We start from the raw sequence: 56,663 nt of genomic DNA, 5'->3' as shown, positions 1-56,663 counted from the left end.
TCGACGCCGAACAGGACAACCTGGACGCCGCCCTCCGCCGGGCCGTCGCCGCCGGCCCGGCGGAACACGCCCTGCGGCTGGCCGCCGCCCGCACCTGGCCCTGGCTGATGCGCGGCCGGGCCCACGAGGCCGGCGAACGGGCCGCGGCCGTCCTCGCCGCGCACGGCGCCACCCCGCCGCCCGGCCTGGAACAGGAACACGCCCGGTGCGTGATCCTCGACCTGCTCACCGCCCCGCTCCGCGCAGCCGAAGCCGCCCTGCCGCCCGAGGCGTTCGGCGCCGCCCTCGTCACCGCCCGGGGCGCCGACCACCCGGTCGCCCTCGCCGCCGTCCTGCTGCTCGCCGCCGGCGGCCCCCCGGACGCCCTCGGCACGGCCGCCCGGCAGTACGGCGCGCACACCGACCCGTGGATCCGAGCCGCATCCCAACTGGTGCTCAGCCGCGTCGAGTTGAGTGCCGGACGGATCGGCCCGGCCGAACACTGCGCCCGCACCGCCGTGGACGGCTTCCGCACCCTGGGCGACCGCTGGGGGCTGGCCATGGCGCTGGTCACCCTCGCCACGCTGCTGGCCGTCACCGGCGCGGCCGAGGAGGCGCTCGCCGCGCTCGACGAAGCCGCCCTCCGGGACACCGAGACCGGCGGCGCCGGCAACGCACCCCTGCTCCTGCTGCTGTCCGGGCGCCTCCACGCCCGCAACGGCGACCCGGTCGCTGCCCGGGCCGACCTCGAACGCGCCCGCACCGCCGCCGAACACGCCCACGACCCGCACCTGCAGGCCGCCGCCCACTACGCACTCGGCGAACTCGCCCGCCGCACCGGCGACCTGACCGACGCCCTGACCACCCAGCGCCGCGCACTGCACCGGCTCGAACAGCTCCCCGCGACCGCCCCCACCCACCTCCACCTGCTCGCCCTCCTGCACACCGGCCTGGCCCGCACCCACCAGCGCCTCGCCGACCCCGCCACCGCCGGTGCCCTGCACCGTCGGGCCCTCCGACTGGCCGCCACCAGCCAGGACCGCCCGGTCCGCGCCGACGTCCTGGAAGGCTGGGCCGAACACCGCCTCGCCCTCGCCGACCCCGCCACCGCCACCACCGCCCTGGCCGCCGCCCACACCCTCCGCGGCGGCCACGACGCCGGCGACCCCGACCTGCGCACCACCCTGGACGCCTGCGCGGCCGCCCTCGGGGACGCGGCGTTCCGGGCCGCCTGGGACCGGGGGACGGAGCTGGCCGACCCGGAGGGCTGTGCGCTGGCGCTGAACTGACGGGCCGTCAACACGGCGGCCCGCCCCTGGTGCCTCCGCGGCCCGACCGGCGATCAGCCCTGTTCGAACGGGCGGTGGTTCGGCGCGCAGACCGTCCCGGGCCGGGGCAGGACGCCGTCCACCAGGTAGCGGGCCTCGTACCGGGCCGCGCAGTCGCTCGGGTTGGCCAGCACGGTGTGGCCGAAGGCGTCGACCGTCAGCAGTTCGGCGCGGCCCAGCGAGCGGGCCATCGCCTGCGAACCCTCGTGCGGCATCGCCGGATCGCCCGTGTTGGCGACCACCAGGACCGGCCGCGCCGTGCGCCGGTCCCACGGGCCGTCGTACCGGTCGGCGTCCCGGGCGGGCCAATCGGCGCAGCGCTCGTCGGCCCAGGCGAACCAGGGGCCGACCGCGCCGGACCGCGACCGGGCGAGCGCCGCCGTCCTTGCCGGGTCGGCGCCGGACGGCGGCGTCGCGCTGTCCGAGCAGACCACCGCCAGCGCCTGGTCCGGCGACGGGTGGACGACGGGCGGCAGCGGGCCGGCGGGCGCGTCGCCCGCCGCCCACAGGGCCTGCAACAGGGCGCCGAGCTGCTCCCAGCCGGTGCCGGGGACGCCGGGGACGGGGGTCGCGGCGTACAGCGAGACGATCGTCGCCTCCACCGTCGCACCCTCGGTGAACGCGGCGCCGCCGAGCGCCACCGGCCGGGTGCGCAAGCGCGTCAGCAGCTCGTCGTACCGGGCCCGGGTGGCGGCGGCCGTGCCGGCGGAGAACGCGCACCCGGCCCGGCCCGCCCGGCCGCAGGCGTCGAGGAAGGAGTCCAGCACCCGGCCGGCGGCGACGTCACCGCGGTTGCGCAGCAGCGGGCCCATGACGGCGGCCTCCCGCCCCTTCCCGGTCGACCAGGCCACCGGGTCCGGGGCGCTGTCCAGGACCATGGCACGCACCCGGCCGGGGAACAGGTTGGCGTAGGTCGCACCGAGGTAGCTGCCGTACGAGGTGCCCAGGTAGGTGAGGTCCCGGTCGCCGACGGCCTGCCGGAGCCGGTCCAGGTCCCGGGCCACGTTCGCGGTGGACAGGTGCGCCACCAGCGGCCGGGTCGCGCACTGCTCGCCCAGCCGCCGGTACGCGTCCGCCCAGGCGTGCTGCTGCTCCGCGCCCTCCGGGAAGCCGGCCGCGGTGCCCGCCAGCAGGGACTGCTCGTCGGCCGGGTCGTCGAAGCACTGCACGGGCCCGCTGCCGCCGGTGCCGCGCGGGTCGAAGGCGACGATGTCGAAGCGGTCCCGCACCTCCTGCGGGAACCGGTCGAGCATCAGCGGCAGCGCCGCCGTCCCCGGCACGGCCGGCCCGCCCGGGTTGTAGAACAGCGACCCGATCCGGTGCGCCGGATCGCCCGCCGGGTGCCGCATCACCGCCAGATCGAGCGTGGCCCCTCCGGGATCGCGGTAGTCCACCGGCACCCGGGCGGTCGCGCACTGAAAGCTCCCCGCGCACGCCGTCCACGCCAACCGGCCCACCGTCTCCGCCACCGCACCGGCCGGAGCCGTCGCCCCCAGCAGCGCGGCCACCGCGACCCCCGCCCCCAACCGCCACGCCACACGCCCACGACGAGCCATCCGAACCGCCCTCCCTCCATCGGCCGGCCGGTCGCCCGCGCCCCTCGGTCGCGGCGTCCCGCCCGGCACCCCGGAGGTTTCCGCACTCCGCTGGCATCCCCCTGGCATTCCGCCAGCATCCGGCCGGGCCGGCTGCCTCAGACCGCGAAGATCCGCCCGGCGAGCTCCCCGTACCCGACCGGTTCGCCGCACAGCCGCCGCACGGTGGCGAGGCCGGCGCTGTTCCGGCCGTTCGCCGCGACACTCGCGCGGGAGGCCACGAAGAAGCTCCACCGGGCGACGTCCAGCGGGTCGTAATCGGCGTGGCTGTGCGCGGGATTGCGCACCGTCGCACCGACCGCCCGGTGCACCAGGAACTCCGCGAGCAGCCCGCGGGTGGTGTTGGTCCGAAGATCCGGCATCGCACAACGCCAGAAGTCCAGCACCGAACCGGCTTCGCCGCCCCGGAACACCTCGCCCCCGTCGAGCGGAGCCGGCACCGCCGGAGTGAGCCGACCGTCCGTCATCCCCCGGCCCTCCCACGGGAATCGACCCCCGACCCCGCAAACGCCGGGAGGGCGCACCGGTGAACCGATGCGCCCTCCCGTGCCGGCGTTCCGGCGGTACTGCCGTTGCGTCAGCGGTAGTTGACGAACTGCAGCGCGAAGTCCAGGTCCTTGCCCTTCAGCAGGGTCTGAACCGCCTGCAGGTCGTCACGCGACTTCGAGGTGACCCGCAGCTCGTCGCCCTGGACCTGGGCCTTGACGCCCTTGGGGCCCTCGTCGCGGATGATCTTCGCCACCTTCTTGGCATCCTCGGTGGTGATGCCCTCCTTGATGTCGGCGAAGATCTTGTACTCCTTGCCGGACAGCTGCGGCTCCGCCGCGTCCAGCGCCTTCAGCGACAGCCCGCGCTTCACGAACTTGGTCTGCAGCACGTCCAGGATCGCCCGGACCCGCTCCTCGCCGTTGGCCTTCATCTCGATCTTCTCGCCGGACCGCTTGATCTCGGCGCCCACGTTCTTGAAGTCGAAGCGGGTGGCGATCTCGCGGGAGGTCTGGTTGATCGCGTTGTCGACCTCCTGCCACTCGACCTTCGAGACGATGTCGAAACTGGAGTCGGCCATGGGTGTTGGTCTCCTTGAACTACTGGCTGCACGGACTGCGCCACCCGCCACCGGCGGGCGACGCCCCAGCCTATCCAGCCCCCCGCGCACCCGCCCGCAACAGCTCGCGCCCCGACCTTGATCATCACGTGACGAAACAAGTGGCAGACCACCCCCCAACATCGGGTATCGTTTACGACGTCGAACGGGGCAGCGCCCCGCGAGACACCATCCCTGGCTGGTTGCCCGAGCGGCCAAAGGGAGCAGACTGTAAATCTGTCGCGCAAGCTACGCAGGTTCGAACCCTGCACCAGCCACTGGATAGCGAAACAGCCCCCGAGCTGCGGAAACGCAGACCGGGGGCTTTTTCGTGTTCGGCGGGCGGCTATCCCGGGTGGTTCTGGCGGGGGAGGGCGAGGGCCACGGTGTCGGCGAACTCGCGGACGGCGCTGGTGCGGGAGACCACCCGGCCGCAGTGGACGACCAGGCGGGAGTGGCCGCCGGCGAAGGCGCCGACCAGGCTGTCGCCGCGGACGGCGAGGAGTTCGGCGGGGAAGCCGGCGTCGACCCGGACGGGGGGCAGGCCGAGGGCGGAGCGGGCCTGGGCGGAGACGGCGTCGTACGCGGCTTCGGGGGAGAGCGCGCCGCCGGCGGCGAGCAGGCGGGCGGTGTCGAGCGGGTCGGCCCGGCCGACCGGGTTGGCGGCGTCGCGCAGGCTGCCCGCGCCGGCCGTGAGGGCGACCCGGGCGTGCGCCAACTCGCGTACCAGGGGTGGGCGCAGGCCGATCGGTGGGCCTTCGAGTCCGGTGCAGCCGCCGTTCTGCGGGAGGCAGACCACTCGCATGCCGGAGTTGGCGAGCACGGTCGAGCCGCCAGGCGGCAGCGCGCTGCACGGTCCGAGGGTGACTCGCGGCCGGTGCGGGGCCAGTGCGGCGACCAGCCGGGCGAGCTGGGCCCGGTCGGCGGCGTCGGTGTGCAGGTCGACGGGGCAGTCGGCCTCGGCGGCGGCGGACAGCAGGACCTGGACGTAGCCGATCGGGTCGGGGTCGAGGTCGGGGCAGCCGCCGGCCGCGTCCGCGCCGAGTTTGAGCGCGTCGCGGAGTTGGGCCCGGCCGTCCGCGCCGGCCAGTCCGGTGAGCAGCCGGGGCATCGCGACGGCCTGGAGTTCGGCGAGTCCGCGCAGGGACTGACGGGCCGTGAGGACGGCCTCCAGCCGCCCGAGTCCGTGCACGTCGCCGATCCGGACGTGGGTGCGCTGGGCGGTGGCGCCGTAGCCGAGCGAGGTGAGCGCGGCCTCGGTGACCCGGCGGACCAGGTCGGCGGGCCCGTCCGGGGGTGGGGCGGGCAGGGCGGCGGAGAACGCGTTGTCGTAGTGCCCGTGCGGTTCGGCGGGGGCGGGCAGCAGCAGGTAGCCGGACAGGTCGATGCGGGCACCGGTGGTGACGGTGGGCTGGCCGGGCAGCGCGGGCAGCGGTCCGAGACTGCCGACGGTGCCGACGGCCTGGATCCGGTCCCCGCTGATCCGGACGTCCACCACCCGGCCGTCGACCAGCCGGGCCCCGGTGAGCAGCAGTACCGGCCCGTGCCCGAGCGGGTTGGGGACCGGCGGCCGGCCGCCTGTGCTGCGTTCGCCCATCGGCCCGTGCCCTCCAGTCCCGTTTCCGTTGACTGCCCGGCGGCCCTGGGGCCCGATTGCGGGAGCCGGTCCGCGGCGCATCCGCGAGACGTCACTGTCGGTCGAGCCTAGGGGGAGCCCGGCCGGGAGGCTCGGATGCCGGGCGTCGCCCGTGTCGCCGGAGGGGAGGCGGGCGGGGAGCGGGCGGGGAGCCGGAGGCGGGGCGGAGCGGTGGCCGCGGGGGCGTCGAGGGGGCGTCGAGGAGGGCCGGTTCCGGTTGCGGCGGGGCTCGAACGGGTGTCGGGTGGCGGGCCGTCAGTGCGGGCCCTTCGACCTGCGGAGATCGGCCGCGGATACGGATTTCACCTCTGGCCCGGAACCGTGTAATCTCTTCCTCGTTCGCCCCTATAGCTCAGTCGGTAGAGCGTCTCCATGGTAAGGAGAAGGTCTGCGGTTCGATTCCGCATGGGGGCTCTGGTGAAAGGCTCCTCGCCCCGGTGAGGTTCCGTTCATCAAAGCGGTGTAGCTCAGTTGGTAGAGCAAGCGGCTCATAATCGCTGTGTCACCGGTTCAAGTCCGGTCACCGCTACCCCGCGTAGTCGATCGGGGGTACTACTCCCGATCGGCTACTCTTGTCTGTGTTCTTATTCGTTGTCCCAGGAAGGCACTCCCGTGGCTGCCACCGACGTCCGCCCGAAGATCACGCTGGCCTGCGTGGAGTGCAAGGAGCGGAACTACATCACCAAGAAGAACCGGCGCAACGACCCGGACCGTCTTGAGATGAAGAAGCACTGCCCGCGTTGCAACTCTCACACGGCGCACCGCGAGACCCGCTGACTTTGCCTCGACTCCAGGCCGCACCCCATCACGGGGCGCGGCCTGGAGTCATTTCTGCATGACGGACCGTTAAGAGGAGTTGCCCATGCCGCTCGACCCCTCGCTCATCGGGCGGACGTACCCGCCCACCGCGCCGTACGAGGTCGGCCGGGAGAAGATCCGCGAGTTCGCCGTCGCGATCGGCGACGCGAACCCGGCGTACACCGACACCGAGGCGGCCAAGTCGCTCGGCCACCCGGACGTGATCGCTCCGCCGACCTTCCCCTTCATGCTGTCCTTCCAGGCCGCGGCGCAGGTGGTGAACGACCCGGAGCTGGGTCTGGACTACAGCCGGGTGGTGCACGGCGACCAGAAGTTCGTGTACTCGCGCCCGGCGCGGGCCGGCGACCGGCTCTCGGTGACGGTCTCCATCGACGCGATCAAGTCGCTGGCCGGCAACGACGTGCTGACGGTCCGCGGTGAGGTGTACGACGCCAGTGGCGAGCACGTGGTGACGTCGATCATGACGCTGGTGGCCCGTGCGGCCGACGAAGCCGGGGAGGAGTGACCGTGGCGGTCCGCTTTGACGAGGTCCAGGTCGGCACCGAGCTGCCGGCCCAGTCGTTCCCGGTGACCCGGGCCACGCTGGTCCAGTACGCGGGGGCGTCGGGGGACTTCAACCCGATCCACTGGAACGAGAAGTTCGCCCGCGAGGTCGGCCTGCCGGACGTGATCGCGCACGGCATGTTCACCATGGCCGAGGCCGTCCGGGTGGTCACCGACTGGGTCGGCGACCCGGCCGCGGTGGTCGAGTACGGGGTCCGCTTCACCAAGCCGGTGATCGTCCCGAACGACGGCGTCGGCGCGGTGATCGAGGTCAGCGGCAAGGTCGCCGCGCTGCTGGACGACAACCGGGTGCGGGTGGACCTGGTGGCGAAGAGCGACGGCCAGAAGGTGCTGGGCATGTCCCGCGCCGTGGTCCGGCTGGGCTGAGACGGCGGCCCCGGGTGCCCGTGCCGGGTGCCCGGGGCTCCGCGCCCCTTGCCAAAGTTATTGGTCACTCACTAATCTCGGGCCATGGCCAGGAACAGCATCCGAATGTCCGCCGAGGAGCGGCGCGAGAGCGTCGTCCGGGCGGCCATGGTGGAGTTCGCCCGAGGTGGCTACCGAGGTACCTCCACCGACGCGATCGCCCGCCGGGTGGGTGTCTCGCAGCCGTACCTGTTCCGACTCTTCCCCAACAAGCAGGCCATGTTCGAGGCGGCCTGCGACTTCTGCGTCGAGGAGACCTGGCGGGTCTTCGACCGCGCGTCGGAGGGGCTGACGGGGGAGGCGGCGGGGTCCGCGATGGCGGACGCGTACATGAGCATGGTCGAGGACCGCGAGCAGCTCATGATGCAGATGCAGATGTACGTCTCGGTGTTCGCGGCGGAGTCGGCCGGCGAGGGCGAGATCGGCGAGACGGCCCGGGCGGCGTGGCTGCGGCTGTTCGAGCGGGTCCGGGAGCGGATGGGCGGCGACCAGCGGGAGGCCACCCGGTTCTTCGCGTACGGCATGCTGATCAACACCCTGGTGGGGCTGGGGTATCCGACCGACCACCGGATCTGGTCCGGCTTCGACGGGGGCTGTCCGTAGGCCCGGGGTCGCCGAGGCGCGCTGCCCGCACGGCGGTGCGTCCTTTTTTCGGCCCACGAAAGTTATTGATCAATCACAACCTTGGGGGGAACCCACCGTGAACAGGCAAGCCGTCTGGACCTTGGTGGCCGTCAGCATGGCCAGCTTCATGGCCGGGCTCGACAACCTGGTGGTCACCACCGCACTGCCCGCGATCCGCACCGACCTGGGCGGCGGCCTCGCCGACCTGGAGTGGACGGTGAGCGCCTACACCCTGACCTTCGCGGTCCTGCTGATGCTCGGCGCCGCCCTCGGCGACCGGTTCGGCCGCCGCCGGATGTTCGTGACCGGGCTGACCGTCTTCACCCTCGGCTCGGCCGCCGCCGCGCTCGCCCCGAACATCGGCGCGCTGATCGCCGCGCGCGCCGTCCAGGGCGCCGGTGCGGCCGTCACCATGCCGCTCACCCTCACCCTGCTGGCCGCCGCGGTGCCCGCCGCCAAGCGCGGTGCGGCGATCGGTATCTGGTCCGCCGTCAGCGGACTCGCCGTCGCCACCGGACCGCTGGTCGGCGGCAGCCTCACCGAACACTTCTCCTGGCAGTGGATCTTCTGGGTGAACGTCCCCGTCGGCCTGGCCCTGCTGCCGATCGCCCGCACCAAGCTGGCCGAGAGCCGCGGCGAGAACCCCCGGCTGGACGTCCCCGGCACCGTGCTGGTCAGCGCCGGCCTGTTCGGCATTGTCCTCGGCCTGGTCCGCGGCAACCCCGACGGCTGGACCCACCCGCTCGTCCTCACCGCGCTGATCGCCGGCGGCCTGCTGCTGCTCGCCTTCGTCGGGTACGAACTGCGCTGGGCGCGGCACCCGATGCTGCCGATGCGGCTGTTCCGCAACCGGGCGTTCAGCGCGGTCAACTCCGCCAGCCTGCTGATGTACCTCGGCATGTTCGGCTCGATCTTCCTGATCAGCCAGTACTTCCAGGGCGTCGGCGGCTACTCGCCCGAGGAGGCCGGGCTGCGGATGCTCCCGTGGACCGGCATGCCGCTGCTGGTCGCCCCGCTCGCCGGGCTGCTCACCGACCGGATCGGCGGCCGGCCGCTGGTCGTCGCCGGGCTCGCCCTCCAGGCCCTCGGGCTGGTCGGATTCGCCGTGCTGGCCGACCACTCCGCCGGGTACGGGCAGCAGGTCCCGGTGCTGGTGGTCTGCGGCATCGGCATGGCGCTGTACTTCGCACCGACCGCCAACCTGGTGATGGCCAGCGTCCGGCCCGCCGAACAGGGCATCGCCTCCGGCGCCAACAGCGCGATGCGCGAGGTCGGCGGGGCACTCGGGGTGGCCGTGCTGTCCGCCGTCTTCTCCGCGCAGGGCGGCTACGGCAGCGCCGCCGCCTTCACCGACGGCATCGTCCCCGCACTGACGGTCGGCGCCTGCGTGGTGGCGGCCGGGGCGGTCGCCGCAGCGCTGGTGCCGCGCCGGCACGGCATGCGGACCGCGGTGAGCGTCACCGACCACCCCGCCCCGACCGCCGTCCCGGCCTCCCGGCCCTGACCGGGCCCGCCGTCCCGGCCTCCCGGCCCTGACCGTCTCCGCCGTTCCCGCCGTCCCGGCCTCCCGGCCTCGCTGACCGTCCCCGGCTCCCGGCCGCCCGGACCTGACCGGGCCCGCCACCGCGACCGCCCTCCGGCCCACGGAGGGCGGTTACGCTGGGGCGGTGATTGAGCAGATGGACGCACCGCTGGCCCCGTTGACGACGCTGCGCCTCGGCGGCCCCGCCCGCCGGCTGGTGACGGCGGAGACGGACGCCGAGGTGGTCGCCGCGGTCCGCGCGGCCGACCGGGCCGGCGAGCCGCTGCTGGTGATCGGCGGCGGCTCCAACCTGGTGATCGCCGACGCCGGCTTCCCGGGCACCGTCCTGCGGATCGCCACCACCGGTTTCACGCTGAACGGCACGCTGCTGGAGCTCGCGGCCGGCGAGGTCTGGGCGGACGCGGTCGCCCGCACCGTCGACGCGGGCCTGGCGGGCATCGAGTTCCTGGCCGGCATCCCGGGCTCCGCGGGCGCCACCCCGGTGCAGAACGTCGGCGCGTACGGCCAGGAGGTCGCCGAGACCATCACCGAGGTGGTCGCCTACGACCGGCTGCTCGACGAGACGGTGACGCTGGCCGGCGCCGACTGCGCCTTCTCCTACCGGCACAGCCGGTTCAAGGCCGACCCGGACCGGTACGTGGTGCTGCGGGTCCGCTTCCGACTGTCCGACGAGGGCGGACTGTCCTCCCCGGTGAAGTACGCCGAGGTGGCCCGCTCGCTCGGCGTCGAGGCCGACCAGCGGGTGAAGCTCGCCGAGGCGCACGCCGAGGTGCTGCGGCTGCGGGCCGGCAAGGGCATGGTGCTCGACCCGGCCGACCACGACACCTGGTCGGCGGGCTCCTTCTTCACCAACCCGATCCTGACGGCCGCTCAGTTCGCCGACTTCACCGCCCGGTTGGGCGAGCTGCGGGCCCCCGGTTACCCGGCCGGCGAGGGCCGAACCAAGACCTCGGCGGCCTGGCTGATCGACAACGCGGGTTTCCGCAAGGGCCACGGCACCGGCCCGGCCACCCTCTCCACCAAGCACACCCTGGCCCTCACCAACCGCGGCTCGGCCACCACCGAGGACCTGCTGGCACTGGCCCGCGAGGTGCGGGACGGCGTCCGGGCGGCCTTCGGGGTGGACCTGGTCAACGAACCGGTGATGGTCGGCGTCAGCCTTTAGGCCGAAAGAACGGCCTCGGCGGGCACCGGCTCCTCGACCAGCCAGGCGTCGATGTCCGCCAGCAGCTCCTTGGCGACGTGCTCGGGCGCCCGCGACGAGCGCACCGACTGCCGTGCCAGCTCGGCGAGTTCGGCGTCGGTGAAGTCGTGCGACTCGCGGGCCAGGGTGTACTGGTCGGCCAGCCGGGAGCCGAACAGCAGCGGGTCGTCGGCGCCCAGCGCCAGCGGCACCCCGGCCTCGAACAGGGCGCGCAGCGGGACGTCCTCGGGCCGCTCGTAGACGCCGAGCGCGACGTTCGAGGCCGGGCAGACCTCGCAGGTGACCTGCCGGTCGGCGAGCCGCTGCAGCAGCCGCGGGTCCTCGGCGGCCCGCACGCCGTGGCCGATCCGCCCGGCGCCCAGGTCGTCCAGGCAGTCGCGGACCGAACCCGGCCCGGCCAGCTCCCCGCCGTGCGGTGCGGCCAGCAGCCCGCCGCTCCGGGCGATCGCGAACGCCCGGTCGAAGTCCCGTGCCAGGCCCCGCCGTTCGTCGTTCGACAGGCCGAACCCGATGACGCCCTGGTCGGTGTAGCGGACGGCCAGCCGGGCCAGCGTGCGGGCGTCCATCGGCGACTTCATCCGGTTCGCCGCGACCAGCACCCGGATGCCCACCCCGGTGGCCTCCGAGGCCTCCCGGACGGCGTCCAGGATCAGCTCCAGGGTGGGGGTGAGCCCGCCCAGCAGCGGCGCGTACGAGGTCGGGTCGACCTGGATCTCCAGCCAGCGGGAGCCGTCGGCGCGCTCGTCCTCGGCGGTCTCCCGGACCAGCCGGCGGATGTCGGACTCGTCGCGCAGGCAGGACCGCGCGGTGTCGTACAGCCGCTGGAACCGGAACCAGCCGCGCTCGTCGGTCGCCCGCAGTTTCGGCGGATGGCCCGAACTGAGCGCCTCCGGCAGCCGGATGCCGTGCTTGTCGGCCAGTTCGAGCAGCGTCGTGGGGCGCATCGAACCGGTGAAGTGCAGGTGGAGGTGGGCCTTCGGGAGGCTCCGGACATCACGCAGGCGATCCATTCACCGATCCTGCCGCATAACCCGTCGAAACAGGAACCGCCCCCCGCACGTCGCCCGAAGGGGTGAGGTGCGAGGGGCGGCAGGGCCCGGGTGGATCAGGCGCGGGCCTCGGCCAGCAGCTTCTGCATCCGGCTGACGCCCTCGACCAGGTCGGCGTCGCCCAGCGCGTACGACAGCCGCAGGTAGCCCGGGGTGCCGAAGGCCTCGCCGGGAACGACCGCGACCTCGGCCTCCTCCAGGATCAGCGCGGCCAGCTCGGCGGAGGTCTGCGGGCGCTTGCCGCGGATCTCCTTGCCCAGCAGCGACTTGACCGACGGGTAGGCGTAGAACGCGCCCTCGGGCTCGGGGCAGTACACGCCTTCGATCTCGTTCAGCATCGCCACGATGGTGCGGCGGCGACGGTCGAACGCGGTCTTCATCTCGTCCACCGCGGACAGGTCGCCGGACACCGCCGCCAGCGCGGCGCGCTGCGCCACGTTGGAGACGTTGGAGGTGGCGTGCGACTGCAGGTTGGAGGCGGCGGCCACCACGTCCTTGGGGGCGATCAGCCAGCCCACCCGCCAGCCGGTCATGGCGTAGGTCTTCGCCACGCCGTTGACCACGATGCACTTGTCGGCCAGCTCGGGCAGCAGGGCCGGCAGCGAGGTGAACTTCGCGTCGCCGTACACCAGGTGCTCGTAGATCTCGTCGGTGAGCACCCACAGGCCGTGCTCCAGCGCCCAGCGGCCGATCGCCTCGGCCTCGGCCTCGGTGTACACCGCGCCGGTCGGGTTGGACGGCGAGACGAACAGCACCACCTTGGTGTTCGCGGTGCGGGCGGCCTCCAACTGCGCCACCGAGACCTTGTAGCCGGTGGTCTCGTCGGCGACCACCTCGACCGGGGTGCCGCCGGCGAGCTTCACGGCCTCCGGGTAGGTGGTCCAGTACGGGGCCGGGATGATCACCTCGTCGCCCGGGTCGAGGATCGCGGCGAAGGCGTTGTAGATCGCCTGCTTGCCGCCGTTGGTCACCAGCACCTGCGAGGCGTCCACCTGGTAGCCGGAGTCGCGCAGCGTCTTGGCGGCGATCGCGGCCTTCAGCTCCGGCAGGCCGCCGGCCGGGGTGTAGCGGTGGTTGGCCGGGTCCTGGCAGGCCGCGACGGCCGCGTCCACGATGTAGCCGGGGGTCGGGAAGTCGGGCTCGCCGGCGCCGAAGCCGATCACCGGACGGCCGGCCGCCTTGAGGGCCTTGGCCTTGGCGTCGACCGCGAGGGTGGCCGACTCGGCGATGGCGCCGACCCGGGCGGAGACCCGGCGGCTCGCGGGGGGGACGTTCTCGGGGGTGGGTGCGCTCATGTCTTGCATGGTCCCAGACCGCACAGGGGTCGGGCATCGCGGTTCCATCATGCGTACCGGCGCGTTCCAGCATCCGTACGCCCCTGCCGACCGGGTGACGTCCGGCGGCCGGCCGGGTGACGTCGTCGCGCGGATCGCGGTGAATGAGGTTCGACCAATCGGCGAAGAACCCGTACACTCACTGCTCGACGGCTCCCAAGTGCGGATCCTTCGGCCGAGGTACACCACACGGCCGGGTGGATGCGGTAGGTTGGGGGCCACGACGGAGCCGCAAGGTTCCGAAGGGCACTAGCTCAATTGGTAGAGCACCGGTCTCCAAAACCGGCGGTTGGGGGTTCGAGTCCCTCGTGCCCTGCAGCTCGACTCGTGCAAGCCCGTTCGCTCCACAGGAGCGAGCGGGCTTGATGCGGAGAGGGCCCCGCCCAGCACTGCTTTCGCCGGATCGCCCGTGCACAAGGCACGGAAGCTCCGCAGGACCCGGATTCAGGTGAGGACGAGTGACGGAGACCACGGGCTCCACCGCAACGCCTGAGAGCGGCAACCCCGAGGGGGCCGACGCGGCGGACGAGACCACCGAGGGCGGCAAGCTGTCCCGGCGTGAGCGTCGACGCGCAAACAAGGCGGCCGGTGGCGACAGTGCCAAGAAGTCCGGCAAGCGGGCCAAGAAGGGCCTGTTCGCCCGGATCGGCATTTTCTACCGCCAGATCATCGCCGAACTGCGCAAGGTCGTCTGGCCCACCCGCAGTCAGCTGATCCAGTACACCACCGTCGTGGTGACCTTCGTGGTCGTGATGATGCTGCTGGTCGCCGGTCTCGACTGGGTCTTCGCCAAGGGAGCCTTCTGGCTCTTCGGCTGACGCCCGATCAGGCCGACCGAAACCGGGATCCCACTGGCTCCCGCACCGATACTCCACCCCGACCCGGGCCGAATCCCTCGGCCCGGGTCGAGCTGTCGGCGCGAACGGCCACGGGCGACTACCGTTGAGTCGGTACTGTTGAGGTATCCGTTCCACAACCAGGAAAGAAGCAGCGACCGTGTCTGAGTCCCCCCTGTACGACGCCGACGAGACCGTCCGCGAGGCGGATGTCGCCGCCGAGCTGGACGCGGCCGAGGCTGCCGAAGCCGAGTCCGCCGAGGAGATCGTTGACGGCGTGGACAGCGGCGAGGACGAGGTCGAGGCTGCCGACGAGGCCGAGGCGGGCGAGCCGGCCGAGGTCGAGGCCGTGCACGAGGTGGACGACGAGGCCACCGACGAAGAGGCCCTCGTCGTCGAGGAGGTCGAGTCCGACCCCGTCGCCGAGTTCCGCGAGCAGCTGCGCCGCGCCCCCGGCGAGTGGTACGTCATCCACACCTACGCCGGCTACGAGAACCGCGTGAAGCAGAACCTGGAGCAGCGCTCCGTCTCGCTGAACGTCGAGGACTACATCTTCGAGTCCCAGGTTCCGCAGGAGGAGGTCGTCCAGATCAAGAACGGCGACCGCAAGACCATCCGGCAGAACAAGCTCCCCGGCTACGTGCTGGTCCGCATGGACCTCACCCCGGAGTCCTGGGGCGTCGTCCGCAACACCCCCGGTGTCACCGGCTTCGTCGGCAACGCCTACGACCCGTACCCGCTGACCCTGGACGAGGTCGTCAAGATGCTCGCCCCCGACGTGGAGCGCGCCGCCGCCAAGGAGGCCGGCAAGGCCTCGCCGGTGCGCCCGGTCGAGGTCCAGGTGCTCGACTTCGAGGTCGGCGACTCGGTCACCGTCACCGACGGTCCGTTCGCGACCCTGCAGGCGACCATCAACGAGATCAACCCCGACTCGAAGAAGGTCAAGGGCCTGGTGGAGATCTTCGGCCGGGAGACCCCGGTCGAGCTCTCCTTCGACCAGATCCAGAAGAACTGACCCACAGGTCACCGGTGCCGGGGCGGGGCGAGAGCCTTCGCCCCGGCACCGTTTTGGTCCAGCGCCGCCTCAGCGGTTAGCCTGGTCCGATGTGTGTCCTGGCTGCCGGGTTTCGCCCCGGGGCCGGGTACCACCAGCACTCACCTCTCGGAAGGACCCGGAGAGACATGCCTCCCAAGAAGAAGAAGGTCACGGGGCTTATCAAGCTCCAGATCAACGCCGGTGCGGCCAACCCGGCGCCGCCGGTCGGCCCCGCGCTGGGTCAGCACGGCGTCAACATCATGGAATTCTGCAAGGCGTACAACGCGGCCACCGAGTCGCAGCGCGGCATGATCGTGCCGGTGGAGATCACGGTCTACGACGACCGTTCCTTCACCTTCGTCACGAAGACCCCGCCGGCTGCGCGCCTCATCCTGAAGGCCGCGGGCATCGACAAGGGCTCCAAGGAGCCGCACAAGACCAAGGTCGCCAAGCTGACCTCGGCCCAGGTGCGCGAGATCGCCACGACCAAGATGCCCGACCTGAACGCCAACGACCTGGACGCGGCGGAGAAGATCATCGCCGGCACCGCCCGGTCGATGGGCATCACCGTCGAAGGCTGATCAGCCCGTACGTCCACCGTGGTAGGGCCAGCGCGGCCCGTGAATACCACGAACTCCATTAGTTACTAGGAGCAGCAGTGAAGCGCAGCAAGGCCCTCAAGGCCGCGGACGCCCAGGTCGACCGCGCCCGGATCTACGCCCCGCTCGAGGCCGTCCGCCTCGCCAAGGCGACCTCCACCACCAAGTTCGACGGCACCGTCGAGGTTGCCATGCGCCTGGGTGTCGACCCGCGCAAGGCCGACCAGATGGTCCGCAGCACCGTCATCCTCCCGCACGGCACCGGTAAGACCGCCCGGGTCCTGGTCTTCGCGAACGGTGAGCGTGCCGAGGCCGCGCGTGCCGCGGGTGCCGACATCGTCGGCTCGGACGAGCTGATCGACGAGGTCGCCAAGGGTCGTCTGGACTTCGACGCCGTCGTCGCCACCCCGGACCTGATGGGCAAGGTCGGCCGCCTGGGCCGCGTGCTCGGTCCCCGTGGCCTGATGCCGAACCCGAAGACCGGCACCGTGACCCCGGACGTCGCCAAGGCCGTCAACGAGATCAAGGGCGGCAAGATCGAGTTCCGCGTCGACAAGCACTCGAACCTGCACCTGATCATCGGCAAGGCCTCGTTCTCGGACGAGCAGCTGGTCGAGAACTACGCCGCGGCGCTGGACGAGGTCCTCCGGGCCAAGCCGTCCGCCGCCAAGGGCCGCTACATCAAGAAGATCGCCTTCTCCACCACCATGGGCCCCGGCATCCAGGTGGACCCGAACCGCACCCGCAACCTCCTCGTCGAGGAGGACCCGGCGGCGCTCTGACCTCAGGTCAGTTCCCCACGCGGTCAACTCACCGGGCCCGCACCCCTCTTGGGGTGCGGGCCCGGTGCCTTTTATTGGCTCGCGCGGCCGGTGGGGCCATCGGATAGAGTCCGAAAGCCGGTCAACCGGAGAATCCGACAATCGGGGGACTCTCGTGCGCGCTGCGTACCGCGGCCCCGCTCGGCTCCGAGGCGTCCTCGGCGGCAGATCTGCTGAAGCAGTGATCCCGGACCCGCCCGCCCCGGGGTCGCCGTCGGGCCGGACAGGGCGCGTGACAAGGTGGGGGAGCGGAACGGACGGCCGGAAGGAGGGACCGATGGCGGCGCGCACACGTACGGCGGCGGCCCTGCTGGCGGCCGGCCTGGTGCTGGCCGCGGTGAGCGGCTGCACCGGCTCCGGGGCGAGCGGCAGCACCGCGAAGCCGACCTCCCCGTCCCCGTCCAGCGTGCAGGCCACGCCCACCGACCGTTCCCCGCACGGGGTGCTGCTCTCCGCCAAGCTGGCGCTGCACGAGGCCCGGCGGTCCGAGTTCCGGGCCACCCTGGGGGAGGACCGGGCCAAGGGCACGCTGTTCTGGGCACCCAAGTCGGTGCTGCTGTACCGGGGCGACGCGGACACCCGGAAGCTGATGGTGCTGGACACCTCCGCCTACGTGGGCGGCGACCCGCAGACCGCCGCCCGGCTCGGCGGCCCGCACTGGGAGAAGTACACCGGCAGCCGCAGCCCCTACTCCGCGCTGATCGACCGGATCAATCCGGTGGTCGCCACCACCGCCGCGGCCTCCGCCGACGACCCGATGCTGATCGGCGAGGAGAAGCTGCTGGACACCACCGTCGAGCACTACCGGGTCACCCTGACCGCAGCCCAGTACGCCGCCGCGCAGACCCAGCTCGACCAGGCCCGGCGGCAGGCCCTGGAGACCGCGCTCGGCCCCGGCGACGTGGTCCTCGACCTGTGGCTCAACGACCGGGACCAGTTGGTCCAGCTCCGTCGGGCCGCCGCCGAGGTGGACACCATCGGCTACAGCGACTTCGGCAGCTCCGCGCTCTCGGTGCAGGCCCCCGCCGAGGCGGACATCGCCCCGGAGTCGGGTGCGACCGCCCCGCCGTTCCCGTAAACGTTCTCGGCCGGGCCGATTTGGACAAATCAGGTTGGGCCGATAGGCTGGCCGAGCCAAAGACCGCTGGTTGTGCCATGCGCCCGAGAGGGTGCGCGGTACCGAAGGATCCGCCTCGTGCGGGTCGCCCGCGCAGGTTGTGGAGCAGACAAGATCTCCGGGCCGTTTCACGGTTCGTCGAGGTCATGGCAAGCCCCGTGCGCCTGCGCGCCGGGGCTTTTTTGCTTCCCCGGGGGGTCTGCGGCGGAATGGTCGACTTCTCGAAGGTCGGCCCGACTTCGACATCACGGAAGGAGGCGTAAGCCTATGGCCAGGCCCGACAAGGCTGCCGACGTCGCCGAGATCACGGACAAGTTCCGTGCTTCCAGCGCCGCCGTTCTGACCGAGTACCGCGGTCTCACGGTGAAGCAGCTGAAGACGCTGCGTCGCTCGCTCACCGGCAACGCCGATTACGCCGTGGTGAAGAACACGCTGACCAAGATCGCGGCCAATGAGGCCGGGATCTCCGAGCTGGACGACCTGTTCGCCGGCCCGACGGCTGTCGCCTTCGTCACCGGTGACCCGGTGGAGTCGGCGAAGGCTCTGCGTGACTTCGCCAAGGAGAACCCTGCTCTCATCATCAAGGGCGGTGTCCTTGACGGTAAGGCGCTGTCCGCCGATGAGATCAAGAAGCTCGCGGACCTCGAGTCCCGCGAGGTGCTGCTCGCCAAGCTGGCGGGTGCGATGAAGGCCAAGCCGTCCCAGGCTGCTGCGGTCTTCCAGGCGCTCCCGTCCAAGCTCGTTCGCACCGTGGAAGCGCTGCGCGAGAAGGTCGAGCAGGGCGGTGCCGGTACTCCGGCTCCCGCCGAGGACGCGGAGTAACCACTCCCCGTCCCAGCGGGCCCGCAAGTACGCCCGCCAATCCGTACATCCGGCACCTGCCGAATTAGTGGAAGGACGCCAATCATGGCGAAGCTCAGCACCGACGAACTGCTTGCCGAGTTCGAGGGCATGACCCTGATCGAGCTCTCCGAGTTCGTCAAGGCGTTCGAGGAGAAGTTCGACGTCACCGCCGCCGCCCCGGTCGCCGTTGCCGGCGTTGCCGGCCCGGGCGCCGTTGCCGAGGCCGTTGAGGAGCAGGACGAGTTCGACGTCATCCTCGACGGCGCCGGCGACAAGAAGATCCAGGTCATCAAGGAGGTGCGCGCCCTGACCTCCCTCGGCCTGAAGGAGGCCAAGGACCTCGTTGACACCGCTGGTGCCAAGGTCCTGGAGAAGGTTGCCAAGGACGTCGCCGAGAAGGCGAAGGCTCAGCTCGAGGGCGCCGGCGCCAAGGTCACCGTCAAGTGACTTTCTCCTCTCTCTGAGAGGTGCTCTTTCGGCCGGGCCGGCCACCCTTCGGGGTGGCCGGCCCGGCCTGCTTTCTTTCTGCTCGATTTCGGCCCACGGCGGACTCGGATCCTGTCGGTCCCCGGGGGTAGGGTGATCGCTGTCGTCGCCGGCCCGTCACGGGCCGTGTGTAACGCCCGGAGCGGCTACGACGATGGGCAGTACGAGGTCCGCACCCTGGTGGGGGCCTTGACGAACTGCACGCGGCGCGCGATTCTCAAGGCGCGTGCCCAAGCGGAATCGCCGCCCGATGCATATTCGGCGGCGGCACTGGGAAGGTTCCCGGTGACGCAGGAGTGGGTGCGACGGCCCGGCCGGTGAGGGATCACTGCCCGGGTTGTCGGTTGTACGGGAGGAGCGTCCGATTCGGTCTCCGAATCAGGGCTTGCTAGCAGTGTCGCCATTGGCTACACTGTCCCTTTGCGCTGCCTGTTAGCTGCTCCGTGACTCGTCGCCCGGAGTGGCCCCTGTCCTGACCTGGGGTTTTCCGCCTCGGCCAAGGCCCGGAGGGTATGCGCGTAGTGAGCTCCGAGCCCTCGGAAGGACCCCCCTCTTGGCCGCGCCGCGCAACGCCTCGAACAATTCCGCATCCACCGCCCCGCTCCGCGTCTCGTTCGCGAAGATCAAGGAGCCCCTCGAGGTCCCGAACCTCCTCGCCCTGCAGACCGAGAGCTTTGACTGGCTGCTCGGCAACGCGGCCTGGAAGTCCCGGGTCGAGGCAGCCCTGGAGAGCGGTCAGGACGTCCCCACCAAGTCCGGTCTGGAGGAGATCTTCGAGGAGATCTCCCCGATCGAGGACTTCAGCGGGTCGATGTCCCTGACCTTCCGGGACCACCGTTTCGAGCCGCCGAAGAACTCCATCGACGAGTGCAAGGACCGCGACTTCACCTTCGCGGCCCCGCTCTTCGTCACTGCGGAGTTCACCAACAACGAGACCGGTGAGATCAAGTCCCAGACCGTGTTCATGGGCGACTTCCCGCTCATGACCAACAAGGGCACGTTCATCATCAACGGCACCGAGCGTGTCGTCGTGTCCCAGCTGGTGCGCTCCCCCGGTGTCTACTTCGACTCCACCCTGGACAAGGTGTCCGACAAGGACATCTTCTCCGCGAAGATCATCCCCTCCCGCGGTGCCTGGCTGGAGATGGAGATCGACAAGCGCGACATGGTCGGTGTCCGCATCGACCGCAAGCGCAAGCAGTCGGTCACCGTGCTGCTGAAGGCCCTCGGCTGGACCAACGAGATGATTCTCGAGGAGTTCGGCGAGTACGAGTCCATGCGCGCCACCCTGGAGAAGGACCACACCCAGGGCCAGGACGACGCCCTGCTCGACATCTACCGCAAGCTGCGTCCGGGCGAGCCGCCCACGCGTGAGGCCGCGCAGACGCTGCTGGAGAACCTGTACTTCAACCCGAAGCGCTACGACCTGGCGAAGGTCGGCCGCTACAAGGTGAACCGCAAGCTGGGCAACGCCGAGTCCCTGGACTCCGGCGTGCTCACCGAGCCGGACATCATCGGCGCGATCAAGTACCTGGTGAAGCTGCACGCCGGCGAGGTCGAGTGGCGTGACGGCGAAGGCCGCGACATTGTCATCGAGGTCGACGACATCGACCACTTCGGCAACCGTCGTCTGCGCAACGTCGGCGAGCTGATCCAGAACCAGGTCCGCACCGGCCTCGCCCGCATGGAGCGAGTGGTCCGCGAGCGCATGACCACCCAGGACGTCGAGGCGATCACGCCGCAGACCCTGATCAACATCCGGCCGGTCGTCGCCTCCATCAAGGAGTTCTTCGGCACCAGCCAGCTGTCGCAGTTCATGGACCAGACGAACCCGCTGTCGGGCCTGACCCACAAGCGCCGTCTGTCCGCCCTCGGCCCCGGTGGTCTGTCCCGTGAGCGGGCCGGCTTCGAGGTCCGTGACGTGCACCCCTCGCACTACGGCCGCATGTGTCCGATCGAGACCCCCGAAGGCCCGAACATCGGTCTGATCGGCTCGCTGGCCTCGTACGGCCGGGTCAACGCGTTCGGCTTCATCGAGACCCCGTACCGCAAGGTCGTCGACGGTGTCGTCACCGAGGCCGTCGACTACCTGACCGCCGACGAGGAGGACCGCTACGTCATCGCGCAGGCCAACGCCCCGCTGACCGCGGAGCTGACCTTCGCCGAGCCGCGTGTCCTGGTCCGCCGCCGTGGCGGCGAGATCGACTACATCCCCGGCACCGAGATCGACTACATGGACGTCTCGCCGCGCCAGATGGTGTCGGTCGCGACCGCCATGATCCCCTTCCTCGAGCACGACGACGCCAACCGCGCGCTGATGGGCTCGAACATGATGCGCCAGGCCGTCCCGCTGCTCCGCAGCGAGGCGCCGCTGGTCGGCACCGGCATGGAGTACCGCTGCGCCGTCGACGCCGCGGACGTCATCACCGCCGACAAGGCCGGTGTGGTGCAGGAGGTCTCGGCCGACTACGTCACCGTCGCCAACGACGACGGCACGTACAACACCTACCGCGCCGCCAAGTTCACCCGCTCCAACCAGGGCACCGCCTTCAACCAGAAGGTGCTCGTGGACGAGGGCTCCCGGGTGGAGGCCGGCCAGGTGCTGGCCGACGGCCCGTGCACCGACGAGGGCGAGATGGCCCTCGGCAAGAACCTCCTCGTGGCGTTCATGTCGTGGGAGGGCCACAACTACGAGGACGCGATCATCCTGTCGCAGCGCCTCGTCCAGGACGACGTCCTCTCCTCGATCCACATCGAGGAGCACGAGGTCGACGCCCGTGACACCAAGCTGGGCCCCGAGGAGATCACCCGGGACATCCCGAACGTCTCCGAGGAGGTCCTCGCCGACCTCGACGAGCGCGGCATCATCCGGATCGGCGCCGACGTCGTCACCGGCGACATCCTGGTCGGCAAGGTCACCCCGAAGGGTGAGACCGAGCTGACCCCGGAGGAGCGCCTGCTCCGCGCGATCTTCGGTGAGAAGGCCCGTGAGGTCCGCGACACCTCGCTGAAGGTGCCGCACGGTGAGTCCGGCAAGGTCATCGGCGTCCGCGTCTTCGACCGCGAGGAGGGGGACGAGCTTCCCCCGGGCGTGAACCAGCTGGTCCGCGTCTACGTCGCCCAGAAGCGCAAGATCACCAACGGTGACAAGCTGGCCGGCCGTCACGGCAACAAGGGTGTCATCTCCAAGATCCTGCCGGTCGAGGACATGCCGTTCCTGGAGGACGGCACCCCGGTCGACATCATCCTGAACCCGCTGGGTGTCCCGTCCCGAATGAACCCGGGACAGGTTCTGGAGATCCACCTCGGCTGGCTCGCCAAGCAGGGCTGGGACGTCTCCGGCCTCGCCGACGAGTGGGCCAAGCGCCTCCAGGCGATCGGCGCCGACACGGTCGAGGGCGGCACCAACCTCGCCACCCCCGTCTTCGACGGCGCCCGCGAGGACGAGATCACCGGTCTGCTGGACAACACCACCCTCACCCGTGACGGTGAGCGCCTGGTGAACTCCACCGGCAAGGCTCGGCTGTTCGACGGCCGCTCCGGCGAGCCGTTCCCGATGCCGATCTCGGTCGGCTACATGTACATCCTCAAGCTGCACCACCTGGTCGACGACAAGCTGCACGCCCGTTCGACCGGCCCGTACTCGATGATCACCCAGCAGCCGCTCGGTGGTAAGGCGCAGTTCGGTGGTCAGCGCTTCGGTGAGATGGAGGTGTGGGCCCTTGAGGCATACGGCGCCGCGTACGCGCTGCAGGAGCTGCTCACCATCAAGTCCGACGACGTCCTCGGCCGTGTGAAGGTCTACGAGGCCATCGTCAAGGGCGAGAACATCCCCGAGCCCGGCATTCCCGAGTCCTTCAAGGTCCTCATCAAGGAAATGCAGTCGCTCTGCCTCAACGTGGAGGTGCTGTCCTCGGACGGCCAGTCCATCGAGATGCGGGACAGCGACGAGGACGTGTTCCGCGCCGCCGAGGAGCTCGGCATTGACCTGTCCCGGCGCGAGCCGAGCAGCGTCGAAGAGGTCTGACGGAGGTCGGGCCGGCTGTCCCTGAACAAGACAGCCGGCCCGCCCCCAGGCCCCCCTCAGACCAACAGACAGACTCTCGAATCACGAAAGAGGGCTTGACGACCAGTGCTTGACGTCAACTTCTTCGACGAGCTCCGCATCGGACTGGCCACCGCCGACGACATCCGCCAGTGGTCGCACGGCGAGGTGAAGAAGCCGGAGACCATCAACTACCGCACGCTGAAGCCGGAAAAGGACGGCCTTTTCTGCGAGAAGATCTTCGGTCCCACCCGGGACTGGGAGTGCTACTGCGGTAAGTACAAGCGCGTCCGCTTCAAGGGCATCATCTGTGAGCGCTGCGGCGTCGAGGTGACCCGCGCCAAGGTGCGCCGTGAGCGGATGGGCCACATCGAGCTGGCCGCCCCGGTCACCCACATCTGGTACTTCAAGGGTGTCCCGTCGCGTCTGGGCTACCTGCTCGACCTCGCGCCGAAGGACCTCGAGAAGGTCATCTACTTCGCCGCCTACATGATCACCTGGGTGGACGACGAGCGCCGTCAGCGCGACCTCCCCTCCCTGGAGGCGCACGTCTCGGTCGAGCGCCAGCAGATCGAGAACCGCCGTGACTCCGACCTGGAGGCCCGGGCCAAGAAGGCCGAGTCCGACCTGGCCGAGCTGGAGGCCGAGGGCGCCAAGGCCGACGTCCGCCGCAAGGTGCGTGAGGGCGCCGAGCGCGAGATGAAGCAGCTCCGCGACCGCACCCAGCGCGAGATCGACCGCCTGGACGAGGTGTGGGCCCGCTTCAAGAACCTCAAGGTCCAGGACCTCGAGGGCGACGAGCTGCTCTACCGCGAGCTGCGCGACCGCTTCGGCACCTACTTCTCCGGCTCGATGGGCGCGGCGGCCCTCAAGGACCGCCTGGAGTCCTTCGACCTGGGCGAGGAGGCCGAGCGCCTCCGCGAGATCATCCGTACCGGCAAGGGCCAGAAGAAGACCCGTGCGCTCAAGCGCCTCAAGGTCGTCTCCGCCTTCCTGCAGACCAGCAACAAGCCCAAGGGCATGGTGCTGGACTGCGTCCCGGTGATCCCGCCGGACCTGCGTCCGATGGTCCAGCTCGACGGTGGCCGCTTCGCCACCTCCGACCTGAACGACCTGTACCGCCGCGTCATCAACCGCAACAACCGCCTGAAGCGGCTTCTCGACCTCGGCGCGCCCGAGATCATCGTGAACAACGAGAAGCGCATGCTGCAGGAGGCCGTCGACGCGCTGTTCGACAACGGCCGCCGCGGCCGTCCGGTCACCGGCCCGGGCAACCGCCCGCTGAAGTCCCTCAGCGACATGCTGAAGGGCAAGCAGGGTCGTTTCCGCCAGAACCTGCTCGGCAAGCGAGTCGACTACTCGGCCCGTTCGGTCATCGTCGTCGGCCCGCAGCTCAAGCTGCACCAGTGCGGTCTGCCGAAGGCCATGGCGCTGGAGCTCTTCAAGCCGTTCGTGATGAAGCGCCTGGTCGACCTGAACCACGCGCAGAACATCAAGTCGGCGAAGCGCATGGTCGAGCGCGCACGCCCCGTGGTGTGGGACGTCCTCGAAGAGGTCATCGCCGAGCACCCGGTGCTGCTGAACCGTGCGCCCACCCTGCACCGCCTCGGCATCCAGGCCTTCGAGCCGCAGCTGGTCGAGGGCAAGGCCATCCAGATCCACCCGCTCGTCTGCACCGCGTTCAACGCGGACTTCGACGGTGACCAGATGGCCGTGCACCTGCCGCTGTCCGCGGAGGCGCAGGCCGAGGCCCGCATCCTGATGCTGTCCTCGAACAACATCCTGAAGCCGGCCGACGGTCGCCCCGTCACCATGCCGACCCAGGACATGGTGCTGGGCCTGTTCTTCCTCACCTCGGACCGCGAGGAGGTCAAGGGCAAGGGCCGTTCCTTCTCCTCGACCGCCGAGGCGATCATGGCCTTCGACGCCCGCGACCTGGACGTCCAGGCCCCGATCGACCTGCGTCTGGCGGCCGGCACCGTGCCGCCGCGCGGCTGGGTCGCTCCGGTGGACGAGGAGGGTCAGCCGACCTGGACCGAGGGTGAGCCGTTCCGGATCACCACCACCCTGGGTCGTGCGCTCTTCAACGAGCTGCTGCCCGAGGACTACCCGTTCGTCGACTACGAGGTCGGCAAGAAGCAGCTGTCGGCGATCGTCAACGACCTCGCCGAGCGCTACCCGAAGGTCGTCGTCGCCGCGGCGCTCGACAACCTGAAGGCGGCCGGCTTCCACTGGTCGACCCGTTCCGGTGTCACCGTCTCGATCTCGGACGTCATCGTCCCGCCGAGCAAGCCCGCCATCCTGGAGGGCTACGAGGCGCAGGCGGAGAAGGTCCAGCGTCAGTACGAGCGCGGCCTGATCACCGACAACGAGCGCAAGTCCGAGCTCATCGGCATCTGGACCCGCGCGACCAACGAGGTCGCCGACGCGATGGCCGCGAACTTCCCGAAGACGAACCCCATCTTCATGATGGTCGACTCGGGCGCGCGCGGAAACATGATGCAGATGCGTCAGATCGCCGGTATGCGTGGTCTGGTGTCGAACGCGAAGAACGAGACCATCGCCCGTCCCATCAAGGCCTCGTTCCGTGAGGGCCTGTCCGTGCTGGAGTACTTCATCTCCACCCACGGTGCCCGTAAGGGTCTGGCCGACACCGCGCTGCGTACCGCCGACTCGGGTTACCTGACCCGTCGTCTGGTGGACGTCTCGCAGGACGTGATCATCCGCGAGGAGGACTGCGGCACCGAGCGCGGCCTCAAGCTGACGATCGGCTCGGTCGGCGCGGACGGTGTCCTGCGCAAGGCCGACGACGTCGAGACCAGCGTCTACGCCCGCATGCTCGCCGAGGACATCACTGTCGACGGCAAGCTGATCGCCACCGCCAACACCGACCTCGGCGACGTCCTGATGGACGAGCTGATCCGGCACGGCGTGAGCGAGGTCAAGGTCCGCTCGATCCTGACCTGTGAGTCCGCGGTCGGCACCTGTGCCTTCTGCTACGGCCGCTCGCTGGCCACCGGCAAGCTGGTCGACATCGGTGAGGCGGTCGGCATCATCGCCGCCCAGTCCATCGGTGAGCCCGGCACCCAGCTGACCATGCGTACCTTCCACACCGGTGGTGTGGCCGGTGACGACATCACCCAGGGTCTGCCGCGTGTCGTCGAGCTCTTCGAGGCCCGTACCCCCAAGGGTGTGGCCCCGATCTCGGAGGCGCAGGGTCGCGTCCGGATCGAGGACACCGAGAAGACCCGCAAGGTCGTCGTCACCCCCGACGACGGCTCGGACGAGATCGCCTACCCGGTCTCCAAGCGCGTCAAGCTGCTGGTCAGCGAGGGCGAGGCGGTCGAGGTCGGCCAGAAGCTGACCGTCGGCGCCACCAACCCGCACGACGTGCTGCGGATCATGGGCCAGCGTGCCGTCCAGATCCACCTGGTCGCCGAAGTCCAGAAGGTCTACAACTCGCAGGGTGTGTCGATCCACGACAAGCACATCGAGATCATCATCCGGCAGATGCTCCGCCGCGTGACGATCATCGAGTCGGGCGACGCCGAGCTGCTGCCGGGCGAGCTGGTCGAGCGCGGCCGCTTCGAGCAGGAGAACCGCCGCGTGGTGTCCGAGGGCGGTCACCCCGCCTCCGGCCGTCCGCAGCTGATGGGTATCACCAAGGCCTCGCTGGCCACCGAGTCCTGGCTGTCGGCCGCCTCCTTCCAGGAGACGACCCGGGTGCTGACCGACGCGGCGATCCACGCCAAGTCGGACCCGCTGCTGGGCCTCAAGGAGAACGTCATCCTCGGTAAGCTCATCCCGGCCGGTACGGGTCTGCCCCGCTACCGCAACATCCGGGTCGAGCCGACCGAAGAGGCCAAGGCCGCGATGTACTCGGCCGTCGGCTACGACGACTACGACCTGTCGCCGTTCGGCGCGGGCTCCGGTCAGGCCGTCCCGCTGGACGACTACGACTACGGTCCGTACACCGGCTGATCCTTCGGCTGAACCGCAGGGCGGTCACCCCACTCGGGGTGGCCGCCCTGCGGCGTTCCCGGCCCCAGGGTCCACCTAGGGGATCCCCCTGGGGACGGAGGCGGCAGAACCACTCCGTGGAGGGAGGCGCACCGCCCCCGGCAGGCGGGAGACTCGGGGGAGTCGAAAAGGAGGACACGCGGTGAAGCGGATCATGGGGGCGGCGGCGGTCGTGGGGCTGCTGGTGGTCGGGGCGGTGGGCTGCGGGCCGTGGGGCGATCAGCAGCGCAAGACGGTGTCGTACGAGGTGCCCGGGCAGGTCGATCAGCTGGTGGTCGACGGGACCACCGGCGGCATCGACGTCCGGGTCGGCGACGGGCCGGTGCGGGTGGTGGAGAAGCGGTCCTGGCGGGACCAGGAGCCGCAGGGCAGCCACGAGCTCAAGGACGGGGTGCTGAAGCTGACCTACTCGTGCTCCAGCTGCGGGATCGGCTACGAGGTGCACGTCCCGGCCGGCACCAAGCTGAAGCTCACCCAGACCAGCGGCGGCATCCAGCTGCACGACGTGGCGGGCGACGTGGACGCCACCGTGACCTCCGGCGGGATCAACGCCTCCGGCCTGAAGTCGAAGAACGTGAAGCTGTCGGTGACCTCCGGCGGGGTGGAGGCCCGGTTCGCCGAGGCGCCGGACCGGGCGGAGCTGACCACCGACTCCGGCGGCGTGCAGCTGAAGGTGCCGGCGGGGCAGCAGTACCAGGTGGACGCGCGCGCCGACAGCGGCGGCACCCAGGTGAAGGTGCCCTCGACGCCCGGGGCGCCGCACGTCCTGATCGCCCACGCCGACAGCGGCGGCGTGCAGGTGGAGAACGGCTGACCGGCGGGCCGAACTGTCGGTGGCGGGGCATAGGTTGAGGTGTGTCGGCAGGCGGCGAGGCCCCGCCGGCACCCCCGAACTCTGTGCCCGAAAGGGGCGTCGGTCATGTCCGCCACCGTTTCCGCAGACCCGCAGGTGACCTACCTGGAGCTCTCCGAGGACCAGGGCAGTGCCCACAAGTTCTACGAAGTCACGGTCAAGGGCGCCGAGTTGACGATCCGCTACGGCCGGATCGGCGAGCCGGGCACGACGAAGACCACGCTCTGCCCGAGCGCGGAGAAGGCCGCCGCGACGGCCGCCAAGAAGATCGGCGAGAAGGTCCGCAAGGGCTACGCCCCGGCGGTCCGGGGGGTGCGCCAGCGCCGGGCGGTGACGCGCCGACAGATCACCTCGACCCGTTCCACCGCCCGCCAGGCGCCGCTGCTGTGGCGCTTCCGCTCCGGCTCGCCCGCGTTCGGGGTGTACGTCGGCGAGGAGCACGCCTGGGTCGGCAACGAGAGCGGCGACGTCTACACGCTGACCAGGGACGGCGAGGTCACCGGCCGGTTCGGCCTGCCCGACGGCGTCAAGTGCATCGTCGCCGACGACTGGTGGATCTACGCCGGCTGCGACGACGGCAAGGTGTACGACCTCGGCGGCAAGGTGCCGCGGGTGGCGTACGAGATCGCCCAGGACGTCGACATCTACTGGCTGGACATCCACGACGGCGTGCTCGGCGTCGCCGACGCGCGCGGCGGGCTGACCACCGTCGACCACGAGGACGAGTTCCAGTGGCGGCGCAAGGCCGACGGCAGCGCCGGCTGGATGGTGCGCTGCGACGCCGACTCCGTCTACCACGGCTACTCGGCGGGCGTCACCCGGTACGCGAAGCGCGGCGGCGACCAGCAGTGGCACACCCGCACCAAGGGCCAGGTGCTGTTCGGCTGGCAGGAGCGGGACGAGGTGTTCGCCGGCACCTCGCAGGGCTGGGTGCACCGGCTGCGCAAGTCCGACGGCGCCGAGGTCACCGCGTACCACTGCGACGCCGCGGTGTTCTCCTGCGCGGCCTCCCCGGACGGCGAGTACGTGTTCGCGGGCGACAACCACTCGTCCGTCTACTGCTTCGCCGCCGACGGCACCCGGCTGTGGAAGCTCGGCACCGGCTGCGGCTCCGCGTACAGCATGCAGTACCGCGACGGGCGGCTGTACGTCGTCACCACCGACGGCTCGCTGGCTTGCCTGGACGCCTCGCCGGGCGCCGTGCAGGCCGCCGAGCAGGGCACCCTGCCGGCCACCGCCGAGGTGACCGGCCGCGGCTTCGCCCGGGTGGAGTCGTCCGCGGAGCTGGAGACCGTCACCGTCACCGCGGCAGCGGCGGGCGGCGCCGGCATCGAGGTGGAGTGCGTCGCCGACGGCGCCCGGCTGCGGGTGCGGGTGGTCTCGCCCGGCTTCGACCCGTCCTGGCGGGTGCAGTTCCCGAAGGACGTCCGGGTGGCCGGCGCGCGCTACCTGGTGGCGGAGGTCCGGGAGTCCGCGTCCGGCGGGTTCTACCGGGCCCGCGGAGAGATCAAGCGGCTGCTGTGACGCCCCGGCATTGACGCATCGTCAGGGGCGCTCCCGGCCGGGGGCGCCCTTCGGCGTTCTCGGGCGCGGCGGCCGCCCGGCGAGGCGAGAGGGCGCGCGAACGGGGAAGTGGACGGAGGGCCTGCCGGCCCGGGTCGCAGAAGCGGGGGCTGCGGGACCGGGTGTCTGCGGTGGTGTTCGCGTACGAGGCGGGGGCGGTGACGGCGGGGGAGTGGCGAACACGTCCCTGGGGTCGCACCCGCTCTCGTCCCTGATCCTGGTTCAGGGTTTTCCCCCTTGGAAGGGAGGGTCCGGTTTCACCGTTGAGGGGGAGTTGCGCCGCAGTCCCGCGCGGGAGGGTTGGGGGTGTCGAGAACGGCACGGGTGCGGAGGGGCTGGGAAATGGTGACGGGGCGTCGGGCGCTGGGATGGTCGGCGGGGCTGCTGGCGGCGTACGGGGCGGTGCGGTTGGTGCCGGGGTCGCGGGGGGTGGGGATCGGCTGGACGGTCGGGCATGTCGCGCTGTTCGCGGGGCTGGCGCTGATGGGCCTGGGCATGGTGGAACTGTGGCGGCTGGGCGGCGAGCGCGGCGGCTGGGGCAAGGTGTGGCTGGGGGCGGGGCTGGCGGGCGTCGCGGCGGGTCTCGCGCAGAGTGCGATCGACCTGTACGCGAACGCGGTCTCCGCGGACGAGGCGGCGCGCAGCGAGTTGTTCGACCGGGTGCAGTCGGTGCCGGGGGTGATGCCGCTGGTGTACACGGTGGTCCCGCTGCTGCTGTACGTCGGGCTGTTGGGGCTGCTGGTGCTGCTGACGGCGCGTCGGGTGGTGCGGTGGTGGAGCCCGGTGCTGGTGCTGGCGGGGACGGTGCTGATGGGGATGTCGCTGGACTTCATGCCGATCGGTGCGGCGCTGTACCTGGCGGCGTTCTGGCCGGTGATAACCGGTGGTCAAGGCGGGCTGCGGGCCGTACCGTCCCGGGCATGACTGAGAAGCGTCCACTGGTGGCGGTGTTGACGGGTGCGGGGATCTCCACGGATTCGGGGATTCCCGACTATCGCGGCCCGCAGGGCCTCTGGCAGCGCGATCCGAGTGCGCAGGAGCTGGTGACGATCGGCCCGTACCTGGCGAGCACCGAGGTGCGGCGCCGGTCCTGGCTGATGCGGCGGGACGCCGGGGCGGTCGACGCGAAGCCGAATGCCGGGCACCGGGCGCTGGTGGAGCTGGAGCGGTCGGGCGTGCCGATGCGGGTGCTGACGCAGAACGTGGACGGCCTGCACCAGGCGGCGGGGCTGACCGCCCGGAAGGTGATCGAGCTGCACGGCACCGCCACCGAGGTGCAGTGCGAGAGGTGCAAGGCCGTCGGGCCGATGGCGGCGGCGCTGGAGCGGGTCGCGGCGGGGGAGGACGACCCGGCGTGCGAGCAGTGCGGCGGGGTACTGCGGCCGCGCACGGTGATGTTCGGCGAGACGCTGGACGAGCGGGTGCTGACGCAGGCGGACGCGATCGCCAAGGGGTGCCAGGTCTTCGTGGCGGTGGGCAGTTCGCTCCAGGTGCATCCGGCGGCGCTGCTGCCGCGGATCGCGCTGGAGCACGGCGCGAAGCTGATCGTGGTGAACGGCGAGCCCACCCCGTACGACGGGGAGGCGCACGAGGTGATCCGGGAGCCGATCTCGGAGGCGCTGCCGAAGCTGGTGCGTCGCCTGGTGGACGGCGACCTGGCCCGGGGCTGAGGGTAAACCCGCAGGTCGGGCGGCATACGATGGCAATCTGACGAGCAGGGAGACACCTCCATGGCGCTTGATGCCTTCGATCCGTGGTCGGCCGAGTTCGTGGCCCACCCGTACCCGGCGTACGCCGCGCTGCGCGAGCAGTCGCCGGTCGTCCACTACGAGCCGAGCGACCAGTGGCTGGTCTCCCGGTACGCGGACGTCAACGCGCTGCTGCGGGACCGGCGGCTGGGGCGGACGTTCACGCACCGGTTCAGCCACGAGGAGTTCGGGCAGGACGCGCCGAACCCGGCGCACGAGCCGTTCCACACCCTGAACGACTACGGCCTGCTGGACCTGGAGGGCCCCGACCACACCCGGATCCGCCGGCTGGTCTCCAAGGCGTTCACCCCGCGCATGGTGGAGTCGCTGCGCCCGACCGTGCAGCGACTGGCCGGCGAGCTGGTCGACGGGCTGCTCGCCGACGGCGGCGGCGACCTGATCGCGAAGGTCGCCGAGCCGCTGCCGGTCGCGGTGATCGCCGAGATGCTCGGCGTCCCGGAGTCGGACCGGCACCTGCTGCGGCCCTGGTCGTCCGACATCACCGGGATGTTCGAGCTCAACCCGTCCGAGGAGACGGCCCGCCGGGCGGTCACCGCCAGCCTCGAATTCTCCGCCTACCTGCGGGAGTTGATCCGCCGTCGGCGCGAGCAGCCGGGCGCCGACCTGATCAGCGCGCTGGCCCAGGCCGCCGAGGACGGGCAGGTGCTCAGCGAGCAGGAGATGATCTCCACCTGCGTGCTGCTGCTGAACGCCGGCCACGAGGCGACCGTCAACACCACCGGCAACGGCTGGTGGGCGCTGCTCCGCAACCCCGGCGAACTCGCCCGGCTGCGCGGCGCGGTGGACGAACTGCTGCCCACCGCCATCGAAGAGCTGATGCGCTACGACACCCCGCTGCAGATGTTCGAACGCTGGGTGCTGGAGGACATCGAGGTCGGCGGCGTGACGATCCCGCGCGGCTCCGAGGTCGCCCTGCTGTTCGGCTCCGCCAACCGCGACCCGGAACGCTTCGCCGACCCCGACCGGCTCGACCTGGGCCGCGCCGACAACCCGCACATCACCTTCGGCGCCGGAATTCACTTCTGTCTCGGCGCGCCGCTTGCCAGACTCGAACTCACCGAGTCCTACGGAGCGCTGCTCCGCAAGGCCCCCGGGCTGACGCTGGTGCGCGAACCCGAATGGAACCCCGGCTACGTGATCCGCGGACTCAAGGAACTGCTGGTCGAGATCTGAGAGGGGTGCGCCGTGGGGCGGGCGACGGGAGCGATGCTGGGACTGGCGATCGGCGACGCACTGGGAAAGCGCACCGAGTTCCTGACGACCCAGGAGATCGGGCTGCTCAGCCCGGACTGGCGGCAGCTCCCGCTGCCGAAGAAGGCCCAGGTCACCGACGACACCCAGATGACGCTGGCGCTCGCCCGCGCCCTGCGCACCGGTCTGGCGGAGGGCCCGCTCGTCCCGCTGCGCCTCGAACTGCCGCTCCGCGAGGAGTTCGTGGACTGGTGGCGCTCCCCGGACAACAACCGGGCCCCCGGCATGACCTGCCTGCGGTCCTGCTTCCGGCTGTCCACCGGCGGGCCCTGGCAGGACGCGTCCGACATCGGCTCCAAGGGCTGCGGCGCCAACATGCGGGTCGCCCCGCTCGGCCTGGTCCGGGAACTGACGGACCGACAGGTGTCCGGGGCGTCCCAGCTCCAGTCCGGCCTCACCCACGGCCACCCGACGGCGCTGGCCGCCGGCGAACTCACCGCGTTCACCGTCCGCTGGCTCGCCCAGGGCGTCGACCCGGCCGAACTCCCCGCCCGGCTCCGCGCCCACGCCCGCCAACAGCGCACCCACTACGACGAGTTCTGGCTCGGCGACCTCGCCGCCCGGGACCACTTCGGCTCGCCCGAGGAATTCATCGCGCGCGGCTGGGACGAATGCCTCCTCGCCCTCGACCGGCTCGACGCCGCGCTCGCCGCCGACGAGGTCGACGCCGACCCGTGCGAGCGGACCGGCGAGGGCTGGGTCGCCGAAGAGGCCTTCGCCACCGCGCTGCTCTGCTTCCTGCTGCTCCCCGACGACCCGGTCGCCGCCGTCCGCCGGGCCGCCGTCTCCGCCGGCGACTCCGACTCGCTCGCCTGCCTGGCCGGAGCGTTCGCCGGCGCCCGGCACGGCGAGAGCGCCTGGCCCGGCGAGTGGGTCGAGCGGATCGAGTACCGCAAGGAACTGCTCGCCTTCGGCGCGCTCTGGGACTGACCCCGGCCCGGCGTTCCCGACGGGCCGGGGCCGGCGCTCCACCGCTCGGGCCGACGACGGCGGGGCGGCCGGGCAGCCGGGCGTCGGGGTACGGAGGCAGGTGCTTGTTGTGCGGCTGGTTCGCGTCCGGGCCCGGAGGGGTTTCCGGCAGGGGCGTGGGCGGCGAGCTGGGCGGGGGTGGGGCGGGGTCGGCGTGGCGCTGCTCGGGCCGGTGTCGGGCGGACGGCCGGGCGGCGGGCGCGAAGGCAGGTGCCCGCCGTGCTGACTGTCCGGCTTCCGGCCGCGGGGGCTGTGCGCTGTCAGCTCAGGCCCGTGGCGGCGAGTCGGCCGTGCCGCAGGCTGCTGCCGACTCGTTTCCCGGCCGGGCCGGCTGGGTGTTGTCAGTTCAGGCCCATGGCGGCCAGCCAGTCCGGGAAGCCGGTCAGCAGGCGGTCGTACAGGTCGGCGTCGGCGAGGGCCCGCGGGTTGCGGCCGGCCGGGAAGAAGCCGGCGTTGTCGACCGGCCGTGTGGCCGGGACGGGGAGTTCGTCCAGTCGGCGGAGGAAGGCGAACTCCTGGTCGGCGGGGTCGCCGAAGCCCACGAACTGCCAGTAGATCGGCAGTTCGGCGGCCAGGCAGAGCATGTCCCGGGCCGCCGCCCGCGAGGTCGGGCCGCCGTCGGTCTGGAACACCACCAGCGCCGGGTCGGTCGCCCCCGAGCGCTGGTAGTGCCGGATGACGGCCTTCATCGCCAGGTGGTAGTTGGTCCGGCCCATGTGTCCCAACGCGGAGTGCAGGCGGCCGATCCGGTTCCGGTGGTCGTCGAGCGAGATCTCGGCGACGCCGTCCACCCCGGTGGAGAAGAACACCACCGGCACCCGCCCGTCGTCGTCCAGGTGCGCCGAGAGCGCCAGCACCTGCTCGGCGAAGTGCTGGACGGCCCCGGAGCGGTAGTGCGGGCGCATCGAGCCGGAACGGTCGAGCACCAGGTAGACGGCGGCCCGGACGTCCTGCAGCCCGCTCTTCGTCAGACTGACCCGCGCGGACTTGTACAGGTCGACCAGCCCGGGCGCGGCGGCCGACACCTTCTCCAGATTCAGCCCCATCCGGTCACCCGACCGGCAGCGGGTAGCGGTCGGCGAGCGCCGTCCGGTCGCCGTGGGCGAAGGTCACCAGGTCGTCGGCGACCTGGAGGAGCACCGCCCGGCCCTCCACCAACGCGCACCAGTCGGCGGGCAGCCCGGACAGGCCGTACATCGCGCCCACCAGGTTGCCGCAGACCGCGCCCGCGGAGTCGCTGTCGCCGGAGTGGTTCACCGCCAGCACCAGCGCCTCCCGGGCGTCCGCGCCGACCAGGGCCGCGTACACCGCGATCGCCAGGCACTCCTCGGCGACCCAGCCCAGGCCGACCCGCTCCACGGACTCCGGCGAACCCGGACCCTCCTCGGCCACCCGCACCGCCCGGCGCAGCGCCTCCGTCGTCTCCTCGTGGGACGGCATCGCCGCCAGCCGCGCCAGCGTCGAGGCCACCGCCGCCCGCAGCGGCACCCCGGCCGCCACCCGCTCGATCAGCGCGGCGAACGCGCCCGCCGCCAGGTACCCCGTCGGGTGACCGTGCGTCAGCTGCGCGGCCAGCGCCGCCTGCCGGAACGCCTCGTCCGCGCCCAGGCCGGCCAGGCCGAACGGCGCCGAGCGCATCACCGTCCCGCAGCCCTTCGAGTTCGGGTTCACCGGGCCGTCCTGCCCGAACGGGACGGCCTCCGTGAAGTCCAGCACCACACCCGTCATGCAGGCGTTGCCCGGCGCGCGGGAGGCGTACAGGAACTCCTGCCCGGCCAGCCAGCCGTCCGGGAACCGCTCGGGGCCGGGCAGCCGCTGGGTCTGGAACCAGCGGCGGTATGCCGAGTGCAGGTCCTCGCGGCGGCCGCCGCGCAGCAGGCCCTCCGCGGTGAACAGCGTCATCTGCGTGTCGTCGGTGATCTGGCCGCCGCGGTCGGAGTCCGCCAGGTCGGTCAGGCCCGCCTCGCCGTACTGCCGCCGGATGTTGTCCAGCCGCAGGAACTCGATCGGCCAGCCCAGCGCATCGCCCAGCGCGCCGCCGACCAGCGACCCGCGCACCCGCTCCGAGAACTCCATCCCGATCCCCCCTGTGTGATGTGCGCCGACCCTACGTCAGCGTTCGATCCGGCCCGAACCCCGGTGCAGCGTGGCCCGGTCGGCGGCGGCCCGGCCCTCCACCCAGCCCTCGCCGTCGCTCACCCGCACCCGCTGCGACACCAGCTTCGGGAACATCCTGCCCACCGCATCGTCCACGGCCTCCGCCCGGGCCGCCAGCACCGGCAGCAGCCCGCCGTCCACGGTCGGCACCGGCAGCGCCCCGCCGCCGTCCTCGACACCGCCCGGCTCGGCCGGCCGGCCCGCCGCCGCGTCCTCGGTGGCCCGCTCGGTGGCGTCCGCCAGCCGCTCCCGGATCCGCGCCGCGTACGCCACCAGGAACGACTGCCGGAACGCCTTCGTCCGGGCCGCGCCGTCCTTGTGCTTGCGGCTGCCCGCCCGCTGCATCGCCGCCGTCGCCTGCACCAGCAGCGAGGTGTACAGCAGCTCGACGCCGTCCAGGTCGGCGTCGAAGCCGATCACCGTGCAGAACCCGAACTCCTTCGCCCACACCACCCGGCACCGGTTCGCCGCCGCCACCGCGTCCAGCAGCATCGTCTTCGGGCCCTCGTACGGGTTGTCCACGCCGATCCGCAGCGCCGCCGGCTGGTCCGCGGCCGGACCGCCCGCCGACAGCAGCGCCTCGTCGATGGAGTGACGGGCCATCAACTCCTGGGCCTTCGCGGTCAGCGCCTCCGCCTCGTCCGGGAACGCCGTCGACTCCGCCTTCGCCAGCAGCGCCCGGATCCGCCCCAGCATCCGCGGCTCCCCGCTGCGCGGCGCGCTCGCCCGCGGCGCGGACTGCCCCGGCGCCGGGCCCACCGGCTGCACCGGAGGCAGCAGCGCCCACACCCGCAGCAGCTCCAGGGCCGCCGTGGCGAGCGCGAACCGGTCCAGCCGGTGCCGGTCCGCGAACGCCTGCAGGTAGGCCTCGTCGGACGCCCACCAGGGCTCCGCCTCCAACTCCCGCAGCTGCTCGCGCCAGCGCCGGTCCAGCGCGGCGGCCGGATGCCGGCGGCTCTCCGCCGCGATCAGGTCCACCGCCAGCGCGACCTGCACCGGGCCCAGCTCGCGCCGCGCCACCCGCACCAGGTCGGCCGGCCGCCAGCCCGCCGCCCAGCACCGGCCCACCGACCGCTCCGCGAAGCCCAGCAGCGCCCGGCTCACCAGCGGCCACCGGTCCGCGGACGCCGCCAGCAGCGAGGCCGCGCCGTCCACCACGAACTCCAGCCCGTCGGCCGGCGCGCCCGTCACCCGGCCCACCGCCTCCGCCAGCAGCTCGTCCACGGGCTGATCGGTGCTGGTCACGGCGGTCCTGCTTCCTGGGGCGCGGGGGAGGGGTGCTCCCCATGATGCCGGAGCGGGCTGCCGGAACGCGCCGGTCGACCGGCCGGGGCGTCCCCGCCGCGCGAGATCCGCTGCCGCGCCGAAGCGCGGTCCGCGGTGGGCGGCGCCGACAGCGCGGCCCCCTCGGCGGAGCGGACGGCCGGGCCCTCGGCGGGCGCCCGCCCGACGGTGCCGGCCGGCTCCGGGTCGAACGCGCGGTCGGCGGCGATCGCGGCCGGACCGGGGTCCTCGTCGACGGTCCGACGGCGGACGACGTCATCGGCCCCGGGCGCGCACGCACGACAGCGGCGGGCCCGGGGCCGGTCGACGGTCCGTCAGCGCTCGATCACCCGGGCGAGGATCTCCGGCAGCCGCTTGATCAGCCCGCCGGACGCGATCCGGATGCCCAGCAGCAGCATCCCCGCGCCGTACAGCAGACCGGCCGGCAGCACCGGCCAGGCGGGGGAGTGGGAGGCCAGCAGGATGCCGAGGGTGATGCCGATCGGCGCGCAGCCCACCGAGACGCCGATCATCGAGCCGAAGGCGTTCAGCATCACCACGCCGTTCTGCCCGGGCGCGGCACTGCGCATCGGGTTGCCGTCGGCGGGCAGCGCGTACGGGGCGTACACGCTGCTCAGACAGCCCAGGCCGACGCTGGTGCCCAGCACGGCGAAGGCGATGCCGAGCGCGGGCGCGAGCTCCTGCCACCGGCCGGTGACGGCGGCGAGCACCGGGCCGGCCAGCAGCAGCACGGCGACGCCGTACAGCAGCACGGCGAACACCCGGCCGCGCAGCTCGTCGCGGGCGTCCCGACGGGTGATCAGGGTGGCGGCGACCATCCAGAACCCGGAGCCGTCCATGCCGAACAGGTTGCCGGACTGCAGGCCGAGCATCAGCGCGCCGAGCGCGATCACGTACACCGAGCCCCAGCCCTGGACCACCGACAGCGCCGCGATCACGCAGGTCATGCCGATGCCGGTGAAGACCGCGGCCTTCGCCCGGGGCTCGCGCCAGGCGTAGCGCAGGTGCCGCTGGGCGGCCGTGCCGGCCCGGCCGGCGGGCAGCAGACGCCAGGCGCGGGAGCCCGAGCCGGAGTGCACCGAGGAGGTCTTCACCAGCGTGGAGGCGTCGCCGGAGACCATCAGGTCCTGCAGGCTCCGCAGCCACCAGCGCAGCAGCACGGCCAGCAGCCCGACGGCGAGCGCCAGTTGCAGCGCCGCGACCAGGTAGGCGCCCTCGCCGGCCGAGCGCACCGCGTCGATCGCGGAGACCGGCGGGATCCAGCGCACCACGGACGCGTACGGGTGCAGCACCGACAGGTCGAAGCTCCGGTCGGGCTGCCGGAGGGCGCTCTGCACGCCCAGGTTGCCGAGCTGGATCAGCACCGCGAACAGCAGGCCGCCGAAGATCGCGAAGTCCTTGCCGCGCCGGCTGGACAGCAGCCGGGCATTGGCGGCCGCCACCGAGCGGGTCAGGGTGACCAGCAGCACCAGGGTCAGCGGCACCGCGACCACCGCGACCACCGCGGAGGCCGCGCCCCGCCCGCCCGCGGCGGCCGCGCCGGCCAGCACCAGCAGGCCGAGCACCGGGCCCGGGCCGACCAGGCTGCCGAACAGGGTGCCGCGCAGCAGGGCGGGCGGGCGCAGCGGCAGCATGGTGAGCCGGGTCGGGTCGGCGCTCTCGTCGCCGGCGAAGAAGAACAGCGGCATGGCGGTCCAGGCGACGGCCAGTCCGGCGGTCAGCACCGCGGCGGCGTCGGCGGCGCCGGTCCGCCCGTGCAGCGCCACCAGGCCGGCGGCCACGGACAGCGCGATCAGCGCCCCGAAGGCGCTGCCGGCCAGGTAGCCGGCGGCCCGGCCGGGGCTGCGCCGCAGCCCGTTGCGCAGCAGCCGGACCTTGAGCGAGACCAGCGCGCGGACGACGGCCCGGTCGTCCGCGGGGGTGGCGGCGGTGCTCACTGGTGGCCCCCACCGAGCCAGCCGAGCGCCTGCCCGTCGTCCTCGCGGACGCCGACCAGCCCGAGGAACGCCTGGTGCAGCGAGGTCTCGCCGCGCACCTGGTCGAGCGGCCCGGCGGCGACCACCTGGCCGGCATTGACCACGGCGACCCAGTCGCACAGCGACTCGACGAGCTCCATGACGTGGCTGGAGAACACCACCGTGGAGCCGGAGGCGGCGTACCGGGTCAGCACGCCGCGGATGGTCTGCGCGGAGACCGGGTCGACGCCCTCGAACGGCTCGTCCAGGAACAGCACGTCGGGGTTGTGCAGCAGCGCCGCGGCCAGGCCGATCTTCTTGCGCATGCCGGTGGAGTAGTCGGCGACCAGCTTGTCGGCGGAGCCGGTCAGGTCGAGGACGGCGAGCAGTTCCTCGGCGCGGCGGTCGGTCTCGGGGCCGGGCAGGCCGCGCAACCGGCCGTTGTACTGGAGCAGTTCGCGTCCGCTGAGCCGCTCGAACATCCGCAGGCCCTCGGGCAGGATGCCGATCCGGGACTTGACCGCGACCGGGTCCTGCCAGACGTCGGTGCCGTCTATCAGCACGGTGCCCCGGTCGGGGCGGAGCAGGCCGGTGACCATCGACAGGGTGGTGGTCTTGCCCGCGCCGTTCGGGCCGACCAGCCCGATGAACGAGCCGGCGGGCAGGTCGAGGTTCAGTCCGGCGACGGCGGTCTGGGCACCGAAGCGCTTCCACAGGTCGCGGATCGAGACGGCGGGCGGCGGGGTGGTCGCCTCCATGGCAGCTGATCTCCTTGTCGAGGTCGGTCGTTGCCGATCTACACGACCTTATGATCATTTCTTTACCGTTCCATCCCCCATGTGGCGGTATTGCCGAACGGGTTGACCGACCGTCAGTCGCTCACCCCCGGCGATTCGGCAACTACCCGGACCCGCCGTTCGTCCTGCATCCTGAGAAGCGACGCGCAGCGTGGGGAACGGGAGGTGGCCGTCATGACCGGTCAGTGGGGAACGCCGGCGCCGTACGGGCAGCAGCCCTGGCAGCCGGTGCCGACATCGCAGTCCGTGATGCGCGCCGCGCACGCCGACCGCGAACGCACCGTGGACGTCCTGAAGGCCGCCTACGCCGAGGGCCGGCTCAGCGCCGCCGAGTACGAGCAGCGGATGGCCTCGGCCCACCAGGCCGCCACCTACGGCGAGCTGTCCACCCTGGTCGCCGACCTGCCGTCCGGGCCGATGGCGGCCCCGTTCGGCGCGCCCGTCCCGGCCACCTTCCTGCAGCAGCCGCCGCTGCCGGTCGCGCAGGGCCACAACGGCCTGGCGGTGGCCTCGGCGATCCTCGGCGGCCTGTGCGTGTTCACCGGCGGCCTCACCGGCCTGCCCGCCGTGATCACCGGCCACATGGCCCGCTCCCAGATCCGCCGCACCCGGGAGAACGGCGACGGCCTGGCGATTCTCGGCCTGGTGTTCGGCTGGCTCTCACTTGCCGGATGGGTGGCGTTCGTGCTTCTGGTGGTCGCGGTGGCCGGCAGCGGCTCGCCGCAGTGAGCCGCAGCTCGGTCGCCCGCCCCGGCGCGCCCCATTTGTTTTGACCGCCGCCTGTGCGCTAGGTACGCTCTGACCTTGTGCCTGGGGTGTGCCCGGGTCCTTGTGCGTGCCAGCAGATCGGCCGCCGTGGCGGAGACTCCACCCGCCCGGCCTGTGCCGTAGCCGCAGCTCAGCTCGGGATTCCGTGATTCTTCCCCCGAAGAAGGCCAACACGCCCGACCGCGTGGGTCGGAGAGTGGGGGCCACACCGCAGGTTAGTTCCACCAAGCCTTGGCACACAGAAAACGGAGAAACGGTGCCTACGATCCAGCAGCTGGTCCGAAAGGGCCGGCAGGACAAGGTCGAGAAGAACAAGACGCCCGCACTGAAGGGTTCGCCCCAGCGCCGCGGCGTCTGCACGCGTGTGTACACGACCACCCCGAAGAAGCCGAACTCGGCTCTCCGTAAGGTCGCCCGTGTGCGCCTCACCAGCGGGATCGAGGTCACCGCTTACATTCCGGGCGAGGGCCACAACCTGCAGGAGCACTCCATCGTGCTGGTCCGCGGTGGCCGTGTGAAGGACCTTCCTGGTGTCCGCTACAAGATCATCCGCGGTTCGCTCGACACCCAGGGTGTCAAGAACCGCAAGCAGGCTCGCAGCCGCTACGGCGCCAAGAAGGAGAAGTAAGAATGCCTCGTAAGGGCCCCGCCCCGAAGCGCCCGGTCATCATCGACCCGGTCTACGGCTCCCCGCTGGTGACCTCGCTGGTCAACAAGATCCTGCTGCACGGCAAGCGCTCCACCGCCGAGCGGATCGTCTACGGCGCCCTCGAGGGCGTCCGTGAGAAGACCGGCGCCGACCCGGTTGTCGCGCTGAAGCGCGCGCTGGAGAACGTCAAGCCGACCCTCGAGGTCAAGTCCCGCCGCGTCGGTGGCGCCACCTACCAGGTGCCGGTCGAGGTCCGCCCGGGCCGCGCCAACACCCTGGCGCTGCGCTGGCTGGTCGGTTACTCCCGCGCCCGTCGCGAGAAGACCATGACCGAGCGTCTGCTCAACGAGATCCTCGACGCCAGCAACGGCCTGGGCGCTTCCGTGAAGCGTCGCGAGGACACCCACAAGATGGCCGAGTCCAACAAGGCCTTCGCGCACTACCGCTGGTAGTCCGAACCCCGTCACTAGACAGAGAGAGAACGAGCCACCATGGCTGCAACCTCCCTTGACCTCGCCAAGGTCCGCAACATCGGGATCATGGCGCACATCGACGCGGGCAAGACCACCACCACCGAGCGGATCCTGTTCTACACCGGTGTCTCGTACAAGATCGGTGAGGTCCACGATGGCGCTGCCACCATGGACTGGATGGAGCAGGAGCAGGAGCGCGGCATCACCATCACGTCCGCCGCGACGACCTGCCACTGGAACCTCGACGGTGTTGAGAACACGATCAACATCATCGACACCCCGGGTCACGTCGACTTCACCGTCGAGGTGGAGCGCTCGCTGCGCGTCCTCGACGGCGGCGTGACGGTGTTCGACGGCGTCGCCGGTGTCGAGCCCCAGTCCGAGACCGTGTGGCGGCAGGCTGACCGCTACGGCGTCCCGCGCATCTGCTTCATCAACAAGCTGGACCGCACGGGCGCCAACTTCTTCTTCTGCGTGCAGACCATCGTGGACCGCCTCGGCGCCACCCCGCTGGTCATGCAGCTGCCGATCGGTGCCGAGGCCGACTTCACCGGCGTCGTCGACCTGGTGAAGATGAAGGCCCTGGTCTACTCGGCCGACGCCCCCAAGGGCGAGATGTACGACACCGTCGAGATCCCGGCCGACCTGGCCGAGCAGGCCGCGGAGTACCGCGAGGCCCTGATCGACACCGTGTCGAACATCAGCGACGAGGTGATGGAGCTCGCCCTGGAGGGCGAGGACATCCCCGAGGAGCTGCTGGTCGCCGCGATCCGCAAGGGCACGCTGAACTCGGACTTCACCCCGATCTTCTGCGGCTCGGCGTTCAAGAACAAGGGCGTCCAGCCCCTGCTCGACGCGGTTGTGAAGTACCTGCCGTCGCCCCTCGACATCGAGGGCATCGAGGGCACCAAGCCGAACAACCCCGACGAGAAGATCGTCCGTCAGGCCTCGGACGACGAGCCGCTCGCCGCGCTCGCGTTCAAGATCATGTCTGACCCGCACCTGGGCAAGCTCACCTTCGTCCGCGTGTACTCCGGCCGCCTGGAGTCCGGCACCTCGGTGCTGAACTCCGTCAAGGGCAAGAAGGAGCGCATCGGCAAGATCTACCGCATGCACGCGAACAAGCGTGAGGAGATCGACTCGGTGGGCGCCGGCGACATCATCGCCGTCATGGGCCTGAAGCAGACCACCACCGGTGAGACGCTGTCCGACGAGAAGCAGCCGGTCATCCTGGAGTCCATGGACTTCCCGGCCCCGGTCATCCGCGTCGCGATCGAGCCCAAGTCCAAGGGCGACCAGGAGAAGCTGGGTGTCGCCATCCAGCGCCTGGCCGAGGAGGACCCGTCCTTCCAGGTCAACACGGACGAAGAGACCGGCCAGACCATCATCGCGGGTATGGGCGAGCTGCACCTCGAGGTGCTGGTCGACCGTATGCGCCGTGAGTTCAAGGTCGAGGCCAACGTCGGCAAGCCGCAGGTCGCGTACCGCGAGACGATCCGCAAGGCCGTCGAGCGCATCGACTACACGCACAAGAAGCAGACCGGTGGTTCCGGCCAGTTCGCGAAGATCCAGATCGCGATCGAGCCGCTGGAGTCCGGCGAGGGCTACGAGTTCGTCAACAAGGTCACCGGTGGCCGCGTGCCGAAGGAGTACATCCCCTCGGTCGACGCCGGTTGCCAGGAGGCCATGGAGTTCGGCGTGCTCGCCGGCTACCCGCTCCAGGGCGTTCGCGTGAGCCTGCTCGACGGTGCGTCGCACGACGTCGACTCGTCCGAGCTCGCGTTCAAGATCGCCGGTTCCATGGCGTTCAAGGAAGGTGCCAAGAAGGCGTCGCCGGCTCTGCTCGAGCCGATGATGGCCGTCGAGGTCACCACCCCCGAGGACTACATGGGCGACGTGATCGGCGACATCAACTCCCGCCGTGGCCAGATCCGTGCCATGGAGGAGCGTCACGGCGCCCGCGTCGTCAAGGCGCTGGTGCCGCTGTCCGAGATGTTCGGCTACGTCGGTGACCTGCGCAGCAAGACCTCTGGTCGCGCAAGCTACTCGATGCAGTTCGACTCGTACGCCGAGGTTCCGCGGAACGTGGCGGACGACATCATCGCCAAGGCCAAGGGCGAGTGACGTCCCGGTAATTCGGGATGAATCAGACCCTTTAGGCTAGAAGGAGGGCACCCGGACGTCACCCGTCCGGGCTCCGCCCGGGAGCCCTCCGGCACCCCCACCCGCGGGACGGCATGGGGCGCGACCAGCGCCCCGTTCCAAAACCCGATCCAGACCAACTGACGTCGTACGGCGTACAGAACTGTCCTCAGGAGGACTGCAGTGGCGAAGGCGAAGTTCGAGCGGACGAAGCCCCACGTCAACATCGGCACCATTGGTCACATCGACCACGGTAAGACCACGCTGACCGCGGCCATCACCAAGGTGCTGCACGACGCGTACCCGGAGATCAACCCCTTCACGCCGTTCGACCAGATCGACAAGGCGCCGGAAGAGCGTCAGCGCGGTATCACCATCTCCATCGCGCACGTCGAGTACCAGACCGAGGCGCGTCACTACGCCCACGTCGACTGCCCGGGTCACGCGGACTACATCAAGAACATGATCACCGGTGCGGCCCAGATGGACGGTGCGATCCTCGTCGTCGCCGCCACCGACGGCCCGATGCCGCAGACCAAGGAGCACGTCCTCCTGGCCCGCCAGGTCGGCGTCCCCTACATCGTTGTCGCCCTGAACAAGGCCGACATGGTGGACGACGAGGAGATCCTGGAGCTCGTCGAGCTCGAGGTCCGTGAGCTCCTCTCCGAGTACGAGTTCCCGGGCGACGACCTGCCGGTCGTCCGCGTCTCCGCGCTGAAGGCGCTGGAGGGCGACAAGGAGTGGGGCGAGAAGCTCCTCGGCCTGATGCACGCGGTCGACGAGGCCATCCCGACCCCGGCTCGCCTCACCGACCAGCCGTTCCTGATGCCGATCGAGGACGTCTTCACGATCACCGGTCGTGGCACCGTCGTCACCGGTCGTATCGAGCGTGGCATCCTCAAGGTCAACGAGACCGTCGACATCATCGGCATCAAGACCACCAAGACCACCACCACGGTCACCGGTATCGAGATGTTCCGCAAGCTGCTCGACGAGGGCCAGGCCGGTGAGAACGTCGGTCTGCTGCTCCGTGGCATCAAGCGCGAGGACGTCGAGCGCGGCCAGGTCATCATCAAGCCGGGTTCGGTCACGCCGCACACCGACTTCGAGGCCCAGGCCTACATCCTGTCGAAGGACGAGGGTGGCCGTCACACCCCGTTCTTCAACAACTACCGCCCGCAGTTCTACTTCCGTACCACGGACGTGACCGGCGTCGTGACCCTCCCCGAGGGCACCGAGATGGTCATGCCGGGCGACAACACCGCCATGACCGTCGCGCTGATCCAGCCCGTCGCCATGGAGGAGGGCCTGAAGTTCGCCATCCGTGAGGGTGGCCGCACCGTCGGCGCCGGCCAGGTCACCAAGATCGTCAAGTAATTTGACGCTCTGACCCCTTGGTCAGCGGGGAGCCCCCGGTGGACGCGAGTCGTCCGCCGGGGGCTCCTCCCTTTTCCGGGCGCGGGCCTTTCCGGGTGCGACGTGCCGGAAACGCGACGTGCCGGAAAAAGGGGTCGGCCCCCGGGAACCTGGTTCCCGGGGGCCGACCCCTTCGCGCGCGTGGCGCGCCACGTCACTGCACGGGGGTGCTGTACTGCTCCTCCGGCGCGTTCACCTTGGCCAGCCACATCGCCTCGACGGCGGCGCGGATGGTGCGCTTCGGCTCCCAGCCGAGCTCCTCGCGGGCGATCGAGATGTCCATCTGCTGCCACTCGGTCTCCGGGCCGCCGTCGCCGGGGGCCGGGACCTCGGTGATCTCCACCGGAACGCCGCTGACCTCGATCAGCGATTCGACGGCGGAACGGGCGGTGGTCGCCCGGCCGGTGCCGATGTGGATCAGCGGGCTGCGGGTCGGCCGGGCCGCGGCGACGATCGCGTCCGCGGTGTCCTCGATGTTGATGAAGTCCCGCTCGGCGGCCAGCGGCTGAAGCGACAGCTGCGCGGTCTCGCCGGCCTGCCGGGCCGCGTTCAGCTTGCCGGTGATGACGCCCAGCAGGCTGTTGTTCGCCTGGCCCGCGCCGAGCGAGTGCGCCAGGCGCAGCACCACGCCGTCGATCGTGCCGGCCTCGACGGCCTTCACCACGAGGTCGGTGGCGACCAGCTTGAGCCGGCCGTACGGGTTGACCGGGTTGACCGGGCCGTCCTCCCGCTGGCTGACGCCGACCGGGGCCAGTCCGGCCTCGTGCACGCTGCCGAGGTGGACCAGGCGCGCCGGGGCCGCCATCGCGGGGATGGCCTCCAGCAGGTGCTCGACCAGCACCACGTAGGTGACCTGCATCTGCTCCTCGGACAGGCCCCACGGGCTGCCGGCCGCGTTGACGACCAGCGAGACCTGCTCGCGGTCGAGGAACGCGGTGAGGTCCGCCACCGGGGCGGTGCTCACGTCGAGCTGGACGAACCGGCCGGCCGTCGGCACGGCGGGCGCGGTGCGGGCCACGCTGAGCACGTCGTAGCCCTGCGCGACGAACGCGGAGCACAGCACCCGCCCGAGGGTGCCGGTGCCACCGAGGACGGCGACGGTCTTACGGGCTTCGGTCATGCGAGGGCTCCGATCGGGGGAGGGGTGAGGAGGGTCAGCGGGACTTGGCGGTGGCCGTGGCGAACTTGAGCAACCGCTTGACGCCGGCCCGCTGGCCCGACTTGACGGCCCCGGGGAGCAGGGTGATCGCGTGCAGGCGGGTCGAGGTGTGCCAGCGGGCCGCCCGGGCGGCCTTGGACCAGCCCTGGGCGTCCAGCCGGTCGGCCACCGAGAGGAAGAACTGGCGGGCCTCGATGAACCGGACGCCGCTGGCCGCGGTGCGCGCGGAGGCGCTGGAGGTGTGCCGGCGGTACTGGAAGCAGAGCGTGTCGTCGATGACCATGGAGCCGCCGGCCTGGAGCAGGTCGATCACCAGGGCCAGGTCCTGGATGATCTCGACGTCGTCCCGGAAGCCGATCTCCCGCACCAGGTCGGTCCGCCAGACCAACGAGGGGAAGTACAGCCAGTTGCCGCGCAGCAGGCTGGTCGCCAGCTCTTCGCCCTGCATCAGCCGGCGGCCCTGGAACCGGGGTGCGTACAGCCGGCGCTTGGTCTCGTCGGCCAGCGTGTGGACGACCGCGCCGGAGCCGTCGATCACCTCGACGCCGGGCTGCACCAGGGTCGCGCCCGGGTGCGCGGCCAGCGCGGCCCGGACGGTCGCCACGTAGTTCGGCAGCATGATGTCGTCCGGGCCCATCATGACCGCGTACTCGTGCTCGATCAGGCCGAGGCACTTGCGGTAGTTGTTGGTGATCCCGAGGTTGACCTCGTTGCGCAGGTACGTGACCCGGTCGTCGTCCAGCTCGGCGAACCACTCCGGGACACCGGGCTCCCTGCCGTCGTCGACGACCGTCAGCCGCCAGTCGGGATCGGTCTGCGCCAGGATGCTGCGCACGGTGGCCTGCAGCAGGGAGACGTCGCCGTAGTACGGGAGCAAGATATCCAGCGTGGTCATGAGGGGGCGCATCCGGTGCTCGTAGGGCCGCCCAGTAGTAGACGGATCCGGCGGCGTCATCATACCGAGGTGCGGATTGTCGCTTGCCCGTTCGAATCGCGAGAGCCCGCCCCGGTGGTGGTCGGGGCGGGCTCTCGTATGCCGGGCGCGGAAGGACCGGGAGGTCAGACGGTCCGGAGGCTCGCGTAGAACTCCTGGCACGCCGCGTAGTCGGGCAGCAGGCCGGACGCCTTGGCCTCGGCCAGCGAGGGGGCGGCCTTGTCGCGGTCCGAGAAGATCGGCGCCTCGGCCGGCCACTCGATGGCGAGGTCCGGGTCGAGCGGGTTGATCGCGTGCTCGGCGCTCGGGTTGAAGGTCTCGGAGCAGATGTACGACAGCGTGGCGTCGTCGCTCAGCGCGCAGAAGCCGTGGCCGAGGCCCTCGGAGATGTAGACGGCGCGGCGGTCGACGTCGTCCAGCCGGACGCCCTCCCACTGGCCGAAGGTGGGGGAGCCCACCCGGAGGTCGACGATCACGTCGAGCACGGCGCCGCGCACGCAGGTCACGTACTTGGCCTGGCTCGGCGGCACGTCGGCGAAGTGGATGCCGCGCACCACGCCCTGGGCGGACACCGAGAGGTTGCCCTGGGCCAGTCGCAGCGGGTGGCCGACGGCCTCCGCGAGGCGGTCGAAGCGGTACCACTCCATGAACAGCCCGCGGGAGTCGCCGTGCTGCGGGGAGGTCACCTCGAAGGCGCCCGATATGCCAAGTTCGCGGATCTTCATCGACCGTTCTCCTCTTCCAGAAGCCCAAGCAGGTAGTCACCGTAGCCGCTCTTGCGCAGCGGCTCGGCCAGCGCCCGCAGCTGGGCGTCGTCGATCAGGCCGGCCCGCCAGGCGGTCTCCTCGACACAGCCGATCTTGAAGCCCTGGCGCTCCTCGATGACCCGGACGAACTCGGAGGCCTGGACCATCGACACGAACGTGCCGGTGTCCAGCCAGGCGGTGCCCCGGTCGAGGATGGTGACCTGGAGCTCGCCGCGCCGCAGGTAGGCGTCGTTGACGGCGGTGATCTCCAGCTCGCCGCGGGCGCTCGGCTCCAGGTTCTCGGCGATCTTGACGACCTGGTTGTCGTAGAAGTAGAGGCCCGGCACCGCGTAGCGCGACTTCGGGGTCTCGGGCTTCTCCTCGATGGATATGACGCGGCCGTCCGCGTCGAACTCGACCACGCCGTACGCGGTCGGGTCGGCCACCGGGTACGCGAAGACCCGGCCGCCCACCGGCTCGGTGTGCTGCGCGAGCCGGGTGCCCAGGCCGCTGCCGTGGAAGATGTTGTCGCCCAGGATCAGGGCCACCGGCTGGTCGCCGATGAAGTCCGCCGCCAGCACGAAGGCCTGGGCTATGCCCTCGGGGCGCTCCTGCACCTTGTACTCCAGGCGCAGACCGAGGTGGGACCCGTCGCCCAGCAGGCGCTGGAACTGCTCCTGGTCCTGAGGGGTGGTGATGATCATTATTTCGCTGATGCCCGCCATCACCAGGGTGGACAGCGGGTAGTACACCATCGGCTTGTCGAAGACCGGGAGGAGCTGTTTGGAGACGGCTCGTGTCAGCGGCCACAGTCGCGAGCCAGTACCGCCCGCCAGGAGGATTCCACGCATGTCGGCAGCTTAGTAGGTGCCCGGAACGGCAAATACCGGCCCCGAACATCGGCGCTACTTACGGCCTGTAGGATCCAGGCACTATGCGCATCCTCGTCACCGGCGGCGCCGGGTTCATCGGTTCGGAGTTCGTCCGTCAGCTGCTCGGTGCTGACGAAACGGCTCGCATCACGGTCTTCGACAAGCTGACCTACTCGGGCGTCGAGGCCAACCTCGCTCCGGTGGCGTCGCACCCCGGATACGCCTTCGTCCGCGGCGACATCTGCGACCCGGAGGCCGTCGACCAGGTCATGCCCGGCCACGACGTGGTCGTCCACTTCGCCGCCGAGTCGCACGTCGACCGCTCCATCGCCGGCGCCGGCCCCTTCGTGCTGACCAACGTGGTCGGCACCCAGGTGCTGCTGGACGCCGCCCGCAAGCACGGCGTGGCCCGCTTCGTCCACGTCTCCACCGACGAGGTCTACGGATCGATCGACGAGGGTTCCTGGACCGAGGAGTGGCCGCTCGCGCCGAACTCCCCGTACTCCGCCTCCAAGGCGGGCTCGGACCTGCTGGCGCTGGCCTACCACCGCACCCACGGCATGGACGTGGTGGTCACCCGCTGCTCCAACAACTACGGGCACTACCAGTTCCCGGAGAAGGTCATCCCGCTGTTCACCACGAACCTGCTGGACGGCAAGAAGGTCCCGCTGTACGGCAGCGGCGGCAACATCCGCGACTGGCTGCACGTCTCCGACCACTGCCGCGGGATCGAGCTGGCCATGCGCAAGGGCCGGGCCGGCGAGGTCTACAACATCGGCGGCGGCACCGAGCTGACCAACAAGGAGCTCACCGAGCTGCTGCTGCAGGCGGCCGGCGCGGACTGGTCCTCGGTCGAGCCGGTCGCCGACCGCAAGGGCCACGACCTGCGCTACTCGCTGGACATCAGCAAGATCGGCGAGGAGCTCGGCTACGCCCCGCAGGTCTCCTTCGAGGACGGCCTGGCGGCCACCATCGCCTGGTACCGCGACAACCGCGCCTGGTGGGAGCCGCTCAAGGCGTCCGCCGAGCTCGCCCGATGAGAGTGGAGACCTCCTCATGAGTTCTCCGCTTGCCCGGCTCCTGGGTGCCCTGCCGCCCGGTGTCCGGGCGGTGGCCGGGGGCACCGTCGTTCTGGGCGCGTCCTCCTACGTGTACCTGGCGCTGGCCGGTTACAGCCTGGACAGCTCCGAGGTGGCCGGCGTCTCGGTGCTGTGGACGGTGCTGATGTCCGTCGGGTACGGACTCTTCACCCCGGTGGAGCTCGAACTCAACCGGCTGGTCTCGGCGCGGCACGTGGCGGGGGAGGGCCCGCTTCCGGTGGTTCGCCGGGTGCTGGGCCTGACCGTGGCCGTGCTCGCGGCGGTGCTGCTGGCCATCGGCCTGGCGGCGCGGCCGATCGCCGACTGGCTGTTCGCGGGCGACCGCGGGCTGGTGGCCGGGCTCGGGCTGGCGATGGTCGGGCTGGCGATCAGCTCGGTCGTCCGCGGGGCGCTCGCCGGCCTCGGCAACTTCCGTGCCTACGGCATGCAGCTGGCCGTCGACGGCGGTCTGCGCATCGGCCTCGGCGCCCTCATCCCGCTGGCCGGCCTGCACTCGGCGCTGGCCTTCAGCGTGATCCTGGTGGTGGCGCCGCTCGCGGCCTCGGTCATCGGCCTGCGCTCCGTGCTCGGCGATCGCCGCGGCGGCTCGGTGCTGGGGTGGCGCGAGGTCACCGGCGGGCTCGGGCTGCTGACCGGCTCGACGCTGCTGTCCCAGCTGATGGTCAACGCCTCGGTGGTGAGCGTGAAGCTCCTCTCACCCGACTCGGTGGCGCTGGTCGGCGCCCTGCTCAGCGCCGTGGTGCTGGCCCGGGTGCCGCTCTTCGCGTACGTCGCCATCCAGGCGTCGCTGGTCTCGACCCTTTCCGGCGCGGCTGCGATCGGGGACCAGGCGGCCTTCCGCAAGGTGCTGACCCGCACCGCGGGCATCGTCCTCGGACTGTGTGTGGTGGCCGGCGTGCCGACCGTGCTTCTCGGGCCGAGGCTGGTCCAGCTTCTGTTCAATGCCCAGGACGTGCTGACCTCGGCGGACTTCCTGTGGCTGGTGCTGGGCACCGCCTGCTACATGCTCGCGACGGTTCTGGGCCAGGCGCTGATGTCGCTGGACCGGCACCGCTCGCAGTTCGCGGCCTGGCTGGCCGGGACGGCCGCCCTGGTGGCAGTCACCCTGCTGCCGGGCCCCGACGCCGGAACGCGAGCCGAGCTGGGTTACCTGTTCGGATCGCTGGTGAGCGCCGCGGGGATGCTCTGGCTGCTCTTCCGGTCGCTCGCCGTGAACGCCCGGGTGCGGTTGGCGGAACGGAAGGCTGAGGACGGGCAGACTGCCGCGGTCGGCATACCCCGATCGTGAACGGGTTATGCGCTTCAGCTCAGAGCCTCTTGTGTGACGTTGATCAGATCGCTCTATCATATGCCGGGCACTCTTACGCCCCTCGCCGCTGAAAGGCGCGTCCCGTCGTGCATCTAACTACCATCACCTCGATCACCGGTGTGCTGGTGCTCGTGTACATCCTCGAGTTGCTGCGCCGGCAGCAACTCCGTGAGAAGTACGCGGCCATCTGGCTCGTCATCGGCCTGGTCGCGGCCCCGCTGGGCTTCATACCCTCGCTGCTGGACTCGACCGCCCGCCGCCTCGGGATCGCCTCCGGCGTCAGCCTGGTCTTCTTCCTCGGGTTCCTGCTGGTCCTGCTGGTCTGCCTGCACCTCAGCTACGAGGCGAGTCGGCTGGAGGCGGAGACCCGGACGCTCTCGGAAGAGGTGGCGCTTCTCCGCGCCCACCTCGTCGAGCACCACGGCTACCCCATCTCCGAGCAGGGCCCCGCCTCGGACTCCGTCGACCCCAAGGTTCACTCATGATCGACGGACAGCGTGTCCTCATCATCCTCCCCGCGTGGAACGAGGCCGAGGGCCTCCCCGGCATCCTTGCCGAGATCAAGGCGCAGCTTCCCGGTGTGGACACCCTGGTCGTCGACGACGGGTCCACCGACGAGACGGCCGCGGTCGCCGCACGCTGCGGTTCCCCGGTCATCCAGCTCCCGTACAACCTCGGTGTGGGCGGCGCGATGCGGGCCGGCTACAAGTTCGCCGACCTGCACGGCTACGACGTGGCGATACAGGTGGACTCGGACGGCCAGCACGACCCGTCCTACGTCCCGCTGCTGCTGGAGAAGCTGAAGGAAGCCGATCTGGTGATCGGCGCCCGTTTCTCCGGCGAGGGTTCCTACAAGGTCCGCGGCCCCCGCAAGTGGGCGATGAAGCTGCTCTCCACGGTGCTGTCCGCGGTGACCCGGACCAAGCTGACCGACACCACGTCCGGATTCCGTGCGTGCAACCGCCAGCTGATCGAGTTCTTCGCGCAGTGGTACCCGGTGGAGTACCTGGGGGACACCATCGAGAGCATGGTCGGCGCGGCCCGCTGCGGCTACACCGTCCGGCAGGTCCCGGTCTCCATGCGCGAGCGGACCACCGGCACGCCGAGCGCCTCGCCGGTCAAGGCGATGGTCTACCTGTTCCGGGCCGGCTTCGTGCTGCTGCTCGCCGCCATCCGCCGGATGCCCAAGCACCTCAAGCGTGCGGCCGGCCGCGACGCGTACGTCTCCAACCGCGCGCGGGTCTCCAGCGGCGCCTGATTCCTCTGCGGGGCCCGGCCGCGCAGCTACCAGAGAGAGTGTTGGACCTTGCAGTCTTCTTCCGGTGCCGCAGAGGCACCACGCGAGATGGAGAGCGAACAGGCCGCCCCCTCGACGGTCGCTGAGGCGGCCGGGCCCCGTCCCCGGTCCGGGGTGGCGCGGCTGGGCGAGCTGCGGTGGTTCTGGGGAGCGGCCCTGCTCCTCGGCTACGCCGTCCAGATCTTCTTCCGGCTCTGGCTGAGCCGGGACCAGGACTACCCCGTGGTCTCGCCGGACGAGTCGGACTACCTGGTCATGGCCCGGGTGATCGCCGGCCTGCCGACCACCGAGATCCCCGGCAACGAGGTCATCCCGAGCGGGTACTCGCTGCTGATATCCCCGGCCCTGCGTTTCGCCGGGGGCGACCCGATCGCCGCCTACCACGGCGTGATGGTGATCAACGCGCTGATCAGCTGCCTGGTGCTGCCGCTGGTCTACGTCGCACTGCGTCGACTGGACGTGCCGCGGGTGCTCGCGTACCTGTTCGGAACGGTCGCCGTCATGCTGCCGCCGGTCGTCTTCTACTCGCAGTACGCGATGTCCGACACCGTGCTGCCCGCCCTGCTGCTGGCCTGGCTGATCGGCCTGCACGGGCTGCTCTCGGACGGCCCGCGCGGGAGCCGGATCCGGTACGGACTGATGGCCGGTCTGGCCGGCGGCTACAGCATGGTGGTGCACGACCGCGGCGGTGTCGTGGTCGCCCTGACCGGCGTGGTGCTGCTGGTCGTGCTGGTCCGGAACTGGGCGCCCCGGATCGCCACCGCGGTGTCGCTGGTCGCGCTGGTGGGGATGTTCGGGCTCAAGCAGCTCATGACCGCGTGGATGATCCACGCCATCGACGGGGCGCACCCCAGTGCGGTCGGCAACGCGGTCTTCAAGACGCTCTTCCACCCGAACCTGCTGCGCCGCACCGTGATGCGCACGATCGGCCACATCTGGTACTTCCTCACCTCGACCTGGGGCATCGCCGCGCTGGCCGTCGTGGTCTGCGTGGTCTGCGTGTTCGGCCGCAAGTACGCCCGGGCGGACCGGGTGGTCGCCTTCGTGATGGTGGCGTTGATGTGCGGCATCGCGCTGGCCGCCGCCGCCGGTCTGCCCAACGACCACCGGATCGACACCATCGTCTACGCCCGGTACCTGTCGCCGCTGGTGCCGGTGTTCTTCGTGGTGGGCGCCGCGGCGCTGTACCGGCTCGGGCGCAAGAGGCTGAGCTACCTGGCGGCGAGCGCGGTCGGCCTGATCCTCGTGGTGACCGTGCTGCTGCTGCACTTCGCCACGCAGCAGTTCCACAAGTCGTACTTCATCCTGTGGGCGCTGCCCGACGCGACCTTCCTGTCGAGCTGGTGGTCCGACGACTGGGGGGCCTTCCACGCCGGCCTGACCACCGCGGTCGCGGTGGTCGTCCTCGGCCTGGTCGTCGGCATCCGGCTGCTCGGCGGCCGCCGCTCGGCGGCGGCGACCGGGGCGATCGGCCTGGCGCTCGCGGTGTTCGCCTGCTTCGCCACGGTGAACATCACCGACAACGTGACCCGGCCGAACACCTCGTGGCGCTACGGCGACGCGACCGGCTTTATCGAGGAGGCCGGCATCCGGCCGGGCGACAAGGTGGTCATGGACTTCGGGTTCCGCTGGGAGCGCCGCATGACCATGGCGTACTCGGTCCTCGACGGCCGGGTGTGGACCCGCGAGCTGATCGACGGCGAGGCCCCGCCGGCCGAGGCCAACGTCGCGGTCGTCGCGCTCTGGGCGTCCGAGAACCCCGCGCCGGCCGAGGAGAGCTGGCAGAAGGCGCCGGCGGGCTGGCACGTGGACCGGGGCGTGATGAAGGACGGCTTCGTGGTCTGGCGCCGCGACTGACCTGGCGGCCACCGACCGGTCCTCCGACCGCGTGTTTGAGCGGTCGGGGGGCCGGTTGGCGTATCGCCCGCGTTCTGTGGCAGGATGTCTGAGTTGCTCGGTTGAGTACCGATGCTGCGCGCCTCCCGTCGGGAGGACTGGAAGCGAGTCCCATGTACTCGTCGTTCCCGTGAATGGCCGTCCATGTGCCCACGTGCTGTGTGTGGGTGCAGTGGTGTGTAAGCGACACCGCGGCAGCTGCGGGGCGAAAGTACGGGAATCTTCCGGGAAGCGTATGCGGGGTATCGGCCCGGCCCACCTCTCTCCTGAAAGTTTGAAACCGACGAATCTGTTCGCCGGTTTTTTGCAAGCGCGAGTGCGACACGCCCGAGCGCGGGGGTCGGAGGAGGGGTCGCGAGGCAACGTACGACACAAAGGACTACGGAGTAGCCATGGCGGGACAGAAGATCCGCATCCGGCTCAAGGCCTACGACCACGAGGTCATCGACTCCTCGGCGAAGAAGATCGTCGAGACGGTGATCCGGACTGGTGCGCAGGTCGCGGGCCCGGTGCCGCTGCCCACTGAGAAGAACGTGTACTGCGTCATCCGCTCGCCGCACAAGTACAAGGACTCGCGCGAGCACTTCGAGATGCGCACTCACAAGCGTCTGATCGACATCCTCGACCCCACGCCGAAGACGGTTGACTCGCTGATGCGTCTCGACCTGCCGGCGGGCGTCGACATCGAGATCAAGCTCTGAGAGGCGCACCGAAGATGGCTAAGCAGATTAAGGGCATCCTGGGCGAGAAGCTCGGCATGACCCAGGTCTGGGACGAGAACAACCGGGTTGTCCCGGTGACCGTCGTCAAGGCTGGGCCCAATGTCGTGACCCAGGTCCACACCGCCGACAGCCCGGCCGGCTACGACGCCGTCCAGATCGGCTTCGGCGAGATCGACCCCCGCAAGGTGAACAAGCCCCTCCAGGGCCACTTCGCCAAGGCCGGTGTCACCCCCCGCCGCCACCTGGTCGAGCTGCGTACCGCGGACGCGTCCGAGTACACCCTGGGCCAGGAGATCACCGCTGAGCTGTTCGAGGCGGGTGTCAAGGTCGACGTGACCGGCACCTCCAAGGGCAAGGGCTTCGCCGGTGTCATGAAGCGTCACAACTTCAAGGGCCTCGGCGCCGGTCACGGCACCCAGCGCAAGCACCGCTCGCCCGGTTCGATCGGTGGCTGCGCCACCCCGGGCCGTGTGTTCAAGGGCATGCGTATGGCGGGTCGGATGGGCCACGAGCGTGTGACCACCCAGAACCTGACCGTGCACGCGGTCGACGCGGAGAAGGGTCTGCTGCTCATCAAGGGCGCGATCCCGGGTCCGAACGGCGGCCTCGTCCTCGTCCGCACCGCGGCGAAGGGGCTGTGAAGGATATGAGCACCATTGACATTCTGTCGCCGGCCGGCGACAAGGCCGGCAGCGTCGAGCTGCCCGCCGAGATCTTCGACGCCAAGGTCAGCGTTCCGCTGATGCACCAGGTCGTCGTGGCGCAGCTCGCTGCGGCCCGTCAGGGCACTCACAAGGTCAAGCGTCGTGGCGAGGTCCGCGGCGGCGGCAAGAAGCCGTACCGCCAGAAGGGCACCGGTCGCGCCCGCCAGGGTTCGACCCGCGCGCCGCAGTTCGCCGGTGGTGGCGTCGTGCACGGTCCCGTGCCGCGCGACTACTCGCAGCGGACCCCCAAGAAGATGATCGCCGCCGCCCTGCGCAGCGCGCTCACCGACCGGGCCCGTCACGAGCGCATCCACGTCGTGACCGGCGTGACCGCGACCGAGGCGCCGTCGACCAAGGCCGCCAAGGCCCTGTTCGGCAAGATCTCCGAGCGCAAGAACCTCCTCCTGGTGGTCGAGCGCGAGGACGAGCTGGGCATCCTGTCCGCTCGCAACCTGGCGAACGTGCACATCCTGGACGCCGGCCAGCTGAACACCTACGACGTGCTCGTCTCCGACGATGTGGTCTTCACCCAGGCCGCCTTCGAGCGTTTCGTGGCCGGTCCGGCCGCGTCCGCCAAGGCCGTTGCTGCTGAGGGCGAGCTCGAAGGGACTGCCGCCTGATGAGCGAGATCACCTCCAAGACGTTCACGGACCCCCGTGACGTCCTGATCAAGCCGGTTATCTCGGAGAAGAGCTACTCGCTCCTCGACGAGAACAAGTACACGTTCGTCGTGGCTCCCGGTGCCAACAAGACCCAGATCAAGCAGGCCGTCGAGTCGGTCTTCTCGGTCAAGGTCGAGGCCGTGAACACGCTGAACCGTCAGGGCAAGCGCAAGCGCTCCCGCACCGGTTTCGGCAAGCGCAAGGACACCAAGCGCGCGATCGTGACGCTGGCCGAGGGCAACCGCATCG

At 70.9% G+C, this 56,663-nt stretch carries 51 protein-coding genes and 4 tRNA genes (2 of these 55 running past the window's edge); 40 read left to right on the top strand and 15 right to left on the bottom strand.

The features are described from left to right. Positions 1-1,268, top strand: the final stretch of a protein-coding gene (locus ACIQF6_RS05970) for an AfsR/SARP family transcriptional regulator (RefSeq protein WP_400890585.1). It extends 1,960 nt beyond the left edge of the window; the window shows 1,268 of its 3,228 coding nt (coding positions 1,961-3,228); the start codon falls outside the window, past its left edge; the stop codon is at positions 1,266-1,268. A gap of 53 nt (positions 1,269-1,321) precedes the next feature. On the opposite strand, the gene ACIQF6_RS05965 is transcribed toward ACIQF6_RS05970, so the two are convergent. The 3 genes from ACIQF6_RS05965 to ACIQF6_RS05955 all read right to left on the bottom strand — a co-directional run bounded on the left by ACIQF6_RS05965 (position 1,322) and on the right by ACIQF6_RS05955 (position 3,968). After that, on the bottom strand, positions 1,322-2,863 hold the full coding sequence (locus tag ACIQF6_RS05965; RefSeq protein WP_400890583.1) for an alpha/beta hydrolase: 1,542 nt from the start codon (positions 2,861-2,863) through the stop codon (positions 1,322-1,324). Positions 2,864-3,000: 137 nt separating this feature from the next. Then, positions 3,001-3,369: a hypothetical protein gene (locus ACIQF6_RS05960; protein WP_400890581.1), complete on the bottom strand. Its 369-nt coding sequence runs from the start codon at positions 3,367-3,369 to the stop codon at positions 3,001-3,003. Positions 3,370-3,479: 110 nt separating this feature from the next. Continuing rightward, on the bottom strand, positions 3,480-3,968 hold the full coding sequence (locus ACIQF6_RS05955) for a YajQ family cyclic di-GMP-binding protein (RefSeq protein WP_400890579.1): 489 nt from the start codon (positions 3,966-3,968) through the stop codon (positions 3,480-3,482). Between the two features lie 215 nt (positions 3,969-4,183). On the opposite strand from ACIQF6_RS05955, the gene ACIQF6_RS05950 reads away from it, so the two are divergent. Next, a tRNA-Tyr gene (locus tag ACIQF6_RS05950) sits at positions 4,184-4,264 on the top strand. A gap of 68 nt (positions 4,265-4,332) precedes the next feature. On the opposite strand, the gene ACIQF6_RS05945 is transcribed toward ACIQF6_RS05950, so the two are convergent. After that, entirely contained in the window at positions 4,333-5,583 is a 1,251-nt protein-coding gene (locus ACIQF6_RS05945; protein ID WP_400890577.1) for a hydrolase, read from the bottom strand. A gap of 380 nt (positions 5,584-5,963) precedes the next feature. On the opposite strand from ACIQF6_RS05945, the gene ACIQF6_RS05940 reads away from it, so the two are divergent. The 8 genes from ACIQF6_RS05940 (at position 5,964) to ACIQF6_RS05905 (ending at position 10,742) form a co-directional block, all read left to right on the top strand. Further along, positions 5,964-6,036 (top strand) — tRNA-Thr (locus ACIQF6_RS05940). Positions 6,037-6,078: 42 nt separating this feature from the next. Beyond that, a tRNA-Met gene (locus ACIQF6_RS05935) sits at positions 6,079-6,151 on the top strand. Between the two features lie 83 nt (positions 6,152-6,234). Then, positions 6,235-6,399 carry a 50S ribosomal protein L33 gene (gene rpmG, locus ACIQF6_RS05930; protein ID WP_006604855.1) on the top strand — a complete coding sequence of 55 codons (165 nt, stop codon included), beginning with the start codon at positions 6,235-6,237 and terminating at the stop codon, positions 6,397-6,399. Between the two features lie 85 nt (positions 6,400-6,484). Next, positions 6,485-6,946 carry a MaoC family dehydratase N-terminal domain-containing protein gene (locus ACIQF6_RS05925; protein ID WP_400890575.1) on the top strand — a complete coding sequence of 154 codons (462 nt, stop codon included), beginning with the start codon at positions 6,485-6,487 and terminating at the stop codon, positions 6,944-6,946. Then, complete coding sequence (locus ACIQF6_RS05920) at positions 6,943-7,371, top strand: MaoC family dehydratase (protein WP_400890573.1); 429 nt, start codon at positions 6,943-6,945, stop codon at positions 7,369-7,371. Before ACIQF6_RS05925 ends, ACIQF6_RS05920 begins: the two co-directional genes overlap by 4 nt. 84 nt (positions 7,372-7,455) lie before the next feature. After that, positions 7,456-8,013, top strand: a complete 558-nt coding sequence (locus ACIQF6_RS05915) for a TetR/AcrR family transcriptional regulator (RefSeq protein WP_400890571.1) — start codon at positions 7,456-7,458, stop codon at positions 8,011-8,013. 97 nt (positions 8,014-8,110) lie between these two features. Then, the gene (locus ACIQF6_RS05910; RefSeq protein ID WP_400890569.1) at positions 8,111-9,538 is read left to right on the top strand and encodes an MFS transporter; all 1,428 of its coding nucleotides are present in this window, start codon (positions 8,111-8,113) and stop codon (positions 9,536-9,538) included. Positions 9,539-9,701: 163 nt separating this feature from the next. Further along, complete coding sequence (locus ACIQF6_RS05905; protein ID WP_400890567.1) at positions 9,702-10,742, top strand: UDP-N-acetylmuramate dehydrogenase; 1,041 nt, start codon at positions 9,702-9,704, stop codon at positions 10,740-10,742. Here the strand turns inward: ACIQF6_RS05905 and ACIQF6_RS05900 are convergent. Together ACIQF6_RS05900 and ACIQF6_RS05895 are read right to left on the bottom strand one after the other, a co-directional pair. After that, positions 10,739-11,791 carry an adenosine deaminase gene (locus ACIQF6_RS05900; protein ID WP_400890565.1) on the bottom strand — a complete coding sequence of 351 codons (1,053 nt, stop codon included), beginning with the start codon at positions 11,789-11,791 and terminating at the stop codon, positions 10,739-10,741. The two genes, ACIQF6_RS05905 and ACIQF6_RS05900, sit on opposite strands and share 4 nt — an antisense overlap. A gap of 95 nt (positions 11,792-11,886) precedes the next feature. Beyond that, the gene (locus tag ACIQF6_RS05895) at positions 11,887-13,134 is read right to left on the bottom strand and encodes a pyridoxal phosphate-dependent aminotransferase (protein WP_400890563.1); all 1,248 of its coding nucleotides are present in this window, start codon (positions 13,132-13,134) and stop codon (positions 11,887-11,889) included. A 273-nt stretch (positions 13,135-13,407) separates the two neighbouring features. Here ACIQF6_RS05895 and ACIQF6_RS05890 point away from each other — a divergent pair. From ACIQF6_RS05890 to ACIQF6_RS05815, 16 genes are all read left to right on the top strand, one after another. Then, positions 13,408-13,480: transfer RNA gene (locus ACIQF6_RS05890), tRNA-Trp, on the top strand. A 142-nt stretch (positions 13,481-13,622) separates the two neighbouring features. Continuing rightward, positions 13,623-13,982, top strand: coding sequence for a preprotein translocase subunit SecE (gene secE, locus ACIQF6_RS05885; RefSeq protein ID WP_400890561.1), 360 nt, complete (start codon positions 13,623-13,625; stop codon positions 13,980-13,982). Between the two features lie 178 nt (positions 13,983-14,160). Next, positions 14,161-15,015, top strand: coding sequence for a transcription termination/antitermination protein NusG (gene nusG, locus ACIQF6_RS05880; RefSeq protein WP_400890559.1), 855 nt, complete (start codon positions 14,161-14,163; stop codon positions 15,013-15,015). A 167-nt stretch (positions 15,016-15,182) separates the two neighbouring features. Then, complete coding sequence (gene rplK, locus ACIQF6_RS05875) at positions 15,183-15,617, top strand: 50S ribosomal protein L11 (protein ID WP_030457453.1); 435 nt, start codon at positions 15,183-15,185, stop codon at positions 15,615-15,617. A gap of 77 nt (positions 15,618-15,694) precedes the next feature. After that, a complete protein-coding gene (gene rplA / locus ACIQF6_RS05870) occupies positions 15,695-16,417 on the top strand; it encodes a 50S ribosomal protein L1 (RefSeq protein ID WP_400890557.1) in 723 nt (240 codons plus the stop codon). Positions 16,418-16,733: 316 nt separating this feature from the next. Continuing rightward, on the top strand, positions 16,734-17,534 hold the full coding sequence (locus ACIQF6_RS05865; RefSeq protein ID WP_400890555.1) for a hypothetical protein: 801 nt from the start codon (positions 16,734-16,736) through the stop codon (positions 17,532-17,534). A 306-nt stretch (positions 17,535-17,840) separates the two neighbouring features. Then, a complete protein-coding gene (gene rplJ, locus ACIQF6_RS05860) occupies positions 17,841-18,395 on the top strand; it encodes a 50S ribosomal protein L10 (protein WP_073807895.1) in 555 nt (184 codons plus the stop codon). A gap of 84 nt (positions 18,396-18,479) precedes the next feature. After that, the gene (gene rplL / locus ACIQF6_RS05855; RefSeq protein WP_400890553.1) at positions 18,480-18,863 is read left to right on the top strand and encodes a 50S ribosomal protein L7/L12; all 384 of its coding nucleotides are present in this window, start codon (positions 18,480-18,482) and stop codon (positions 18,861-18,863) included. A gap of 592 nt (positions 18,864-19,455) precedes the next feature. Next, on the top strand, positions 19,456-22,929 hold the full coding sequence (gene rpoB, locus ACIQF6_RS05850; RefSeq protein WP_400890551.1) for a DNA-directed RNA polymerase subunit beta: 3,474 nt from the start codon (positions 19,456-19,458) through the stop codon (positions 22,927-22,929). Positions 22,930-23,034: 105 nt separating this feature from the next. Then, entirely contained in the window at positions 23,035-26,928 is a 3,894-nt protein-coding gene (locus ACIQF6_RS05845; RefSeq protein ID WP_400890549.1) for a DNA-directed RNA polymerase subunit beta', read from the top strand. A 181-nt stretch (positions 26,929-27,109) separates the two neighbouring features. Beyond that, entirely contained in the window at positions 27,110-27,781 is a 672-nt protein-coding gene (locus ACIQF6_RS05840) for a DUF4097 family beta strand repeat-containing protein (RefSeq protein WP_400890547.1), read from the top strand. A gap of 105 nt (positions 27,782-27,886) precedes the next feature. Beyond that, on the top strand, positions 27,887-29,344 hold the full coding sequence (locus tag ACIQF6_RS05835) for a WGR domain-containing protein (protein ID WP_400890545.1): 1,458 nt from the start codon (positions 27,887-27,889) through the stop codon (positions 29,342-29,344). A gap of 381 nt (positions 29,345-29,725) precedes the next feature. Next, the gene (locus tag ACIQF6_RS05830) at positions 29,726-30,307 is read left to right on the top strand and encodes a hypothetical protein (RefSeq protein ID WP_400890543.1); all 582 of its coding nucleotides are present in this window, start codon (positions 29,726-29,728) and stop codon (positions 30,305-30,307) included. Continuing rightward, positions 30,304-31,053 (top strand): SIR2 family NAD-dependent protein deacylase, encoded by a 750-nt coding sequence (locus tag ACIQF6_RS05825; protein ID WP_400890541.1) that lies wholly within the window; start codon positions 30,304-30,306, stop codon positions 31,051-31,053. The genes ACIQF6_RS05830 and ACIQF6_RS05825 overlap by 4 nt, the downstream gene beginning before the upstream one ends. Positions 31,054-31,113: 60 nt before the next feature. Continuing rightward, positions 31,114-32,325, top strand: a complete 1,212-nt coding sequence (locus tag ACIQF6_RS05820) for a cytochrome P450 (protein WP_400890539.1) — start codon at positions 31,114-31,116, stop codon at positions 32,323-32,325. A gap of 33 nt (positions 32,326-32,358) precedes the next feature. Beyond that, complete coding sequence (locus ACIQF6_RS05815) at positions 32,359-33,333, top strand: ADP-ribosylglycohydrolase family protein (protein WP_400890537.1); 975 nt, start codon at positions 32,359-32,361, stop codon at positions 33,331-33,333. 380 nt (positions 33,334-33,713) lie between these two features. Here ACIQF6_RS05815 and ACIQF6_RS05810 read toward each other — a convergent pair whose 3' ends face one another. From ACIQF6_RS05810 to ACIQF6_RS05790, 5 genes are all read right to left on the bottom strand, one after another. After that, positions 33,714-34,418 (bottom strand): VWA domain-containing protein, encoded by a 705-nt coding sequence (locus tag ACIQF6_RS05810; RefSeq protein WP_400890535.1) that lies wholly within the window; start codon positions 34,416-34,418, stop codon positions 33,714-33,716. A 4-nt stretch (positions 34,419-34,422) separates the two neighbouring features. Then, positions 34,423-35,448 (bottom strand): ADP-ribosylglycohydrolase family protein, encoded by a 1,026-nt coding sequence (locus ACIQF6_RS05805; protein WP_400890533.1) that lies wholly within the window; start codon positions 35,446-35,448, stop codon positions 34,423-34,425. A 36-nt stretch (positions 35,449-35,484) separates the two neighbouring features. Then, complete coding sequence (locus ACIQF6_RS05800; RefSeq protein WP_400890531.1) at positions 35,485-36,774, bottom strand: DUF2786 domain-containing protein; 1,290 nt, start codon at positions 36,772-36,774, stop codon at positions 35,485-35,487. A 353-nt stretch (positions 36,775-37,127) separates the two neighbouring features. Continuing rightward, positions 37,128-38,750, bottom strand: a complete 1,623-nt coding sequence (locus ACIQF6_RS05795) for a transporter (RefSeq protein WP_400890529.1) — start codon at positions 38,748-38,750, stop codon at positions 37,128-37,130. Next, a complete protein-coding gene (locus ACIQF6_RS05790; RefSeq protein ID WP_400890527.1) occupies positions 38,747-39,526 on the bottom strand; it encodes an ABC transporter ATP-binding protein in 780 nt (259 codons plus the stop codon). The genes ACIQF6_RS05795 and ACIQF6_RS05790 overlap by 4 nt, the downstream gene beginning before the upstream one ends. 213 nt (positions 39,527-39,739) lie before the next feature. On the opposite strand from ACIQF6_RS05790, the gene ACIQF6_RS05785 reads away from it, so the two are divergent. The 5 genes from ACIQF6_RS05785 (at position 39,740) to tuf (ending at position 44,974) form a co-directional block, all read left to right on the top strand. Continuing rightward, complete coding sequence (locus ACIQF6_RS05785; RefSeq protein ID WP_400890525.1) at positions 39,740-40,294, top strand: DUF1707 and DUF4190 domain-containing protein; 555 nt, start codon at positions 39,740-39,742, stop codon at positions 40,292-40,294. A gap of 295 nt (positions 40,295-40,589) precedes the next feature. Then, positions 40,590-40,961, top strand: coding sequence for a 30S ribosomal protein S12 (gene rpsL, locus ACIQF6_RS05780; RefSeq protein WP_014144289.1), 372 nt, complete (start codon positions 40,590-40,592; stop codon positions 40,959-40,961). 2 nt (positions 40,962-40,963) lie between these two features. Next, positions 40,964-41,434 (top strand): 30S ribosomal protein S7, encoded by a 471-nt coding sequence (gene rpsG, locus ACIQF6_RS05775; protein WP_030457432.1) that lies wholly within the window; start codon positions 40,964-40,966, stop codon positions 41,432-41,434. Positions 41,435-41,473: 39 nt separating this feature from the next. Then, positions 41,474-43,579: an elongation factor G gene (gene fusA / locus ACIQF6_RS05770; protein WP_400890523.1), complete on the top strand. Its 2,106-nt coding sequence runs from the start codon at positions 41,474-41,476 to the stop codon at positions 43,577-43,579. 201 nt (positions 43,580-43,780) lie between these two features. Further along, on the top strand, positions 43,781-44,974 hold the full coding sequence (gene tuf, locus ACIQF6_RS05765) for an elongation factor Tu (protein WP_380486762.1): 1,194 nt from the start codon (positions 43,781-43,783) through the stop codon (positions 44,972-44,974). Positions 44,975-45,167: 193 nt separating this feature from the next. On the opposite strand, the gene ACIQF6_RS05760 is transcribed toward tuf, so the two are convergent. From ACIQF6_RS05760 to rfbA, 4 genes are all read right to left on the bottom strand, one after another. Further along, complete coding sequence (locus ACIQF6_RS05760) at positions 45,168-46,133, bottom strand: NAD-dependent epimerase/dehydratase family protein (RefSeq protein WP_400890520.1); 966 nt, start codon at positions 46,131-46,133, stop codon at positions 45,168-45,170. 34 nt (positions 46,134-46,167) lie between these two features. After that, on the bottom strand, positions 46,168-47,067 hold the full coding sequence (locus ACIQF6_RS05755) for a glycosyltransferase family 2 protein (protein WP_400890518.1): 900 nt from the start codon (positions 47,065-47,067) through the stop codon (positions 46,168-46,170). A 164-nt stretch (positions 47,068-47,231) separates the two neighbouring features. Beyond that, positions 47,232-47,831, bottom strand: a complete 600-nt coding sequence (gene rfbC, locus ACIQF6_RS05750) for a dTDP-4-dehydrorhamnose 3,5-epimerase (RefSeq protein ID WP_400890516.1) — start codon at positions 47,829-47,831, stop codon at positions 47,232-47,234. After that, complete coding sequence (gene rfbA, locus ACIQF6_RS05745) at positions 47,828-48,703, bottom strand: glucose-1-phosphate thymidylyltransferase RfbA (RefSeq protein ID WP_400890514.1); 876 nt, start codon at positions 48,701-48,703, stop codon at positions 47,828-47,830. The genes rfbC and rfbA overlap by 4 nt, the downstream gene beginning before the upstream one ends. Positions 48,704-48,786: 83 nt before the next feature. Between rfbA and rfbB the strand changes: the two genes are divergently transcribed. The 9 genes from rfbB to rplW form a co-directional block, all read left to right on the top strand. Then, positions 48,787-49,764: a dTDP-glucose 4,6-dehydratase gene (rfbB, locus tag ACIQF6_RS05740; RefSeq protein WP_400890512.1), complete on the top strand. Its 978-nt coding sequence runs from the start codon at positions 48,787-48,789 to the stop codon at positions 49,762-49,764. Positions 49,765-49,780: 16 nt separating this feature from the next. Beyond that, positions 49,781-51,112 (top strand): lipopolysaccharide biosynthesis protein, encoded by a 1,332-nt coding sequence (locus tag ACIQF6_RS05735; protein ID WP_400890510.1) that lies wholly within the window; start codon positions 49,781-49,783, stop codon positions 51,110-51,112. A gap of 107 nt (positions 51,113-51,219) precedes the next feature. Next, entirely contained in the window at positions 51,220-51,618 is a 399-nt protein-coding gene (locus ACIQF6_RS05730; RefSeq protein WP_400890508.1) for a DUF2304 domain-containing protein, read from the top strand. Then, positions 51,615-52,391: a glycosyltransferase family 2 protein gene (locus ACIQF6_RS05725; protein WP_400890506.1), complete on the top strand. Its 777-nt coding sequence runs from the start codon at positions 51,615-51,617 to the stop codon at positions 52,389-52,391. Before ACIQF6_RS05730 ends, ACIQF6_RS05725 begins: the two co-directional genes overlap by 4 nt. 87 nt (positions 52,392-52,478) lie before the next feature. Further along, positions 52,479-54,287: a hypothetical protein gene (locus ACIQF6_RS05720; protein ID WP_400890504.1), complete on the top strand. Its 1,809-nt coding sequence runs from the start codon at positions 52,479-52,481 to the stop codon at positions 54,285-54,287. A gap of 431 nt (positions 54,288-54,718) precedes the next feature. Next, on the top strand, positions 54,719-55,027 hold the full coding sequence (gene rpsJ / locus ACIQF6_RS05715; RefSeq protein ID WP_012785157.1) for a 30S ribosomal protein S10: 309 nt from the start codon (positions 54,719-54,721) through the stop codon (positions 55,025-55,027). Between the two features lie 14 nt (positions 55,028-55,041). After that, entirely contained in the window at positions 55,042-55,689 is a 648-nt protein-coding gene (gene rplC / locus ACIQF6_RS05710) for a 50S ribosomal protein L3 (RefSeq protein WP_014136287.1), read from the top strand. A gap of 5 nt (positions 55,690-55,694) precedes the next feature. Then, on the top strand, positions 55,695-56,372 hold the full coding sequence (gene rplD, locus ACIQF6_RS05705; RefSeq protein ID WP_387644451.1) for a 50S ribosomal protein L4: 678 nt from the start codon (positions 55,695-55,697) through the stop codon (positions 56,370-56,372). Then, positions 56,372-56,663, top strand: partial view of a 50S ribosomal protein L23 gene (rplW, locus tag ACIQF6_RS05700; RefSeq protein ID WP_030457419.1) — the 5' portion only. It continues 26 nt past the right edge of the window; 292 of the gene's 318 nt are visible here — the first part of the coding sequence; the start codon lies at positions 56,372-56,374; its stop codon lies beyond the right edge, outside the window. Before rplD ends, rplW begins: the two co-directional genes overlap by 1 nt.

This window comes from Kitasatospora sp. NPDC092948, assembly GCF_044754805.1.
GTDB lineage: Bacteria > Actinomycetota > Actinomycetes > Streptomycetales > Streptomycetaceae > Kitasatospora.
The sequence above is the reverse complement of the archived record's forward strand: the minus strand, read 5'-3'. Positions and strand labels throughout refer to the sequence as shown.

Excerpts from the sequence above, each read along its gene's own strand:
- ACIQF6_RS05945 (WP_400890577.1), bottom strand. The coding sequence starts at position 5,583 with ATGGGCGAACGCAGCACAGGCGGCCGGCCGCCGGTCCCCAACCCGCTC.
- rfbB (WP_400890512.1), top strand. The coding sequence starts at position 48,787 with ATGCGCATCCTCGTCACCGGCGGCGCCGGGTTCATCGGTTCGGAGTTC.
- ACIQF6_RS05965 (WP_400890583.1), bottom strand. The coding sequence starts at position 2,863 with ATGGCTCGTCGTGGGCGTGTGGCGTGGCGGTTGGGGGCGGGGGTCGCG.
- ACIQF6_RS05755 (WP_400890518.1), bottom strand. The coding sequence starts at position 47,067 with ATGACCACGCTGGATATCTTGCTCCCGTACTACGGCGACGTCTCCCTG.
- ACIQF6_RS05825 (WP_400890541.1), top strand. The coding sequence starts at position 30,304 with ATGACTGAGAAGCGTCCACTGGTGGCGGTGTTGACGGGTGCGGGGATC.
- ACIQF6_RS05820 (WP_400890539.1), top strand. The coding sequence starts at position 31,114 with ATGGCGCTTGATGCCTTCGATCCGTGGTCGGCCGAGTTCGTGGCCCAC.
- rplK (WP_030457453.1), top strand. The coding sequence starts at position 15,183 with ATGCCTCCCAAGAAGAAGAAGGTCACGGGGCTTATCAAGCTCCAGATC.
- ACIQF6_RS05790 (WP_400890527.1), bottom strand. The coding sequence starts at position 39,526 with ATGGAGGCGACCACCCCGCCGCCCGCCGTCTCGATCCGCGACCTGTGG.
- ACIQF6_RS05895 (WP_400890563.1), bottom strand. The coding sequence starts at position 13,134 with ATGCAAGACATGAGCGCACCCACCCCCGAGAACGTCCCCCCCGCGAGC.
- rpsJ (WP_012785157.1), top strand. The coding sequence starts at position 54,719 with ATGGCGGGACAGAAGATCCGCATCCGGCTCAAGGCCTACGACCACGAG.
- ACIQF6_RS05815 (WP_400890537.1), top strand. The coding sequence starts at position 32,359 with ATGCTGGGACTGGCGATCGGCGACGCACTGGGAAAGCGCACCGAGTTC.
- rpsG (WP_030457432.1), top strand. The coding sequence starts at position 40,964 with ATGCCTCGTAAGGGCCCCGCCCCGAAGCGCCCGGTCATCATCGACCCG.
- ACIQF6_RS05830 (WP_400890543.1), top strand. The coding sequence starts at position 29,726 with ATGGTGACGGGGCGTCGGGCGCTGGGATGGTCGGCGGGGCTGCTGGCG.
- rfbC (WP_400890516.1), bottom strand. The coding sequence starts at position 47,831 with ATGAAGATCCGCGAACTTGGCATATCGGGCGCCTTCGAGGTGACCTCC.
- ACIQF6_RS05725 (WP_400890506.1), top strand. The coding sequence starts at position 51,615 with ATGATCGACGGACAGCGTGTCCTCATCATCCTCCCCGCGTGGAACGAG.
- ACIQF6_RS05960 (WP_400890581.1), bottom strand. The coding sequence starts at position 3,369 with ATGACGGACGGTCGGCTCACTCCGGCGGTGCCGGCTCCGCTCGACGGG.
- ACIQF6_RS05810 (WP_400890535.1), bottom strand. The coding sequence starts at position 34,418 with ATGGGGCTGAATCTGGAGAAGGTGTCGGCCGCCGCGCCCGGGCTGGTC.
- ACIQF6_RS05735 (WP_400890510.1), top strand. The coding sequence starts at position 49,781 with ATGAGTTCTCCGCTTGCCCGGCTCCTGGGTGCCCTGCCGCCCGGTGTC.
- ACIQF6_RS05835 (WP_400890545.1), top strand. The coding sequence starts at position 27,887 with ATGTCCGCCACCGTTTCCGCAGACCCGCAGGTGACCTACCTGGAGCTC.
- ACIQF6_RS05760 (WP_400890520.1), bottom strand. The coding sequence starts at position 46,133 with ATGACCGAAGCCCGTAAGACCGTCGCCGTCCTCGGTGGCACCGGCACC.
- ACIQF6_RS05805 (WP_400890533.1), bottom strand. The coding sequence starts at position 35,448 with ATGGAGTTCTCGGAGCGGGTGCGCGGGTCGCTGGTCGGCGGCGCGCTG.
- rplL (WP_400890553.1), top strand. The coding sequence starts at position 18,480 with ATGGCGAAGCTCAGCACCGACGAACTGCTTGCCGAGTTCGAGGGCATG.
- fusA (WP_400890523.1), top strand. The coding sequence starts at position 41,474 with ATGGCTGCAACCTCCCTTGACCTCGCCAAGGTCCGCAACATCGGGATC.
- ACIQF6_RS05915 (WP_400890571.1), top strand. The coding sequence starts at position 7,456 with ATGGCCAGGAACAGCATCCGAATGTCCGCCGAGGAGCGGCGCGAGAGC.
- ACIQF6_RS05720 (WP_400890504.1), top strand. The coding sequence starts at position 52,479 with ATGGAGAGCGAACAGGCCGCCCCCTCGACGGTCGCTGAGGCGGCCGGG.
- rfbA (WP_400890514.1), bottom strand. The coding sequence starts at position 48,703 with ATGCGTGGAATCCTCCTGGCGGGCGGTACTGGCTCGCGACTGTGGCCG.
- ACIQF6_RS05900 (WP_400890565.1), bottom strand. The coding sequence starts at position 11,791 with ATGGATCGCCTGCGTGATGTCCGGAGCCTCCCGAAGGCCCACCTCCAC.
- rplJ (WP_073807895.1), top strand. The coding sequence starts at position 17,841 with ATGGCCAGGCCCGACAAGGCTGCCGACGTCGCCGAGATCACGGACAAG.
- ACIQF6_RS05925 (WP_400890575.1), top strand. The coding sequence starts at position 6,485 with ATGCCGCTCGACCCCTCGCTCATCGGGCGGACGTACCCGCCCACCGCG.
- ACIQF6_RS05865 (WP_400890555.1), top strand. The coding sequence starts at position 16,734 with ATGGCGGCGCGCACACGTACGGCGGCGGCCCTGCTGGCGGCCGGCCTG.
- rplC (WP_014136287.1), top strand. The coding sequence starts at position 55,042 with ATGGCTAAGCAGATTAAGGGCATCCTGGGCGAGAAGCTCGGCATGACC.
- rplD (WP_387644451.1), top strand. The coding sequence starts at position 55,695 with ATGAGCACCATTGACATTCTGTCGCCGGCCGGCGACAAGGCCGGCAGC.
- ACIQF6_RS05955 (WP_400890579.1), bottom strand. The coding sequence starts at position 3,968 with ATGGCCGACTCCAGTTTCGACATCGTCTCGAAGGTCGAGTGGCAGGAG.
- ACIQF6_RS05785 (WP_400890525.1), top strand. The coding sequence starts at position 39,740 with ATGACCGGTCAGTGGGGAACGCCGGCGCCGTACGGGCAGCAGCCCTGG.